The following is a 56,707-nucleotide window of genomic DNA, read 5'->3' on the forward strand; positions in this document are numbered from 1 at the left end:
CCGAAGTCGAAGGCGTAGGTCAGGTTCTGGCCTTGTGGGTCGCTGGAGGCGGATGCGTCGGCGGTCACCGGTAGCGGTGTGGTGCCGCTGGTCGGGTTGAGGGTGAGCCGGGCGACGGGGGCCTGGATGGGCGCGGTTGTCGTGACGGTTTGCTGGGCGGTGGAGGCTTGCCCGGAGGTGTTGGTGACGGTGACGGTGGTCGTGAAGGTGCCGGTGGTGGTGTAGGTGTGNCCGAAGTCGAAGGCGTAGGTCAGGTTCTGGCCTTGTGGGTCGCTGGAGGCGGATGCGTCGGCGGTCACCGGTAGCGGTGTGGTGCCGCTGGTCGGGTTCAGGGTGAGCCGGGCCACCGGGGCCTGGATGGGGGACGGGTCGCTCACGGCCAGCGTGATCGCCGCCGTGTCGCTCAGCCCGCTCACGTTCCGGACCGTCAGCGTCACCAGGTACGACCCTGCCGTCGTGTAGGTGTGCGTGGCGGTGGGGTTGGCTTGGGCGGGCACGGTGGTGCCGTCGCCGAAGTCGAAGGCGTAGGTCAGGTTCTGGCCTTGCGGGTCGCTGGACGCGGACGCGTCCGCGGTCACCGGCAGTGGCGCCGTGCCACTGGTCGGGGTGACGATCAACGATGCGGCGGGCGCCTGGACGCTCGAGGCCTTGGTCGCCGTGACCGTGGTGCTGGCGACACTGGTGAGCCCGCTGGCACTCGTCACCGTGACCGTGGCCGAGAACGTGCCTTGGCTCTGGTACTCATGGGTCGCCGTGGGGGCGGTCTGAGCAGGCAGGACCGTCCCGTCACCGAAGTCGAACGCATACGTCAGTGCGGCGCCCTGGGGATCGTTGGAGGCGGACGCGTCCGCCGTCACCATCAGGGGCGCAACCCCATCCGCCGGTGTGACGGTGAGCATGGCGGTGGGTGGCAGTACGGGTGGCGGTGGGGCGTTGACCGTGACGGTCCCACTGGCGGTGCCGGTGACGCCGGAGGTGTTCCGCGCGGTGACCCTGACGGTGTAGACCCCGCTGTCGAGGTACGTGTGGCTGAAGGTTGACTGCGCCTGCGGCGCCACCGTGGTGCCGTCACCGAAGTCGAAGGCGTAGCTGAGGACTTGGCCCTGTGGGTCCACGGAGGCGCTGGCGTCGGCCGTCACCGCAAGGGGTGCGGTGCCCTGCGTCGGGGTGAGCGTCAGGTCGGCGACCGGCGGCTGGATGGGGACGGGCACGATGTCCGGCTGGAACTCGTAGGCGCCGAGGTCGTCATACAGGCGCGGTCCGGCTGCGTTGGCATTGCTGACGTTGGCGTCTCGCACCCTCGGGTAGCTCAGGATGTCGGTGGTCTGCTCACCCGGCACCCCGCTGTCGGCGCGGTCGATAGCGGGGGACCCCTCCTTGAGCTGAAGGTTCCAGGAAGGCTTGTCGAGGAACACGGGGTCTGCCTGTAGGCCTGCGCCCTCCTGCCCGGACACCGCCTTCATCGCGGTGAGGGAGCTGTACGTCGTTCCCCACGCGTACATCACCCCGGACTTGCTCAGGAAGACCAGATTGTGATCCACCAGGGTGGAGTTCTGGGCGCCGTCCCACACACCGATGTTGCCGGCCCGGCGAGCGCAGGCGATGCCTGAGTACGCGGGATAGACGGCGTTGTCGACGGCGATGTTGTTGGCTATGCGGTAGCTCCCCGACGTCGAGCCTTCGAGGTTGATCCCGCTCGTGCAGTTGTGGAAGACGGTGTTCCCGACGATCAGGCCTCCGGTGACGTTGAGGTTGTCGATGCCGTGGTCCCCGTTGTTGTACGAGACGTTCAAGGTGACGAGGTTGTTGTTGGCGCCGGTGTAGAGCTGGACACCCGTGTCCTCGTTGTCATGGGTGACGTTGCGGATGATGGTGTTGCCCGGACTGGTGACGTTGATGCCGTTGGCGTTCCGTTGCCAACCCTGGGCGTTGTAGCTCGACTCGTTGCTGCTGACCGTGTTGCCGGTCGACGTGTTCGTCACGTAGATCCCGGTGTCGCTGTTGTGGGTGGTGTTGTTGTTGGACACCGCCGAGTTGTTGGTGGCCCGGATGCTGATCCCGGGAGCCGTCGCTCCCTGCGCCTGCCGCCCCGTGTTGGTCACGGTGTTGCCGGTGACGGTGATGTGGTCGCTCTTGGTGACATAGACCCCGTCACCAGTGGTCGCGGTGAAGGTGAGGTTGGAGAGCGTGATGTAGCTCTTGCTCGAGATGTAGGCCCCGTTGGTCACGCCATTGCCGATCACCGGGCTGCGGCCCGGCCAGCTGGTGATCGTGACCGGTGCGCTGGCCGTGCCTGACACGGACGGCTTGACCGTCTCTGCGTAGCTGCCGTCTCCGATGTAGAGGGCGTTGCCGGGCTGCAGGCGGGCAACCCCCTTGGTGACCGTGCAGAACGGCGCCTCCTTCGACCCGGGCCCGGAGTCGCTGCAGGCGGAGACGGTCTTGTCCACGTAGAAGTCGCTGGCAACAGGCAGGGCTGGTGGAGTGCCGATGACGAACTCGTCGATGACACTGCCCGCACTGCACGTGAGGTCCTCACCCGGTGTGGACTGGTCGCAGATCGCCTGGAGCTTGATGCCGGTGTCGCCGACGTCGACCCGCAGGTGGGACAGGTGCATGGCGCGCATCGCGGTGCGCGGGTCTGAGCTGGTCCACGGCTGCTCGAGTGACGACGGCGCCCCCACGGTGACGTGCGTGACGCCCTGGATGGGCTGGAACCGCTCGTAGTCGTGCGAGTGGCCGTTGATGTTCAGCACGTACTTGCTGTAAGCCTCTCCGAAGCCGCCCAGGATGGAGGCGATCTGCGTCTCGCCCGCGTGGTAGCCGGTCGAGTACGCGGGACGGTGACCATAGGTGACGATGTACTTGATGTTCGGGTCGTCCTGCGCCTGGCGCATCAGCGGGCCGGCCTTGGACTGCCAATCGGCCCATGCCCCGGTCCAGGGCTCCGGGTACGACATGAACCGCACGGGGCCGGAGTCGAACCATCCCCAGTCGTCGCCGCAGCACGAGATCGCCGGAGACCCGGGGGAGGCAGCAGCATTGGGCATCAGCAGGCGACCCTTGTAGTTGCGCAGATCGTCCGAGCCCGGCACGTCGTACTCGTGGTTGCCCCAGGCGGGCATGTACGCGGCCCGTCCGCTCCAGCGCATCACGTCGTTGAAGTGCGTGTCGACGGCGCTCTGACCGCTGCTCCCGCTGTTGGCATACGTGAGGTCGCCCACCATGAGCACGAACGACGGGTCGTCCGCGCTGATGTTGTCGAGCGTGGTCCCGAGCTTGCCGAAGTGTGCCGTGTCACCGACGTCCCCGATGGCATCGAACCGGTAGTTCGTCGTCGGCGGGGCATGGAAGGTGTAGTCCGGGCCTCCGCCGATCGAGTAGTGGTACGTGCTGCCGGCACTGAGCCCCCCGATCTGCAGCTGCCAGAACGGGCCGGGTGACGACCACGGCATCACGCTCGGCGCCACTCCGGTGGCGGTGTTTCCGTAGTCAGTCGTCGTGCCCCAGCGCACGTCGTTGGCCGGCCCGCGCCAGTCGATGGCCACCGAGGTGGAGCCCGTGAACGTGTAGTGCACCTCGTCGGACACGGTTGCGGCCCACGTCGCCGAGGGTATGCCGCCAACGGCGAGCACCATCGCCGCGACCAGGCTCATCCCGGCAGTGCGCAGCGCCAGGCGTGCACGGGAGGACGCCGGGCGCGAAGCCCGGGGCGATGACAACAGTGTCATGCTTGGAACGCTAGGGACTCGACCCTCACTCGTGCCCCGCCGGACGCCCGATCTGCCCTACGGCTTTTGGATGACACCGCACCCCACGTGACTCAGGTCCGCTGCCACCGTCGGGTGAGCCGGGAAGGAATCCGGCCTGCCCTCAGGGGCGTGGGAGGACGAGGTCGACCAGCAGGCCGGGGTGGTCAGTGGTGCCCTGCATGTCGATGACGGAGTGCGTGCGCACCCCGATACCCGGACTCACCACCACGCTCTGCAGACCGCCGTCGTCGGTGCGCTGGTAGCCGTTGGGCAAGCATGACTGTGGGCCGGGTGAACCGCGAGCCGCGAGGTTGAGATCTGCGCCGAGGACGATCGGGCGGGCACCGTTGCGGCGGCTGATCACGGGCAGCGCAGAGCTCAACAGGTACCGGCACTGGTTCAGCGCGATCGTGGCGTCGACGCTGGTGGTGTGCGTGGTGCAGGCGGAGAACCGTGTGGCCAGGTCGATGCAGACCCAGACGCGTTCCTCTGAGTCGTGGGGGTCTTGAACCGGGTAGACGCCGCTGTAGCTGTGGGAGCCAACTACCGGGGGCGAGACCACGACCAGGACGCCGTCGCCGAACTCCTGGCCGTTCTGACAGCGGACCGGTGCATGGGTCTGGCGGTCCTTCGCGGACGTGAACGCCGAGGCGACCGCCGTCACCGGGACGGTGGCCGACATCGCCTGCTCGAGGACGGGCAGGTCATCGCGGCAGACCTCGTTGAGACTGACCATGTCCGGCTGATGCTCGTGGATCAGTGCAACCGCCCTCCTGGCGGCACGCCCGCCGGAGTAGCAGTCAGCGCGTCCGCTGTTGCAGAGATTCATCTGCAACACGCGCACCGTGGTGTCGAGCCGGCCGATCGTCGGCCGGCTCATGTCGGTCGGGTCGCTCGCCGCGCGACCGGCGTCGCAGGCCGCGAGACAACCGGCGAAGAGCACCGCGAAGCCCGTTGCGGCGGCAGCCCACCGGGGGCTGCGGACGTGCCGGACGCGCATACGGCCATCGAACCCCGGAAGTCGCACGGCGCGCAATCGATGCGGGCATGCACGCAGGCGCAGCGTTGGTCGGCCGCTCGTCGACCTGTTCGACGAACCGGGCGCACGCTCTCGCTTCCCAGCCCGCTGTGACGGCCCCGAGGTACTGTCGGCCCGGCAAGCTGCTTCAGACCGTGGAGGACGCGTGTCGCACAAGGTGCTCGGCTTGGTGATCGCCACCGTACTGGTGGTTCTCAGCGCCTGCGGAGCGGGAGAACCCTTCGCGCCGGTCACCTTCGCCACGGTTCAACCGGCGGAGGTGACCAAGCTGCTGGTGTTCGTCGTCGAGAACCACTCGTTGGACCAGATGCCTGCGGCCATGCCCTACACGGCTGCCCTGGGTCGGGAGTTCGCGATCGCGACGAACTACGAGGCGGTGACCCATCCGTCGCTGCCCAACTACCTGGCGATGACGGGCGGCAGCACGTTCGCCGTCGCTGATGATGCCCCGCCATCCAGCCACACGACCGATCAGCCGTCCGTGTTCGGCCAGGCGCTGGCGATCGGCAAGTCGGCGAAGGTGTACGCCGAGGGAATGCCCGGCAACTGCGCCACGGAGAACTCGGGACGGTACGTCGTGAAGCACAACCCGTGGGCCTACTACCGGAGTGAGCGATCCTCCTGCTCCCGGTACGACGTGCCGGCCGGTGAGCTGGGCAACGACGCCGCCAACGGCCGGCTACCCAACGCCGGTATGGTCATTCCCGATGTATGCGACAACGCCCACGACTGCGATCTCTCCGTCGCCGACCGTTGGCTCCGGACGCAGATCGAGGCGGTGATGTCGGGTCCGGACTGGCGCGCCGGGCATCTCGCGATCGTGGTCACCGCCGATGAGGATGACCACCGGCAGAACAACCTCGTCCTGACCACCGTTGCCCACCCATCCATGCATGGCGCTGTCGTCACGACGCCGCTGACCCACTACTCGCTCGCCCGTCTCTACAGCGAGATCCTCGCTGCGGAGCCGCTCCGCGAGGCGGCCGGCGCTCCCTCGATGGCCACGGCATTCGGGCTGGATCTCGCCGGCCGTTGAGGGAAGGAACGACGGCGCGCACCAGGTCCATGCCCTCGACGAAGGGTGCCGAAGTCGGAGTACCTGCCGCCGCAGGGGGCGAGTGACCGCGGCGCCTGCATGTCGAGTCGACGTCAGCGGCTCTCGACGTACCAGGTCTCCTGGACGGTGCGACGCATCGCCAGCCGCTGCCGGGTCTGGGCGACGATGCCGATCAGGGCAAGGGCGAGCAGGGTCAGGTACCAGCCCCAGCCGGCGTGCACCGCCTGTGTGAAGGTGCCCCGGGTGAAGTCGGCGGAGTCGATCGCCCCCACCAGCAGCATCAGACCGGCGACGACGCTGACGGCCCCGGCGATCGAGCTGACGACAGCCAGCACGATCATCGGGAGGTTGCCGATGACCGCCACCAGTCCGAGCACCGCTCCGACTGCGATGCCCACCAGGACGGCAACCCAGTTCCAGTCGATGCCCAGGGCGACGACGAGGCCCGAACCGATCGCGAAGCCGAAGGCCGCCATGGCGAGAACGACCGCCACCGCGAAGTAGAGGTACGCGAGGAGAGCGAAGATCAGGGCGCACACGAATCCCGCCACCCAAGCGAGCACCGTGCCGAGGACACGCTCATCGGCAAGTCCCGCGAAAAGCCCTGCCCCGAAGGCAAACCCGGCGAAGAAGCCCCAGATGGGGAGGACCAGACGCAGCGCCAGCTGTCCGGCGAAGAGCATGAAGCCGCCGGCAACGATCGCGAAAAGGCCAAGCATGATGTCTGCCATGCCCCACTGTAGGGCTCCCGGCGTTCGGTCCGGACGTGAACGGCGCACCTCGCGACCACGTGCTCCGTCGTGCAGCGCTGGACGTCGCCACGTGCGGCCCCGCCCGATCCCCGACGTCGGTGCACCTGAAACATCACGCTCGCCGCCGCCGCCTCGCTACTCTCGTCGTAGACGCGGGATGGCCGGCCGCGAGGCCGGCCTGGAGCCGGACCCCGCCGCGGACCTGCGGAGGGCGTCGGGTGAGGGAGTGGTGAGATGAGCGCGAGGAACACGCGGTCGATGACGTTCCGGGCGAGCGGCGGCGAGGCGGTCACGGCCCTCGAGGAGGCAGCGCGCCGCTCCGGGATGCAGCACCTCTCCTCGGATGCTGCGACCGGCGTCTTCGTCTTCACCGCGGGGCGGATGGTGCTTGCGTTCGGAGAGAAGGTCACGGCCCGAATCCGCGAGGTCGCTCCCGGCACCGTGCAGGTGACCCTGTCCTCGAACCTGCAGTTCGGGCTGGGGAACATCGGGCGCAACGGTGCGAGCCGGGACCGCATGGGTGACGCCCTTGCGCAGCTCCTCCCTCCGGCCGCATAGGCGGGACGTGGCGGCGTCGTGCTCAGCTGACCGTGCCGGTGCGTGGTCGTCATCCCTCGTGCGACGTGGTCAGACCTCGGGCAGGGCTCCGGTCTCGAGGAGGTCGGTCGCCACCTGCGCGAGCTTGCGGTTGGTGTGCTGGCTCGCCTCGCGCAGCATCTGGAAGGCCTCGTCGGGCAGGATGCGGTGACGCTCGACGAGAATGCCGATCGCGGCCCCGATGGTCCGGCTGTGCTCCAGGGCCGCCTGCAGCTGGACGGCACGGTCGTCGCTGCGAGCCGCCTCCACGGCGATGGCGGCATGCTCGGCGACGAGAGTCGCCCGCGCGACCGACGACTCGTCGAACGAGTGGGGCGTGGCGCTGTAGAGGGTGAGCACGCCGAGAGTCGCGTCGTGGAAGCGCAGCGGGACCGACAGCACCGCCCGGATGGGCGTGCGTGCGACGAGCTGCGTGGCGTATGCCGTGAACCTGCACTCGTGCGCAAGGTCGTCGCACCGCACGGTCTCGCCGGCCTCGAAAGCGGCCAGGCCCGGGCTGTCGCCTGCCTCGGCCGCGGCCACGGCCACTCTCTCCATGAGCGCATCGTCGGTCGAGTCGGCCAGTCGGGCACGTCGACGCGTGAAGCGTTCCGCGACGGCGACGGCCGCCCAGTCGCAGGGCACGAGGTCGACCGACCTCGTGGCGATCTCGTGGAGGGTGGGCAGCACTCCGGGTGTCTCGGCCAGGACCCGGGCCAGGGTCGTGACGACATTCGCGGCATCCAGACCGGAAACGTCGCCCACCATCGTGTCGGGGCGGTGCGTGGTCATAGGTGCATGATGGCACCGCGCCGGCCCGATCGGGAGGTCACGGACCTCCGCTCTCGCCCCCTTCGCCGATCACCATGAGCGCCAGGGCCACCACCGGTATGCCGGCCCGCGCGGCGGCCTCGTAGAGCTTGCTCTCGGCGACCTCCGGGGACACCCCTTGGGCGTCGACGAGGACGCCCACCGCGACACGCACCGTCTCGACCTCCTCGAGGCGTCGGGGCGCGTCGGTGGCCTCGACCCGGCTCCGGAAGCTGAGGTCGGCGTTCGTCACCGCGCCTCCCGCCCAACCGCCGACGAGCGCCGCGACCTCGTCATGACGGCCCACGAAGGTGTCGGTGCCGCTGCCGTAGAGGTTGACGCCGCCGATGACGCGTGACGCGTCGAGGACGGGGAGAGACAGGGTGCTGCGGATCCCCACAGCAGCGCCGGCTTGGGCGAAGAGCTGCCAGCGACCCTCGTCGAGGAGCTCGCGGTGGTCGACGGCGACGACCTCACCGCTACGGGCCGCCTGCTGGCAGGGACCGTCGTCGACGTACTGCACCCCGTCGAGCCACGCGGCCTCGAGGCTGCTCGACACGTAGGTCAGCGTGACGTCGTGGCGGGCGATGCCGATGCTGAACGCGACGATGGACGGCACCACGGCCGTGAGGCTCTCGGTCACCCTGGCCAGCTGGTCGGCGATGTCGATCTCTCCACGCAGTGCCATCCGTCGCAGCGCGTCACGGGTCTGGGGTATCGGCTCCACGCAGCGGACATACCCGCCAGCGCGCCACGGACTCGGCCGGCCGCATGTCGGGCTGGGTCCTCAGCCGGTGAGTGAACCCTGGGCAACCAGCGCCCCGAGGTAGTCGGCGAAGCCGCCGGGCGTGCGTCCCTGCGTGCGGCCCGAGGTGCGCACGTGTACTGACGAGCTGGCGAGACAGGCGGCTCCGGACGCACGGATGCGCTCGACCAGACCCACGTCCTCATGGACCGCGAGCGGCTCGAAGCCCCCGGCCGCCAGGTAGGCAGAGAGCCGGACGCCGAGGTTGGCGCCGTGGACGTGCGGGTGACCATCACGCAGCTGGTGCAGGGCGTGCCACCGGTTGAGGGATTCTGCGTCGAGCTCGTCGTCGGGTTGCACGGTGCCGGTCACGAGATCGAGGCCGGCATCGGCGAGCATGACCTGCCGGACGAGCCAGTCGGGCGGGACCACGCAGTCGGCGTCCGTGCCGGCCAGCCAGTGATGATCGGTGTCCGCCTCCGCGACGTCGGCCGTCGCGACCACGACGCCGTGGGCGCGAGCGGCACCGACGCACCGACGGTCGACCTCGACGACGGTGACGTCGCGGTGCCGGGCGGCGACCTCGCGTGAGCGGTCGACGCAGGCGTCGAGCACGAGGACGACGCGTGCGTGGACGCCCGGTCGGGACCGGTGCAGCTCCGCGACGGCGTCGTCGATCGAGCCCAGGGCACGGGGGAGTAGGGCCTCCTCGTCGTTGGCCGGGACGATCACGTGAACGTGGGTCAGGGGGCGGGGGAGGTGGGCCGTCATGGCGAGCCGGCCCGGTGCGCCGAGGACCTCGACATCACATCGAGCCGAAAGTCCCTCTCGAGGTGTGTGGCCACGACGGGCAGGGCGGACGAGCGGGTCCACAGCTCGTGGACCCGCAGGCCGTCGAGCGGCCAGCCCCGCACGGGATGCCGCCAGTGGCACAGCACGAGCGCGCCGTCGTCCGTGAGGGACGCGTCGACCCGTGTCACGAGCCGTCCCAGCCGCGCCGGACTGAGGAAGTACCCGACCTCCGAGACGACGACGAGGTCGAAGGGGCCGTCGGGCCAGTCCTCGGGGACGCTGCCGGGCACGACCTCGACGTGGTCGAGCCCTCGCAATGAGGACCGCGCGGCTTCGACGGCGGCCCCGCTCTCGTCGACGACGACGAGCCGGTTGCACCGTGTCGCGAGGTCCTCCGCGAGCGCCCCGACGGAGCCACCGACTTCCAGCGCGCGGCCGTAACGTTCGTGCGGGAGGGCCGCCAGGGTGACGGCCCGCTTGCGCTGCTCGTACCAGCTCGTCCGCACCTGCCACGGGTCGCTGGACGAGTCATGCAGCTCGTCGAGGCTGTCGTCCGTCGGCAGGTCCAGCCGGAGGAAGACCTCGAAGGGCCGCGCGAAGTGGGCGAGCATGTCCTCGTGGAGGACGGCCTCGTCCCCGGGCTCGTCGGAGACCGGAGCCACCTGGGTGCGGTGCAGCGCCACGGCCTCCTGCTTCGTCGCCTGCACGTCGGCGTCGAGGGTGAGGGCGTGGAGGTCCGCCCACGGCGCGCGCTCGGGCTGGCACCAGTGCCACAGCCACAGGGGGTACTCCCAGAGCACCGCGTCGGTACGCCGGCACGCCACTCCAGCGGCCCGCCCGGCCGCGTCGTGGTCGGCGTGGCCGTCGTGCCGCCACGGCGCGACGACGACGGTGTCGCCGCCGCGCTCGCCGATGACGTCGACGAGGCCCGTGACGGTCTCGGCGGTGCAGGCGGCCAGGCGGCCGTCAGGCAGACCGAGCCGCTCGAGCGTCGCGGACGGCGCGAGTCGAGCCAGCGCGGCGCGGGACTCCTCGACCCGGAGAGTGGCCAGGTCGCGGCTGGACACGGTGGGGGAACCGGGGTGCGACGCCTCACCGTCGCTGAGCAGCACGACCGTCACCTCGAGTCCGGCTCGTGCTGCAATCGACATGAGTCCGCCCGTAGCGAGCGTCTCGTCGTCGGGGTGCGCAGCGACGACGACGAGGCGGCCACGCCCTGAGAGCAGAGCGTCTGCGGGCCTGAGGTCGGCCCACTCGCGTCGCTCGCGCCACCGGCTCTCCGCCGTGCCCCGCTCGGAGTGCGTGAAGGGCCGCGCGCGGGTCACCACGGTCGGCCGTCGGTGCCGCTGCCGCCGTCGAGGACGGGACGCTCGAGGACATGCCGGCCGAGGGCAGCCTCGTCGCGCTCGGCATGCTCCTGACGCAGGTATAGCTGCAGGTCCGCGACGCGCGCGGCGTGGTCGTCGTCGAGCGCCAGAGGTGCCGGTCCGGTCGCATGGCCGACGCGCTCGACCACGGACTCCGCGGCACGTGCCACCACGTGACGCACGCGCAGGGCGAGTCGTGCGCCTTCCTCACCCGTCGCGCGGCCGTCGTCGACCCGGGCAGCCGCGTCGTCGAGGCAGGTCCGAGCCGCCCAGAGCCCGGCGTCGACCGCCCCCACGTGCATCTGCGCGATCTGGTCGGGCTCCCGTCCGCCGCGGAGCAGGCGGCGGGCCACGCCCACCGCGCCGCCGTACCAGATGGCTGCCACGCCCATGCCGCCCCAGGCGAACCCGGGGCGCTCGAGGTACCAACCCGTCGGACCGACCGGGACCGCCTCGGCGCCGTCGAAGTCGACCGGACCGCTGGGCACGGCGGTCAGACCCCTGGCGAACCACGCCGAGGGCTGGACGGTCACGCCGTTCGACGGACCCAGGCGGACGGCATACAACCGCCGGGTGGTGTCGCTGTCCCAGGCGGTGACGAGGGCGTGCGACAGCGATCCGGCCAGCGAGCACCACGGCTTCGTCCCGCGCAGTCGGACGGTGCCGGCGGCGCGGCCCGTGTCGTCGCGCGCCTCGAGACGGACACCGGGCCCCTCCGCCGCGAAGACTCCCCACGAGGCGCCGTCGGGGACTGGCGTGGCGACGGGGTACCCGGCCGACCGGGCCTCAGCGAGGATCGCCAGGGCATCGAGGTGTGGTTCGAGGGTGCGGGCCGCCGTCAGGTCCACGGCCGCGACGGACGCCAGCGACTCCCACAGGATGCGGGTCGAGCCCGAGCCCGGAAGCGGGAAGGCGTCAGGCAGCGCTCGGACGAGCTCGGTCGTCGCCACGGGGTCGTGGCTGTGGCGAAGCCGGAGCCGTAGGTCGTCGACGAGGGCCTCGAGCCGCGACGGCGGTGTCGCCTCGTCGGTCAGCCGCACCGCCCCGGTCACCGGACGGACCGGGGAGCGGGCGTGGCGGGACGGGCTGCGGTTCGGCTCACGGGGGGCACATACCCAGCGGTGACGGGACGCCTCGGCGGTGCCCGTCGAGGTTCGTCCGGTTCATCCGGTTCGCCCCGTTAGCCCGGTCGGTCGCGCGGCTGACATCGATGTGGCGAGGCAGGCCGGTCAGCCCTCAGAGCTGGGTGTCGAGGTAGCGCTGGAGTGCGGCGACGGTGCGGGTGTTCCACGTCGTCGCGCCGTCGAGATAGAGGCCGAGGTAGCTCTGCAGGGCCGCCATCGAGTGCGGGCCCCAGACGCCCACGACAGGTGCCCCGATCCGGACCTGCAGAGCGCGGATCGTCGCGCCGTCGAAGACGCCGGTCTGTGAGATGCCCAGCCAGCGCTGCAGGGCCGTCTTCGTCAGTGGGCCGAAGTATCCCGTGACCGGGAGCCGCGGCGCGAGCAGGCCGTACTGCGCCTTGACCGTCAGGACGCGCATCACCGCTGCCTGGACACGAGCGCGGAACACGCCGTCGGAGGCGGCCCGTGCGGTGACAGCAGCGACCATCGCCGGGACGACGTAGGGGTTGCCGGTCAGCACGACGTCACCGCCCGCGCTGATGAACCCGACGGCACGGGCCCCGGGCGACCACGCGGCCACCTGCTTGGCGTTTCCCAGGTCGTCACTGATGACGACGCCCGTGAAGCCCAGGTCGCGGCGGATCATGCCCCGGATCACCGTGGACGAGAAGACCGCCGGGTGCGACGCGTCGATGCGGGAGTAGTAGGCCGATGACACCATCAGCAGATGCGCACCGGCGCTGATCGCCGCTCGGAACGGCGTGATGTCGGTGGACGTGCGGGTGGTCACCGTGTCGGTCACTCCCGCCGTCGTGTCGGTGTTTCCGGTTACCCGTCCGAGCCCGGGGAAGTGCTTGGCCGTCATCGCGAGACCGGATGCTCTCATGCCCTTGAGGAAGGTCGTGCCCTTGTCGGCGACGACGGTCTGGGTGTACCCGTACTCCCGCTGGTAGAAGCCGATGGGCTTGTTGAGGCTCGCGAAGCTCTTGGCGACCGTATCCATCACCGGTGCGAGGTCGACGTCGACGCCCGAGCGCATCACCTGCGTGCCCCACGTCCTGGCGTATGCCGTGAGCAACGTGTCGGACCAGGAGCCCTGTGTCAGCGCGGTCGGCATGCGCGAGAAGCCCGGCCCCTGGAGGACCTGCACGTATCCGCCCTCCTGGTCGGAGGCGATGAACAGCGGCACTCCTGCCGTCGCCGCGGTCGTCGTCACGGTGTCGGCTCGTCCCGTGAGGTACCGCACCGGCGGGGCGCCCGCGGTCGTGCGGCCCGTGAGGATCAGGTTGCCGACGTGGTACCGGCTGATCGCCGTCGTCGTGGCCGAACCCAGCCCCGTCACGGCACCTCCGACCATGAAGAGCTGCCCGACGCGCTGTGCCGCCGTCATCCGGTTGTAGACGGCCTGGGCCTGGGCACCCGGGCTCAGAGTGGTGGCGACGGTGCCCGCGGACACGACGAGTGGAGGGGCCGAGCCTGCCGGACGGGCGGAGGCAAGCGTCGCGGCGGGGAGGGCGAGCACGACGACGGCGATGGGAGCGAGAGCGGCGGCGCACGCTGTGGGCACGCGCGGGAAGCAGGAACGCATGGCGATCCACCTACCATTCAAGGGAACTGCGCGCGACGCTCTTTCAGTGTAGGCCTCGGCGCTGAGCGCGTCGGTCACGTCGCAGGGGAATGCCGGACCGCAGGCCGCCGCGGCCACGGTTCAGGCCGAGGGTCAGGTGAGGAAGCTCCGCAGCGCCGCGACAACCTCGTCGCGGCGGTCGATGAACACGTAGTGGCTGGCGTGGAGCTCGATGACGTGAGCATCCGCGGTCTCCGCTGCGAAGCGGTCACGGCACGCGGCCCGCCAGATCGCGTCGGGTCCCTGCCACTGGTCCCCGAGGGCGTAGATGGCGAGCGCGGGAGCGGTGATGTCGGAGTAGGGGTGCCGGAACGCCCTGAGGGCCCGGACGAACGGGGCCGAGGCCGCCGTCGAGAACGTGTCGACCACGGACCCGTCCGCGAGGGTGTCCACGGAGGCGCGCATCATCGCGTCGAGAGCAGGTCCACGGATGTCGTCCGGGAGCAGGGAGTGCACGAAGTCGACGTAGTCCTCGTACGAGGCGAACCGGTCCGGGCTCGCTGCCTCCTCCGGCCACTCGACCGTCGGGCTGTCGGCCCAGTCGTAGGCCCCGTCGAGGTAGACGACTCCGGCCACGCGTTCGGGATGTCGAGCGGCGAGGGCCGAGACCTCACCTCCTCCCATCGAGTGCCCCACGACGTGGGCCCGCTCGATGTCCAGGGCGTCGAGGAGGCGGCGCGCGTCCTCGGCGGCGTCTGCAAGCGCGAAGCCGCTCTGGACCCGGTCGGTCAGGCCGTGCCCACGCCGGGTCAGGGCGACCACCCGGAACCGGTCGCCCAGGTGGGGGGCCAGCTCCGAGAACACGTGGGCGGTGCAGCCCAGACCGGCCAGCATCAACAGCGGGTCTCCGTCGCCGCCCCAGTCCAGGTAGTGGAAGCGGACACCGTCGAGGACGACGAACTCGTCGGGGGGTATCTCGATGGGACCCGGCACCCGGTGACGGTATCGCGAGGAGCCGACACGCAGGACGCTCCTGAAGCGGGCACCGGGCGCGACAGCATGGATGCCGGCACGTTCGTGGCTCACGCCCGGGCATGGGCGGGTGCGGGCGCCGATTCGACGCGCGCGGTCCCCGCGCGGGTATGGATACCGGAGGAGGGGCACCGCACCCGGACTTGCGGGACCCTCCACGAGCAGACCGACAGGGCCGACCCCCCCAGAAAGGTGTTCGAAGGTGGACGTGGACACGATCCGGATCCCGTGCTTGACCGAGGGTTGCGAGGGCGAGATCCATGCCGCGAGGGAGCTGGACGAGGACGGAACCCGATGGAGGATCGTCTGGTTCGAGGGGGTGCCGGTGGTCCTGTGCTCCCGCGGTTGCCGGCCGCCGGAGGACCTCGTCGGCCTCATCGATCCCGAGGTTCGCGCTGCCTGATCTCCAGCGGTCCTCACTCCGGCGAGACCGTCACCGAGGAGAAGAGGTTGAGCCCGAGCCGTTCCGCGAGGTACTTGGTGACCAGCTGCCCGCGCACGCTGTTGCCCGCCACGTCCAGGGGAGGGGAGAACGTCGCCAGGCCGCCCTTGCCTGGTGCGACGGTGACGATGCCGCCGCTGACCCCGCTCTTGCCCGGGACCCCGACCTCGTAGAGCCAGTCGCCGGACAGTTCGTACAGGCCCGCTGTGGCCATCACCGCCAGGACGCGCCGGCACACGCCCCGCCCGACGACCGTCCTTCCGGTCACCGGGTTCACGCCGCCGTTGGCCAGCGTGGACGCCATGACCGCAAGGTCGTGGACGCTCACGTCGAGAGAGCACTGGCGCGTGTAGATGTCGGTGGCCTCGTCCGGGTCGAAGTAGAGACGGCCGTAGCTCTGCAGCAGGTGGGCGATGCCCTGGTTGCGCAGGTTGGTGGCGGACTCCGAGGCGTAGACCCTCTCGTTCAGGCTCAGCTCACGGCCGGCGAAGCCTGACAGGCCCTCCCTGACCCGGTCCCACTTCTCCTCCGCCGTGCTCCCCGGCACCAGACTCGTCGCTGCGATCGCACCCGCGTTGACCAACGGGTTCATCGTGCGGTCCAGGTTGAGCTCCACCGCCACGAGGGAGTCGAAGGGGAAGCCGGTGCTGTTGACCCCGAGGAGGCGACGCGCGTCGACGTCTCCGACCGCCTCGCAGACCAGCGCGAAGACGAACGGTTTGGACACGCTCTGGATCGAGAACGTCCTCTCGACGTCGCCGATCTCGAACGACCTCCCTCGTGCTCCCACCACGGAGATGCCGAACCAGTCCGGCGACGCCTCGGCCAGGACCGGGATGTAGTCGGCGACGGCACCCTCCCGGTTCGCCCGATACCGCTCGTACGCCTCGGTGACGGCGCCGATCACCTCGTCCGGTTCTGGGAGCTCTCCGGTCGAGATCGACGACCTGACCGCTTCCTCGTCGAACGGCAGCCGCTCATGCATCGACAGCCTGGTCATCGCGTGCCTCCCGTGCTGGTCGTCCGCAGCCCATGACATGCCTCCGGCACCTCACGCGCCCACCGACAAACGTCGTACAGACGCTCTACGACGACGCTCGGGTCCGGTAGACATGGTCCCATGTCAGCCGACGAGTCCTGGTCGAGCGACCCGAGGTTGGACCCCTACCGGGATGCCGTCTGGGCGCTCAGCCTCGATGGACAGACCCAGGCGCACCTGATCACTCGCGTGACCTACGGCGAGGCCCTTCCGCGCCGGCGCCAGGTCCACGACCAACACGACCTCCCTGCCCTTCAGGACCCGCAGGAGTCGCTGTGGAGCAAGGTGTGCTGGCGCGACGGACGCCAGGAGCGACCCGAGGAAGATCGCGGACCCGACTGGTACACCGTTCACGACCTGGCGAAGGGCGCGTTCGAGAGCGAGAGCCGTCCCGGCCTGGTCTTCGATGTCACGCCGGTGCACGGCCCGCTCCGTGACCGGCTCTGGAGCGTCTTCGGTCCGCCCTGACGATCACCCCGACGCCCTCTACATGCCCGTCTGGGCCTCGAGGCGCCCGGATCGGACTGCCGCCACGAGGGCCTCGTAGTCACGTTCGTTCTGATCGGCGTAGGACGAGGCGAAGTCGGCGATCGCGCGGTCGAAGGTGTCGCTCGTGCCGAGGTAGGCCGCGATCGCGATGCGGTCACCCGAGCGGGCGTGTGCTCGTGCCAGTGTCGCCCCGCAGATCCGGGCGTAGGCGGTCATGACGCCGGAGCTCATGGTGTCGACGTCGGCCGAGCCCTTCCAGTCGCGCAGCTGACGCAGGTAGAAGTCACGCACCTGACCGTCGAACCCGTGGACCCGCTGCCACCCGAGGAAGATGTCGCTGGCCGCCTGCATGAGCCGCTGGCCGGCGACCACGCGCTGGCCGTGGTTGGCATACCGGCTCGCCCCGACGAACCTCTCGAGGACGGACTCCTGGGCCTCCTTGGCCTGCAGGAACAGCGGGTCCTGCCCGTCCCGGCCGAGCAGGAGGATGATCCAGGCCCGGGTGCCGACGCTCCCGACCCCGACGACCTTGCGGGCGGCGTGGACGTATTCGAAGGACTCGAGCAGCTCGCGCCGATCGGTCTCCAGGGTGCGGCGGTACGACCTGATGAGAGCGCGGAGCTCACCCTCGACGTCGTCATGCCCCGTGCCCGCCGCCAGCTCCTCGATCGGCACGATGAGGGGCGCGTCGGAGATGATCCGACGCTCACCGTCGACGTCATGGGTCAGCTTGGTGAAGGCCTGCATGCTGTCCCGGGTGCGGGCCTTGGCCGCGTTGGCCTGTGCCTTGGCCTGCTGCTTCTTCGTGATGCTGGACTTCAGCAGCTCGAACACCGTGTCGACCTCGATGTGGGCGTACCAGACGTCGAGGTTGCGCGCGGCCGCGAACAGCTGCATCCGGGCGCGGTACTCGGCGACGCAGGACCTGACCACGTCCCGGCGGTCCGCCGCCGAGAAGCCCCGATCGCGACCGGCGATCTCGAAGCTCGCCGCGAGCCGCTTGACGTCCCACTCCCACGGGCCCGGAAGCGTCTCGTCGAAGTCGTTCATGTCGAAGAGGAGGCGCCGCTCGGGAGAGGCGAACACCCCGAAGTTCGACAGGTGCGCGTCGCCGCAGATCTGGGAGATGAATCCCGACCGTGGGGTCGCGGCGAGGTCGCTGGCCATGATGAGCGCCGCGCCGCGGTAGAACGTGAACGGAGAGACGAGCATCCGTCCGTAGCGCAGCGGGACGAGCTCCGGGACCCGGCTCGTCGCCTGCTCCTCGAGCAGCGCGACGGGGTCGGGCCGGTCCGTCGACGGCTCCCACGACCCGTGGCTGCGCCTCGGTGTCTCGTTGCGGGCGGCCCTGCCCCGGGTCACGCGCTGGTCCGGGGTCAGGTGGGCCACCTTCCGGGTCGCCGTCCCCGCTCGCGCCCCGGATGTCGTCGCCGACTGGCTCTCGTTGCTCACAGTCTCTCCTCAGGGTGGACGCCTCGCGACGTGGCGCGTGGTGCGCTCTCCTCGACGCTCGCACCACCGGACAGTGCACGCATCACCTCGGCAGGGCGATGTCTCGGCGGACGCGGCCTTGCGGATCGGGGTCCACGCGTCGATCCTTGGCGCGTGGACGGCACCGAGCGGTCGCGAAGACCGACCGACGCGACGGTCGAGGTCTGGGTGCGCGAGTCGACGTCCGGGGCATGGGTGCCGCCCGATTCTGCGGCCATCGCCGCCTGGCTCGACGAGCACGAGCGCGCGCGGTGGGCGCGCCTGGCCGACCGACGCGACGCGGCGGCATACCTGCTGCTCCACGCCATGGCCCGCCGGGAGGTCGGCCGGGTCCTGGGCCGACCACCGGAGTCACTGCGCTTCGACCGCACGTGCCCCGACTGCGACCGGCAGCACGGCGCCCCACGCCTGCTCGACGACCCGGGGCTGCACCTGTCGCTGAGCCGCACCCGCACGGTCGTCGCGCTCGCCCTGAGCCGGCACGGACCTGTCGGCGTCGACATCGAGCCCGTCGACGCCGTGGGGTTCGGTGGCTACGGCGACGTGGCACTCCACCCCGGCGAACGAGCCCGCGGCACAGAGGAACTCCCGGACATCACGACGTGGGTGCGCAAGGAGGCCGCCCTCAAGGCGCTCGGGGTCGGTCTCCGCATCGACCCCACGACCATCGCGACGCCCGTGCCGGGCGTCCCCACCGACGTCGTCCCCGGCATGCCGTCGGTCACGGTCGCCGACCTCGACGTGCCGAGGGCGTATGCCGCCGCCGTCGCTCTCGAGTCCGCCGCGGGAGCGCTGGCGGTACGCGCCCACTGAGACGTCAGGCGGGCTGGGCGAACCGGGGCAGGGGAGTGGCCCAGAGCCACCGCTCGAGCAGGTCGCGTGCCCGCCGGCCCGCGGCGTCGCCGTCCCCGTCCCCGTCCACGGGCGGGATCTCCCGCACGAACGTCTCGACGTGGCTGACGAACTCGTCGGTGGTCACGGACCCGTGCCGGTGGGCCGCCACCCAGTCGCGCAGGAGGTCGAAGAACGCGACGTCACCGAGCTCCACCCGCAGGGCGTGCAGGGTCAGGGCCCCGCGCTTGTAGACGCGGTCGTCGAACATGTGGTCGGGCCCGGGGTCGGCGAGCACGACGTCCTGTGCCAGACGGGAGAGCCGGGACCAGTGGGTCGCGGCGTTGACGCGCACCGGGACGCCGTCGGCGTGCTCCGCCCAGAGCCACTCGGCGTAGCAGGCGAACCCCTCGTTGAGCCAGATGTCGGCCCACGTCGACGGGGTCAGGCTGTTGCCGAACCACTGGTGCGCGAGCTCGTGGGCGACGAGGCGCTCGTGGCGGCGACGCCCGTCGAGCCAGTTCGGCCCGAACGTCGCCATGGCGTGCGCCTCGAGCGGGATCTCGAGGTCGTCGGCGGTGACGACGACGGTGTAGTCCTCGAACGGGTAGGGCCCGAAGAGCGCCTCGTAGAGGCTCGTCATGGCAGGCAGCCGCTCCAGGTCGTGCATGACGTCGCGCTCGCGGGTCGCCGGCAGCACGACGGCGATCGGCACGTCGGCCGGGGCCAGGGCGCGCCGCACGTAGTGACCGACGTGCACCGTCGCGAGGTAGGTCGCCATGGGGACGTCCTGCTCGAAGACCCGCCGCGTCCGGCTGCCGCGCGCCCGGGCGGCCACGAGTGCCCCCGTCGCGACGACGTCGTAGGGCGAGTCGCACTCGAACGCCAGCCGGTACGTGGCCTTCGTCCGGGGATGGTCGTTGCACGGGAACCACGTCGCCGCTCCGTTGGGCTGCGCGGCCACCAGCGCCCCCTCGGTGAGCTCCTCCCAGCCGACGTCGCCCCAGCGCGTCGCCACGGGACCCGGCGTGCCGGCATACGTGATCGCGACCTGGGTGCGCTCACCGCGCGCCAGCGGGACCGACGGGGTGATGACGACCCGGGGGCCGCGGTGGGCCCACTTGGCGGCCCGGCCACCGACCGAGACCTTGAGGACCCGCAGGCCCACGAGGTCGACGACGAGCCGCCGCACGTCCTCGAGCGCGGTGATCTCGAGGACGGCGCGACCGGCGAGGCGGTTGGTCGAGACCTTGTAGTCGAGGTCGAGGTCGTAGTGGGTGACCTCGTAGGCGGGATCGCCACGGTCGGGCGTGTACGCGTCGGTCAGGGCGGGCACCTGCTGGACGAGGCCGCCTGTCATCGCACGCCGCTCGCGACGTCGCCCGAGGATCCAGCCGACGATGCGCTCGACGATGATCCCGGCGCGGATCCGGACGCGTGGGCCACGGGGTCGGCACCGCTCCACGGTGCGATCGGGTTGCCCGTCCATCGGGTCCCGCGCGGCACGGCCTCGCCCCGGAGGACGAGGGAACCGGGACCCACCGTCGCGGCCACCCCGATGCTCGCCGCGGGCAGGATCACCCCGTTGGGGCCGAGCGTGGCTCCGTCCTCGAGCGTGACCGTGTCCATGCTCATGATTCGATCATGGAAGAGATGGGTCTGGAGCACGCAGCCCCGGTTGACGGTCACACCGTCACCGAGGGTCACGAGGTCCGCCTCGGGCAGCCAGTAGGTCTCACACCACACCCCATGCCCGATCCGGGCCCCGAGGCTTCGCAGCCAGACGTTGATGGCCGGTGTGCCCGTCGCCGTCCACGCGAACCACGGTCCGGCGACCATCTCGACGAACGTGTCGACGACCTCGTTGCGCCAGACGAAGGAGCTCCACAGCGGGTGCTCGACGGCGCCGATGCGGCCGACGACGACCCACTTGGCGACGGTCGTCACCCCGGCGGCGACGGCCCCGGCGGCAGCGAGGACGACACCGCCCAGAGCCGCCGCGCCGGCCAGGCCGACGTGGTCGACGAGCCCCTGGAGCGCCACGAGGACGGTGACACCGATCGCCACGGTCACCATGACTGGGATGACCCGGCACAGCTCGACGAGGCCACGGACCACCTTGAGCCGCAGCGGGGGAGCGAAGGTCCTCTCGTCGTCGGAGCCCTGCGGGGGGCGGCGCAACCGCACCGGCGGGCTGCCGAGCCAGCTCGACCCGGCCTTGGACTTCTGCGGTGCGGCCGAGAGCACCGCGACGAGGCCGTGCTTGGGCACGCGTCGGCCCGGCGCCGTCATCCCGCTGTTGCCGAGGAAGGCGCGCTTGCCGATCTTGGCCGGTGCGATGTGCACCCAGCCGTGGGCGAGCTCGTAGCCGGCGACCATCGTGTCGTCCGCGAGGAAGGCGCCGTCGGCGACCGACGTCATCGACGGCAGCAGCAGGACCGTCGAGGCCTCGACATCACGGCCGACGCGCGCGCCGAGGGCGCGCAGCCACATCGGGGTGACGAGACTGGCGTAGACGGGGAAGAGCAACGTCCGCGCCTGGTCGAGGAGGCGCTCGGTCGCCCACACCTGCCAGCCGACCCTGCCGCGGACGGGGTGGTAACCCTCGTGCAGCCCGATCGCGAGGAGGCGCACCAGCACGATCGTGATGGCTGAGAGCGACGCGAGACTGAGCACGGTCAGGACCGGCACCGCCGCGTATGCCGTCACGACCGCCTCGCGTGACCCTGTGGCCCGGGCGACCGCGCCGCCCACGACGAGCACGCCTGGGAGGAGCGCGAGGAAGGGCAGGACCGACAGGAGGACGCCGGACAGCCCGTAGACGACGAGCCAGGCCGGTGCGTTCGGGGGACGATCCGTGGGCCATCTCGAGCGGCTCGGGTCGTCGACCCGCTGGGCCGGCGACCCGGCGACGACCCGCCCGGGTCGCACGGACCGGAGGACGGTCGAGCCGGCCTCGACGACGACGCCACGGCCGATGTGCACGTCCGGACCGATGGTGCTGCGGGCGCCGATGACCGCCTCGCGGCCGATGTGGACCAGGCCGACGTGCACGACGTCGCCGTCGATCCAGTAGCCGGAGAGGTCGACCTCGGGCTCGACGCTGGCACCGGACCCGATCGTCAGCATGCCCGTGACCGGGGGCACGGAGTGGAGGTCGACACCGGGACCCACCGAAGCGCCGAGCATCCTCGCGTAGTAGATGATCCACGGCGCTCCGGCCATCGTGATGGCCCCCATCGCATCGGCGAAGCGCTCGGCGGCCCAGAGGCGCATCTGCACGCTCCCACCACGGGGGTACGTGCCCGGACGCACACCGGCGAGGAGGACCCGGGCGGCCAACGCGGACAGGCCCATGCGGCCGAAGGGGGTGATGAAGAGGAGCCAGCCGATGCCGAGGGCCCACCAGGACACCGGTTGCGACCAGTCGGCGAGGTGGGCGAGGCGCAGGAGCTCGGTGAGAGTGACGAGACCGACGAGCCACTGCAGTCCCTTGACCGTGAGCAGGACGAGGGACACGGCCGTCTGCACGAGCTGGGTGCCGCGCGGGATGCGGCGTACCGTGCGCTCGGTCCGTGACCCGTCGGCCGTGTCCATCGTCTCGAGCAGCTCGGCCTGGGCGCCGAGGCGCGGGTGCGTGTGGACGTCGGCCACGGTCACCGTCGGGTAGCGCTCGCGGAGCAGCGACACGAGGCGCGCCGACGACAGGCTCCCGCCGCCGTGGTCGAAGAAGTCCGCCTCGGCCGAACGAACCTCGGTGCCGAGCACCGCGGTCCAGTGATCCGCGAGCCATGCCGCCGTGCCGGACAGGTCGCTGGGCTCGCCGTCGTCGGCCGCGCCCGGCAGCGGCCACGGCAGCGCCGCACGGTCGACCTTGCCCGACGTGCGCGTCGGCAGGGACTCGACGACGGCGAGCACCGGCACGAGGGCGGCCGGAAGCTCCTCGTGGAGGCGCGCGAGCGCCGCCGTCCGGTCGAAGTCGGGGGCCGACGCCGGGAGGCCTGCGCGGCTGACGGAGTCGGGCACGACGTAGCCGACGAGGACCTGGCTCCCGGCGCCCGTCGTCTTGACGGCCGCGGCTGCTCCTGACACGCCGGGGAGGGACTGCAGCGCCGCGTCGACCTCCCCGAGCTCGATCCTGCGACCGCCGAGCTTGACCTGCTCGTCGGCGCGCCCGACGAAGACGAGGCCTTCGGGGTCGTTGACGACGAGGTCGCCCGACCGGTAGGCGCGGTCCCAGCCGAGGGTCGGCATCGGGGCGTACTTCTCGGCGTCCTTGGCGGGGTCGAGGTAGCGGGCGAGCCCGACGCCGCCGATGATGAGCTGGCCCGTCTCACCCTGGGCGACGGGCCGGTCGTCCGGGCCCACGACGGCGAGGTCCCAACCGTCGAGGGGCAGGCCGATCCGGATCGGGGTGGTGCCGTCGAGCCGTGCTCCGCAGGCGACGACGGTCGCCTCGGTCGGGCCGTAGGTGTTCCAGACCTCGCGGTCCGGGGCGACGAGCCGTTCGGCCAGCTCGGGCGGGCACGCCTCGCCCCCGAAGACGAGCAGCCGCACCGGCTCGAGGGCCTCGGCCGGCCAGAGCGCGGCCAGCGTCGGGACCGTGGAGACGACGGTGACGTCCTGGGCCACGAGCCACGGTCCGAGGTCCATGCCGGTGCGCACGAGACTCCGTGGTGCCGGGACGAGGCAGGCCCCGTGCCCCCAGGCGAGCCACATCTCCTCGCACGACGCGTCGAACGCGACCGAGAGGCCGGCGAGCACTCGGTCACCCGGACCGATCGGACTGTCCTGCAAGAACATCCGGGCCTCAGCGTCGACGAAGGCCGCCGCTGAACGGTGGGAGACCGCCACACCCTTGGGCACGCCGGTCGACCCCGAGGTGAAGATCACCCAGGCGTCGTCCTGCACGCGGACCTCGGGCAGGACGCCCGGGTCGTGCCGACCGTCCCGGCCCGCGCGCGCCGGCCGCGGTGCCGCGCGTCGGGCGGTCCGCCCGGACGCCGGGACCGGTGAGCCGGGCGACGGCACCGTGACCTGCCGACGCGCTCCCACGACCGCCTTCACGGCGGCCTCGGAGAAGACGAGGTCGGCCCGCTCCTGCGGGTCGTCGACGTCGACAGGCACGTACGCCGCCCCGGCGTGGAGGACTCCGAGCACGGCGACGTAGAGGTCGGTCGTCCCCGACGGCACGCGCACGCCCACCCGGTCGCCACGGCATACGCCCGCGGCCACGAGCTCTGCGGCCATCCGTCTCGCCTGCTCGGTCAGCTCGGCATACGTCAGGACGGTGACGGTGTCGTCGAGCGCCGGCGCGTCGGGGTGACGCGCGGTGACGTCGGCGAGGACGTCGACGAGCGTCCGCGGCGCGGCGGCGCGGTCCCCTGCCAGCAGTGGGTCCACCATGCACGCTCCTCGTCGGGTCGCCGCGGACGCGTCGACCACCATGCCGAACCTAACCCTGTCGGGTGAACGAATGGTGGTGGCTCGACGACGTCGGCGCGCATCTCCCGGTGGCTGCCGAGCATGTACGGAGTCATCCCGATCGGGTGAGCAGACCTCCTGGAGAGGAGACCTAGCATGGAGCGCGCTACCCAAGGAGACATCCATGAGCCCTGTCGACGTGCAGCCACCACCCCCGTTCACCGCGGAGGACTACCGGGCGCGTGGACGACGCGTCGTGGCAGCCGCGACCGAAGCCGGCCTCGCGGGCGTCCTCGTGACTCCGGGACCGGATCTCGTCTGGCTCAGCGGATACCAGCCCACCGCGATCACCGAGAGGCTGACGGTGCTCGTGCTCGCGCCCGACCAGGAGCCGACGCTGCTGGTCCCCGCCCTCGAGCGGCCCGATGCCGAGGCGGCCGAGGGCGTCCGCGGAATGCGGGTGATGGACTGGGCCGACGCCACCGACCCCTACCTCGCCGCCGCACCCTTGTTGCGGCCCGACGGCACGTACGGCGTCTCCGACTCGGCGTGGGCGCTCCACCTGCTCGGTCTGCAAGCAGCCCTGCCCCGCTCGACCTACCAGTCGCTCACCGTGGGGCTGCCGATGATGCGCGCGGTCAAGGGACCCGACGAGCTGGCGCGGCTCACGGCGGCGGGTGCTGCGGCCGACGCGGCCTACGGGGAGATCGTCAAGGTCCGCTTCGCCGGGCGCCGCGAGACCGAGGTGGCCGCGGACCTCGCTGCCCTGCTGCGTCACTTCGGGCACGAGCAGGTCGACTTCACGGTGGTGGGGTCCGGCCCCAACGGTGCCAACCCGCACCACGAGGCCGGCGACCGCGTCATCCAGCAGGGTGACGCCGTCGTGCTGGACTTCGGCGGCCTCATGTTCGGCTACGGGTCCGACACGACCCGCACGGTCTGCGTGGGGGAGCCGACCCAGCAGATCCGCGACGTCCACGAGATCGTGCGGGTCGCGCAGGAGGCCGGGGTCGCCGCGGCCCGGCCGGGAGCGACGTGTCAGGACGTCGACCGCGCGGCGCGGGCGGTCATCACGGAGGCGGGCTACGGCGACGCGTTCATCCACCGGACCGGCCACGGCATCGGGGTGACCACCCACGAGCCGCCGTACATGGTCGAGGGGGAGGAGCAGCCCCTCGTCCCCGGGATGTGCTTCTCGGTCGAACCCGGGATCTATCTGGCCGGACGCTTCGGCGTGCGCATCGAGGACATCGTCACCGTGACCGAGACCGGTGCCGTTCGGCTCAACAACACCGACCACGGGCTCGCCGTCGTCGCGTGAGGTCTGTCCCTGTATCAACCCGAACGAGTGACGCCCGCGGAACTCCCTCAACAGGAGTCTGGTGTCACGTGCAGTGATCTCAGGAGCGGACGGTGGTCGGCATGCAGGTGGGCGTGAGGGCGTACGGAGAGCTCAGTCGGTCTAGGCACGAGCGAGGCTCGGGCGCAGGACCGCTCGCGACGGCGGAGACGCGGTCATGAGCGCCATGGACGCGTCGGCCGACGAACCCGTCGCCGCCGCCACGAGGCGCACCAGGGCACCGGCCACGGCCTACATCTCGTGGATCGCCTTGGCAATGATGACGACCAGCTCGGTCGCCAGCCTCCGGGCGGCTCCGACGATGGCGGTGTACGGCCTGGCGTGCGTGTTCCTCTACATCGTGCCCGCCATCGTCTTCCTGATCCCGACCTCCTTGGTCTCGGCAGAGCTCGCCTCGGGGTGGGATGGCGGCGTCTACAACTGGGTGGCCCGTGGCATCTCCAAGCCGATGGGCTTCCTGGCCGTCTGGTGCCAGTTCGCCATGACGATCTTCTACTACCCCAGCCTGCTGGGCTTCGTGGCGAGCACCTTGGCCTACGTGATCAATCCGGCGCTCGCGTCCAACGGCGTGTGGACCGCCCTCGTCATCGTCGTCGTGTACTGGTCCGCCGTGTGGGTCTCGTCGCGGGGGACCAAGGGCGTCTCGGGTCTGGCGAGTGCCGGGCTCATCATCGGCACGCTGATCCCCGGTGTCGTCCTCGTCACGTTGGGCGCCGTCTTCCTGGGTCAGGGCAACCCGTCCGCCGCTCCGATGACCGCAGACAACCTGCTGCCCGTCTGGGCTGGGCTCTCCAGCCTCGTGCTGATCGTCAACAACTTCCTGTCGTACTCCGGCATGGAGATGAACGCGGTGCACGTCGGCTCGTTGAAGAACCCGGCCAAGGAGTTCCCGAAGTCGATGTTCCTCGCGATGGGGCTGGTGCTGACGATCTTCATCCTGCCGGCCCTGGCGATCAGCTGGATCGTGCCCGCCGAGGAGCTGTCGCTCACGGCCGGGGTCATGCAGGCCTTCGACGCAGTCTTCGCGAACTTCGGCGCGCAGTGGCTGACCCCGATCGTCGGGGTCATGCTGGTGACCGCGTCGCTCGGTGGCATGCTCACCTGGCTCGCCGGCCCGTCGAAGGGCCTGCTGCTCATCTCGCGTCAGGAGGGCTACCTGCCACCGGTGCTGCAGAAGCTGAACAAGAACGGCGTCCAGCAGAACATCCTCGTGGCGCAGGGCATCATCACGACGATCATCGGGCTCGGCTACGCCCTGATCCCCAACGTGTCGAGCGCCTACTGGATCTTCTCCGTCATCACGACGCAGGTCTACCTCATCATGTACCTCTTAATGTTCGTGGCCGCGGTGCGCCTGCGGCGCAACGACCCGGACCACGCGCGTGGCTACCGGGCGCCGATGCTGGGGGCGCTCTGCGGCATCGGTTTCGCCGCCTCCCTCGCAGCCCTGCTCATCGGGTTCGTCCCGCCCTCGCAGTTCGGGTCGGGCAGTCCCGCAACGTATCTCGTGATCGTCGCGGCTGGCGCGCTCGGGCTCGGCCTGCTCGTTCCGTTCCTCTTCTACAGGCTGCGCAAGCCCTCGTGGAAGCAGCCTGAGACGTCAGAGGTGGCCGCATCATGAACATCACGGAGAGCGCCACGTACCAGCAGAACCGGACGACCTACATCGTCGCCGGCATCGCGATCGTGGCCCTCACGGTCATTGCGCTGCTGACCTTCCATTCCGGCAAGTCGTCGCAGCAAGCCGACCAGAAGGCCACCCAACTCATCGCAGCCCTCACCGCGGCAGGTGCTCGTGCGCCGAGCAAGGAGCAGGTCGTGCGGGTCCTCGGGGACGACGGCGGAGCGGTGTGTGACGACCCGAACGGGTCGCTGCGCAAGGGCATCCTGCTCGGCCAGCTCATGAACGGCGCGGCCGGGCCGGGCATGCGACCGGTCATCGCCGACAACCGGGTGGTCAAGGGCCAGCTGGCCGTCCTCAAGATCTACTGCCCCGACGAGGTGCCCACCTTCCAGGAGTTCGTCGACGGCCTCGACCTCGCCGACACGGTGAGGGGGTGACGACGCGTGGAGCTGCGTGAGCGTGTCGCCGGTCTGATGGGGCAGGCACGATCGGACCTCGCTGAGCTCGTGTCGATCCCGTCCGTCGCCGACCCACGCCAGTACCCGCCGGAGGAGTGTGCCCGGGCCGCCCAGTGGGTGCTCGACGCCTTCGCGGCGGTCGGCTTCACCGACGCGCACCTGGCCGAGACCGCGGACGGGAGCCAGGCGGTCGTGGGATCACGCCCCTGCGGAGACCCCGAGGCCGTCACGGTCCTGCTGTACGCCCACTACGACGTGCAGCCACCGCTCGACGAGACGGCTTGGCGCACACCGCCGTTCGAGCTGACCGAGGTCGACGGCCGGTGGTACGGCCGAGGCGCGGCGGACTGCAAGGGCAACATCGTCATGCACCTGACAGCCCTCCGAGCGCTCGGCGACGACGTGCCGGTCAACCTCAAGCTCGTCGTCGAGGGGTCGGAGGAGCAGGGGACGGGTGGCCTCGAGGACTTCGTGCCCAAGCACGCGGACCTGCTCCGCGCCGATGCCGTCCTCGTCTGTGACACCGGGAACGCCGCGGTCGGACGACCTGCAGCAACGGTGAGCCTGCGCGGCATGGTGAATGTCGTCGTCACCGTCGAGGCCCTTGCCTCGGAGGTCCACTCCGGCATGTTCGGGGGCGCCGCGCCGGATGCCCTCGCGGCGCTCGTCGCGATGCTCGCCGGCCTGCGCGACGCCGAGGGCAACACGACGGTGTCCGGCCTCGACAACAGCCAGGAGTGGTCGGGGGCCACCTACCCCGAGGCCCAGTTCCGCAGCGATGCGGGCGTCGTCGACGGGGCGTCGCTGCTCGGCGACGGGAGCGTGTCCGACATGCTCTGGGCGCGGCCGTCGATGACGATCCTGGGCATCGACTGCCCGCCCGTCGTCGGGTCGGCAGCAGCCATCGTCCCCCGGGCGCGTGCCCGCCTCAACCTGCGCATCCCCCCGGGGACGGATCCCGCTGTGGCGGAGAAGGCGCTGACGGACCACCTCGTCGCCGCGGCTCCCTGGGGCGTGCACGTGGCCGTCGAGACGGAGGCGACGGGGTCGCCGTTCTCGGCCCAGACGGACGGGCCCGCCTATCGGGCCATCGCCTCGGCGATGGAGGAGGCTTTCGGCAGTCCCATGGTGAGCCTGGGTCAGGGAGGTTCGATCCCGCTGTGCAACGTCTTCGCGGAGACCTACCCCGGCGCCGAGCTGATCCTGATGGGCGTGGAGGAACCGCTGGCCCTGATCCACGCCCCCAACGAGAGCGTTCACCCGCGGGAGATCGAGGACATGGCTCTCGCCGAGGCCCTTTTCCTCCAACGCCTGACGCGCTGAACGGCGCGACGAGGGACGCCCGGCCTCAGGCGCCCTTCACCGCAGCACCCGTCGCGGTGGTGCGCAGGGTCATGGCAGTGGACGCGGCGGCGGCCGCCGAGTCGTGGATCGTTCCCTTGGCGGCCTGGTGCCGGCCCATCAGGACGGCCATCAGCACTCCGGCCATGCTGAAGGCGGCCATGACCCACGACGCGGTCGCGAGACCCGAGGCCAGGGCGTCTGCAGCGGGCTTCCCTTCCGCGGTGCGGTCGGCGATGACGGCTCCGTAGATCGTCGCGGCCAGCGCGGTTGCGACCGCCGCCCCCACGTAGCGCGCCATGTTCGAGACCCCGGACGCGGACCCGACCTGCTTCTCCGGCACACAGGCGGTGGACGCCGACGACGCGGGCCCGTTCGACAGTCCCATTCCCACGGCGACGGCCAGCAATGGCAGGAGGAAGGCACGGTAGGCCCAGTCGGCGTCCGCGAACCCGAGGGCGGCGAAACCGACGGCCGTCAGGATGAACCCGATGGCGACGACCTGGCGACCCCCGAGGCGCGCGGTGAGGCGCGGCACGGCGGCCGCGATGACGACGAGCCCGATCGTCGCCGGCAAGGTCGCCAGACCTGCCTGGAGCGTCGTGAAGCCGAGGGCGTTCGGGTCCTGGAAGTAGAGGCTGAGCAGGTACATCAGCGCGTTGATCGTGCCGGCACCGATGAGGATGGCGATCGTCGAGCCGACGAGGACGCGGTTGCGAAGCAGTCCGAGGTCGAGCATCGGGACGGCCACCCGCCGCTCGACGGCGACGAAGGCGAATCCTGCCGCGACACCGATGGCGATGCACGCGAGCGTGGCGACCGACCCCCAGCCCCAGTCGCCGCCCTTGCTCAGCGCGAGGATGAGCGGCGCCAGCGTCAACGCGATGAGGATCGAGCCGGCGTAGTCGATCGACCGCGAGCGGGTCGTGTCGCGCGACTCGGAGACGCGTCGGGCGGTGATGAGGATGCAGACGACGGCGATGACGGCGTCGACCCAGAAGAGCCCCTGCCAGCCCATCACCGACACCAGCACCCCACCCATGAGCGGGCCGGCCGCCGCTCCGACGGCGGCGGCGGCCCCCCAGAGCGACACCGCACGCAGCTGCTCCTGTCCGTCGTTCGCCACGGACAGGAGACTCAGGCCGCAGGCCAGGATGGTGGCCCCCGCCGCGCCCTGGATGACGCGGCCGGCGATGACGGCGCCTCCGGACGACGACAGGGCGATGAAGATGCAGGACACGACGAAGAGCATCAGACCGAGCTGGAAGACCCGCTTGCGGCCGAAGACGTCACCCAGCGAGCCGGACGTCACGATGACCGCGGCGCCGACGAGCGAGTAGCCCGTGACGGCCCACTGCAGGGTCGTCACGTCCATGCCCGTGTCCGCACTGATGGCCGGCAGGAGGATGCTGACCGCCGACGTGTTGGCGTTGACGACGAAGGTCGAGAGGCAGGTGGCGGCCAGCACCCCGCCCGCTCGGGCCGCAGTCTGCGCCGCCGGCCGTCCGGAACTCCCGGACGCGGCTGACGAACTCGCTTCGGTCATGGTTGCGCTCCCTCCGCCAAGCACACGCGCCTGCCGCGCTCCTCGAATCTAGGACGCCACACGGCTCGTGAGAGTCACCCGTGGAGGATGACTCTGACGACCGCGGCGGCTGGCACGCTGGTGTCGTGTCCAGCGCATCGGACCCGGTACCCGGGGGGCTCGTCACACCGGGTGCACGCGTGCGGTCGGTGAGCCGTCGCTGGTGGTCGCGCGTCGCGGAGGTCGCCCAGTCCCACCTCGCGCCTCTCGGCCCTGCGGCGGACCCCGAGCCCGAGGACTTCGACGCACCGCCCCCCGAGGCCGTCCTCGACCTGCTCCGCCATCTCGGCGTCGTCATGTCCCGTGCCGGCGACGCGACGGAGCGCGTGACCCAGATCCTCGAACAGGTCGCGGACGTCTATGCGGCCACCGGCGTGACGTTCTTCGTCGTGCCCACCGGGGTGTTCGTGCGCATCGACACGGGTGACTCCAGCCGAATGGACTTCGAGGCCGGCAGCAGCGTGCCTCTGCGGCTCGACCAGGTCGACGCGCTCTACCGGCTCATCGACGACATCCGCCACGGCTCGGTGGAGGCCGGCGTCGCGCGCGAGCGCCTCGATGCGCTGGTGGCCTCACGGCCACGCTTCGGCGGGGGCGTGTCCGTCCTCGCCAGCGGAGTCCTCACCGTCGGGCTGGGACTCATGCTCGACCCCACGGCCAGCGCCCTGCCGGCGTTCCTGCTCATCGGCTTCCTCGTCGGCGGCCTCCGGTGGTGGGCCGACCGCGAGCCCATGCTCTCGCTCGTGCTCCCCGTCGTGACCGCGACGGTGGTCACGGCCATCGTGTTCCAGTGGGTGGCCCCGGCGCTCGACTCGCCGCCGCTGGAGATCGTCATCCCCGCCCTCGTCACCTTCCTGCCGGGTGCGGCCCTCACGATGGCGACCGTGGAGCTGTCGACGGGAGACATGCTGGCGGGCTCCGCGCGCCTGGTCTACGGGCTCGAACGCCTGCTCGTGCTGACCTTCGGCATTGCTATGGGGGCCGAGCTGGCCGGCCTGCCGCCGGCCGTGGGACAGGCGCCCGTGACCCTCGGAGCGTGGGCACCCTGGGTGGGCGTGCTCGTCTTCGGGGTCGGGCAGTTCGTCGCCTCGTCCGCGCCGCGCCGGACCCTCGGATGGCTCCTCGTGGTGCTCTACGTCGCCTACGGTGTCCAGGCGCTGTCAGGACGCGTCCTCGGCACCCTCGGCGCGAGCTTCCTGGCCGCGGCCGTCGTCCTGCCCGTGTGCTACGCGATCCAGAGCCGTCGAAGCGGTCCTCCTGTGCCGGTGACCTTCCTGCCCACGTTCTGGATGCTCGTGCCCGGCGCGCTCGGACTCCAGGGCGTGGCGCGCATCGTCGGTGTCGACCAGGCCGCCGGCCTCGGCGACTTCGTCAACGCCCTGCTGAGCATCGTGGCCATCGCCGTCGGGGTGGTCGTCGGCTCCGGGCTCTCCGAGCGCATCGGCCGCGCGACGTCGACCTGGCGCGGGATCTAGAGGCAGGCCCGGGGACCACGGAGCGTCACCGGGGCGGCGGCACGCCTTCCTCCCGGGGGCCGTAGGTGGTGTGCCCGCCCACCGACCGGCGCACGGCCAGCGGCTCTGCCGCGGGCTGGGTCTCGACCGGGGGACCGGTGCGCTGTGCCCAGTCCCCGTACCGCTGCGCCCAGGGCCCCGCGGAGAGGCCGTGCAGGATGACACTGAGGAGCACGGTCGTGGCGACGGCGCCGATGACGGTCTGGACAGCGGGGTCGGCTGCGCCGAGGGTCTCGTAGGTGATGAGCGCGAAGACGACGGAGGCGAGCCCGCGCGGCCCGAACCAGCCCACGAAGAGGACGGTGCGTCGTTGCAGTCCCGTGCCCAGCAGACACAGCGCGACGGGAAGCATCCGCAGGGCGGTGAGGGAGAGCGCCGCGTAGAGCAGGCTCTGCCACCGCACCATCCAGTCGAGATGGTGGGCGACCGTGATCCCGAAGAGCAGCCACACGCCGAACCCGAGGAGTGCAGAGAGCCGATCAGTCATCTCCAGGCCGGCGTGCGTGTGCCTCGAGTCCGTCTGAGCAGCTGCGTATGCCGTCCCGGCCACGAAGGCTGCGACGAACCCGTTGCCGCCGACCTCGACGGCGCCGTAGTACGCGAGCACCGGCACCGAGAGCGTTGCGATGGGCAGCAGCCCCGACTCCGCCCAACCGGCTCTGCGCGACCGCTCGATCAGCCGGCCGGACGCGTACCCCGCCGCGATGCCGACGAGCGCTCCGATCGCGAGCTCGCGCAGGGCGTCGACGAGGGCGTCCTCGGGCGCGACCCCAGCGGCCGCTGCGATGGCGAACAGCACCACCGGAGTGGCCATCCCGTCGTTGAGACCGCTCTCGACGTTGAGGATGCGCCGCACCCGGACCGGCACGACCGGGTTGAGCACGGTGGCCGCGCCGAGTCCGGCGTCGGTGGGAGCCAGGGTCGCCGCGAGGAGCAGGGCCAGCCACGCGCTGGAGCCGGGGAAGATGCCGCGCGCCAGCAGGTACCCGGCGCCGATCGTGAGGGGGAGACCGACGAGGAGGAGTCGTCCGGTGAAGACCGAGTCACCACGCACCTCGCGGGGCTGCAGCTGTGCCGCATCGTGGAAGAGCGTCAGGGCCAGCGTCACCTCGGCGATGGTGCGGCTCGTCCTCGTGTCGGCCCCGCCCGACACGAGGACGCCGAGCACGATGCCGGCCACGACGAAGACGATGGGACCAGTCAGGTGCGCCCGGCCGACGCGGGCCGACTGGGTCACGAAGACGATGACCAGCAGCGCGAAGACTGCGACGACCCACGTCATGCGCCGGCCGCCGCGGCCTACCCGGACCCGGACCCGGCGCCGTCGGCGAGGCGCTGGAGGAGGAGGGCCTGGGCCACGATCATCTTCTCGATCTCGCTCGGGTCGACGCTCTCGTCGGACGCGTGGATCCGCGCGGCCGCGACGTCCTCCGGCCCCCACAGCACGAACTCCGCGCCGGGAGCAGCCGTCTCGAGCGTGCGGAGCAACGGGATGGAGCCGCCGCAGCCCGCCTCGCCGGCCGGTCGGCCGTAGGCCTCGGCCAAGGCGTCGCGCGCCGCGGCATACCCCGGGCCGTCCGTCTTGCAGAGGAACGGGGGAGCGGCCTTGGTGCGCTGCACCTCGACCTTCGCCCCCCACGGTGCATGCGTCTCGAGGTGCGTCACGAGGGCGTCGAGCTCCGCCTCCGGCTCGGACCCCGGGACGATGCGCATCGAGATCTTGGCCCTGGCCTCGGGGATGAGCACGTTCGATGAGGTCGCGATGTTCGTCATGTCGATGCCGATCGCGTTGACGGACGGCCGGGCCCACAGCAGGTCACCGATGCGACCGGTGCCGGTGAGCTGGACTCCGTCGAGCACATCGGCGCTCGACCGGAGGTCGTCCTCCGTGAGGTCGGCGCCGTCCCACACGCTGGTGGAGGCACCGGCGATCGACACGTTGCCCTCGTCGTCGTGCAGGGTCGAGAGCAGTCGCGCGAGGGCCATCATGGCGTCCGGCGCCGGGCCGCCGAAGACACCCGAGTGCAGGGGGTGCTCGAGGGTGCGGACCGTCACGACACAGGCGACGTCTCCGCGCAGGGCCGTCGTCAGCGCCGGCTCGCCGACGCGGAGGTTGCCCATGTCGCAGATGACGAAGAGGTCGCAGGCGAAGAGCTCGGGGTGCGCCTCGACGAAGGCCTCGAGGTTGCTCTCCGTCTCCTCCATCCCCTCGAGGATCAGCTTGACCGTGCAGGGCGGCTTGCCGTCGAAGACCCGCAACGTGCCGAGGTGGCTGACGAGCCCGCTGATGTCGTCGGCCGCACCCCGGCCGTAGATGCGGCCGTCGTCCTTGTGGGTCGGCGTCCACGGGTCGCTCGTCCACCCCTGCTCGGGCGGAGCGGGCTGGACGTCGTAGTGGGCGTAGAGCACCACGACCGGCGAGCCCGCCGGCCCCTCGATCTCGGCATAGATCGGCGGGTACCCCGAGGGCACCTCCATGAGCTCGGCGTTGGTGAAGCCGACGTCACGGAACATCTGCAACGTCGTGGCCCCCATCTGCTCCATCGGCTCCGAGGGATACCCGGGGAAGGCGATCGACGGGATCGCCACCAGCTTCTCGAGGTCCTCGATGACCCCGGGCATCAGTGCCCGAGCCTTGTCGGCAATCTCCTTGGCCTGCATGGTCTCTCCTCCGTGGTTGTCTGATGGCGCGGTCAGGCGGGGTCAGAAGAAGACCCCGCCGATCAGCGCGCCGACGGCGATGGTGACCACGGACATCACGAGCATGGGGACGAAGAAGCTGTGGTCGAGCAGCTTCGTGCCGAGCTTGGTCGTGCCCGTCAGGTCGAAGTTGGCCGCGGCGATCTGCGTGCCGTTCGCCGGCAGGGTGTAGACGCCGCTCAGGGCACCGGCCCACATGCCCGTGACGACTCCCACCGGGAGTCCCGCGGCGAGGCCGATGGGGACGATGGTCCGCGTCGCCGTCGACTGGCTCGTCGTCAGTGCGGCGACGAGGAAGACCGCGAGGGCGAAGATGAACTGCCAGCTCGTGACCCATCCGCCGATGGTGCTGACGATGTAGTCCTCGTGGGCCGAGATGAACGTGGCGGTGAGCCAGGCGATCCCGAAGAGGGCGATCGCCGAGATCATGCCGGCCTTGAACACGGACTGGTCGGGGACGGTCTTCACGTCCGGGCGACCGAGGAAGAGGATCGCGACGCCGACGACGAACATCACCAGGACGATGGTCGTCGTCATGTCGATGGGCACGGCGGCCTCGCCCTCGGCGGCGAACGCCGGTCGCAGCTGGGGGAAGAGGCCGAAGACGACGATGAGGATGACGCCGGCCAGGAACGCGAGCGCGGAGTTGCGCCCCTCCTTGGTGTAGGTCAGCCTTGAGGAGGCCGACTCGCCCTCGATCGCGTGCTGGGGTGCGGCGAGCTCGCCCGAGGCGATCTTGGCCTGCACCTCGGGGTCGTCGTCGAGGTTCTTCCACATCCGGTTGACCACGAGCGAGGTGACGACGATGCCGATGACGCACGACGGGATGGTGATCGCGAGGATCTGCGTCAGTCCGAGGTTGTAGGGCGCGACCTCCGTGAGCGTCAGCATCGCCGCCATGGCCGCCGAGACGGGCGAGGCGGCCAGCGCCATACCTGACTGGACGACGGTCACCGTCAGGGGCCGCGCGGGACGGATGTGGTTCTTGTACGACACGTCGTAGATGACCGGGAGCAGCGGGTAGATGATGTTGCTCGTCCCCGCGCCGATCGAGAAGAGGAACGCCGTGAGGGGTGCGATGAGCGTGATCTGCTTGGGACGCTTCTCGATGACACCTGCTGCGACGTAGACCATCCAGTCGATCCCGCCGGCAGCCTGCATCATGGCGGCCGAGGTGACGACGGCGAGGATGATCGCGAGGGCCGCTGCGGGCGGCTCGCCGGGCGGCTCGCGGAAGACGAAGACGAGCACGAAGGTGCCGAGGCCGCCCCACAGGCCGACCCCGACGCCGCCTGCGCGGGTTCCCATGACGATCGCCCCGAGCACCACGAGTGCCTCGAGCACGAAGCTGACGCTCATGTCGTTTCCTTCCTAGCGAGATGCCCGGCCGGTCAACCGGTCGGGCACTGGGTGGCGAGGGACTCGTTGAGTGCCGCGTACGCCGAGCTGACGTCCTTGAGAGACGACGTGAGCTGCGGTGCGGCGGCGGTGAAGGCCTCGTTGCTGGCGGCTGCCAGGGTCTGCCGGAAGGCGTCGAGGTTCGCGCGCAGCGTGGAGACGGCGGAGTCGAACCGTCCTTCGGTCACGGCCTGGAACGTGTCGAGCTTGGCGAGGGCGGCATCGACCTTGGCGGTGAGGGCATCGACCTTCGTACCGTCCGGTTTGAGGGCGCGCATCTCCTCGACCGCGGTCGTGAGGTTCTTGGCGTTGCTGCACAGGTCCTGCGTCGCCGGGGCGGTGGCGCAGCCTCCGAGGACGAGCGATGCCGATACGGCCACGGTGGCTGCTGTCCGACTCAGGGTCCGGTGTCTCATGGCGCTCACTCCTGAGCTGGTTGGGTGACGATCGCGACGAGGGTCTGGCAGGCCAGCACCATGTCGTCGATGGCGATGTGCTCACTGGTTGCGTGCTCGTCGACCATGCCGGTCGGCAAGGCCACGCACGGGATTCCCTTGGCGTTGAAGTAGTTTCCGTCCGTGCCGCCACCCGACTTGCGTGGAGAGACCTCGAGCCCGAGGGACCGGATCGCTGTGGCTGCCTCTCGGTAGGGGAGGGCGTCCTCGGCGATCTTGTACGTCTTGTAGATCTCCTCCGCCGCGAAGTCCACGGTCGCCCCGGCCTCGTCGGCCGCCAGCTGGCACGCGCTCCGCATCGCCGCCAGCTGGTGGTCGAGCTTGTCCTGGTCGTGGCTGCGTGCCATCCCTTCGAGCTCGACCGTGTCGGGGATGATGTTGCGGGCCTCGCCGCCCCGGATCGTGCCGATGTTGGCGACCGTCTCCTCGTCGATGCGCCCCAGGGGCATCGAGGCGATGGCCTGTGCGGCCACCCGCACGGCGCTGATGCCCTTCTCGGGCTCGACGCCGGCGTGGGCCTTGCGGCCGTGGACGGTGATGGTGAGGTAGACCGAGGTCGGTGACCAGTAGGTGATCGACCCCATGACGCCCGCGGTGTCGAGGACGAAGCCGTGCGTCGCGTCGAGCCGGCTCACGTCGAGATGACGTGAGCCGACCAGACCTCGCTCCTCGCCGACGGTCGACACGAACTCGATCGTCGGGAAGGTCCATCCGCGGTTGGACTGGAGCAGCCGGAGCAGCTCCAGGCAACCGGCGAGCCCGGACTTGTCGTCGGCCCCGAGGATCGTCGAGCCGTCGGTCCGGATGATCCCGTCGTCCCCGATGATGGGGACGATCCCGCGGTCGGTGCCGGCCGTGTCCATGTGCGTCGACACGAGGATCGTTCCCGGCCGCGTGCCCGGGTAGACCGCGACGATGTTGCCGATGTCGTCCATGGTGGTCGAGCAGCCCAGCTCGCGGTAGCGAGCCTCGAGGACCGTGCCGATCGAGCCTTCGTGGCCCGTCGGGCTGTCCACGGCCACGAGCCCGAGAAACGTGGCCAGCAGGCGGTCACGGTCGACGGCCCCGGCCGGCCGAAGCGCACCCGGGGCGGTCGGGGTCATGCCAGGGCCCGGGACTTGATCTGTGCGAACTCCTCGGGCGAGATGGCGCCGGCGTCGAGCAGCGCCTTGGCCTGCGTCAGCTCCTCGATGGACGACGACTTGGGCGCGGCGACGGTGCGGATGTAGTCCTCCTGTGCCGCCATCTGCTCCGAGGTGCGCTTCATCGTGCGCTCGGCCATGCCGCGGCCGCGGACGATGACGTAGACCAGCGCCGAGATCAGCGGGAAGAAGATGAGCACGATGACCCAGATGGCCTTCGCGACGCCGCCCAGCGACTCGTCACGGAAGAGGTCACCGAAGATCTGGAAGAGCATCATCAGGTAGGCGACGAAGAAGAAGGACCAGACGAGCAGCCAGAAGAAGCTCCAGAAGTCCATGGTGAAGACCGACCTTTCAGTGCCGCCGCGTGCTGCGACGGTCGAGTGGATTGACCTGTTGTCGAGCCCTACATTCATCCCGCCGAGGGGAGTGCGGCATCGCTCTCCCAGAGCGAGATCGGGTGTCAGCGACGGGGGTCGGAGGGAGCGGGGCCACCCGGCTCGTCGACGAGCCGGGTCGAGATGACCTCGAGCCCCAGCGCGGTCAGCGCGGCGAGCACGCCGACGAGCTCCTGGCTGTCGTGCACGGTCACGGTCAACGTCGTGCTCGTGCCGTCGCCGTCGGACCACACGGCATACGGCCACACGTCGCGCTCGTCGACGTCACCGGCCACGACCACGATCGCTCGCATGCTGGCCCCTCTCGTGACGGGGGTGTCCACGTCTCTGTCGCAGGATGTCGCGAGGTCCTGGCACCGTGCGTCATCCGCCGAGGGGGAGATGGACGCCGAACGCGCGGGAACGGCCGGTCGAGCGAGGTGCGGGGTCGGGCCTAGTAGAGCTCGAGGTCGGCGGCCCGACGGATCGCTGCCCGGCGGCTGCCCACCCCGAGCTTCTGGTAGATGTGCGCGATGTGCGTCTTCGTCGTGTGGAGCGAGATGAACTCGGCCTCGGCGATCTCGGCGTTGGTGAGGTTGGTCGCCAGGTACTGGAGGATCACCCGCTCACGGTCGGTGAGGCGCTCACCCCACCCGGGCACGTGGTGCTCGTGCTGCCTCGAGAGGCGCGCGAGCACCTGCGTCAGCGCAGCGGGGTGGCTGGTCCCGTGACGCAGGTGCGCCTTGAGCAGCTGGGCCATCGTCTTGCCGCCGGCGAGGAACGGCCCGTAGAGCTGGTCGGGCTCGGCCGCCGCGAGGGCGAGCTCCAGGGAGGCATGGGCGTCGGCTCGCCCGAGCTTGGACCTGGCCTCTGCCTCGATGCACCGGCCGAGGCAGGTGAGGTGGACGAACCCCCCGCCCATCGGCACGCGGGAGATCTCTGCCAGCGCAGCCTCGGGGTCACCTGCCAGCAGCAGGACCCTGGCACGGTGAGCCGGCGCGAGGCGGTAGTCGGTCTCCAGCGGGGCCGAGGATGCGAGGGCGACGGCTTCGGGCTTCCGACCCTCGGCCATGAGGGCCAGCCCCTCCAGGCCGTCGAGCATGGAGGGCCACCACGGGATCTGGGGATGGGAGCTGATCATGGCGCCGATCTCGGACATGCTGGCCCTGGCGGCCTTGGTGTCACCGAGCGCCAGGCACGTCTTCGCGTGGAAGTTCAGCGTGAGCCCCCGCAGCTCCAGGTCGAAGGGGAGCACCATCGACAGGCTGCGTTCGAGCTGGTCCCTCGCCTGGGTCAGGTTGCCCCGCCAGTAGTCCAGCCAGCCGAGGTAGGCGACGGCAGGGGCGAGCGTCACGAGACCGACCCAGCCGCGGTCCGCGGCCCGGGCCAACACGTCGACGGCGAGGTCGTGCACCTCGGTCAGCCGGCCCTCGGCGATCGCGGGGATGCAGGACTCGGCCAGGGCGGTGAGCTCGAGCGCGAGCAGGCCGCTGTCGTGAGCGGTGGCCGCCGAGGCCCGCAGCATCTCGAGGGGCAGCTCGTCGTGGGTCTGGAGGCGCGCCTCGCCCATCCCGACGAAGACCTGCAGGGACGCCTGGACCGCCGGGTCCGGGGCGCGGCCGCCCCGGGCGAGCCGCTCCAGCATCGCCTCCCCGGACTCCACCGCGGCGCCCAGCCCCTGGTCGTAGCCGGTGAGGAAGAGCTCGACGATCGCCGTGCGCTCCTCGATCCCGTCCTGGTCCTGCTGCGGCAGCCGCTCCACGGCGCGTCGAGCAGAGGCGATCTCGGCGCGGGCGGCGTCGAGCCGGCCCCGGCGCACGAGGACGAGCGCTTGGGCCAGGTGCACGTCGGCACTGTCCGCGACGGCGTGCGGGAGGTGCTGCACGGCGTCCGTGACGGCGTCGACCCGACCCTCGAGGAACAGCTCCAGCCAGTGCTCGGAGAAGATGCGCGACGCCATGTCACCGTCGCCCGCGGCCACGGCGTGCCTGATCGCCGTCGGCGCGTCGACGCGGACCCACCAGGCTGCCGCTGCGGAGTGCAGCTGGACGGCCCGCTCGGGCCGATCCGTCGCCAGACGGCGCTGGATGTGGCTGGCGAAGAGCGGGTGCCACTGGTACCAGGGCTCGTCCGTGGGAGCCGCTCCCCGCGACAGGAAGATCCCGTCGGACAGGCACTGCTCGAGGAGCGCCTCGGCGGTGGTCGTGCCACGGATGCCGTCGATGAGGGATGGGCACACCAGCTCGTCGAGGCAGCTGTCGAGGACGAAGTCGCGCATCTCGTCACTCAGGGCCGCGAGCACCTCCGTCGCGAGGTAGTCGGCCAGCGCCCGGTCGCGGCGCAGCTCGACCGGCACGTTGCGGGGTCGGTCGTCGTGGCGGGCCGCGAGGATGGCCATGCGGACCCCGGCGGGCCACCCGCCCGTGGCCTCGTGGATGGAGGCCACGGTGTCGCCGTCCAGCTCGAGACCGGACGCCTTGACCGCCTCGGCCGTCTCGTCGGCGCTGAAGGCGAGCTCGCTGTGGGCGAGGTAGGTGAGGTGGTCGTCGAGCCGCAGTCTCTGCAGCCGCAGCGGCGGCACCACCCGCGCGCCGATCACGACGCGCATGTTGGCAGGGGCCCATCTGAGCAGGTGGTTGACCAGCTCTGCCGAGGCCTTGGCCCCTGCGAGGTGCTGTGCGTCGTCGAGGGCCAGGACGAGGGGCTCAGCGGTGTCGTAGAGCGCCTCGAGCAGCGCGTCGACGAGGGCCACGGGCTCGGCACGCAGCGACGAGGCACGAAGCGGAGCCAGGGCCGCGGTGAGCTGCTCGATGCCGGCGAGGCTGGCCGCGGCCAGCAGATCCGACACCAGACGCACCGGGTCCCGGTCCGAGTCGTCGACGGTCAGCCAGAATCCCGCTCCGCGGACCTGCTGGCGTCGCACCGTCTCGGACAGCAGCGTCGACTTGCCGAACCCCGCCATGCCGGAGAGCACCGTCACCGGACGCCGCTCGAGCAGTGGGGTCAGCCGCAACCGGTCGATGGCGCCGGCCGATGGGAGGGGCACAGACATCCGGGCGTGGCGTGGACCGACCATGGGTGCCCCTGCTTCCCAAGAGGTCACCCCCGCTGAGGGATGCGGGGATGTCTGGATCCCCTCCAGAGTAACCACGTGGGCGAATGCCGCGGAAGGGCATCGCCGAGATCGGGATGTGGGGCGCAGCATGCAGGTGTACGAGGTCGTCGTCGACGGGCAGCTGTCAGCGGACCTCGCCGACGCCCTCGGCACGATCCCGCGACGTGACGTCGGCGGCGCGACGGTCCTCAGTCTGCCGACGGCCGACCCCGAGGCCTTGCCGCGCGTCCTGGCCCTGCTGGAGACGCTCGGGATCGGCGTCACCGCGGTGCACCAGGTCGGCGACCCGACGCCGGGTCACGACCCCGTGAGCTGAGCAACGCGGTCGACAGGTCACGGTCAACTCATCCTCGTGGAGCGATGCACGGGGACCAGCCCCGGGACGAGTGTCGGGGTGTCAGTCGAGAGTCGCCAAGGAGGCAGACATGAGTGTCAACGTCGATGTCGGACCGATCGACTACCTTGCGCTGGAGTTTCCCGGCGCCCGGCTCACGGGCGAAGGTCTGGCCGAGCTGGTCAGGCTCGTCGACGCCGGCACCATCCGGGTGCTCGACATGCGAGGCCTCGTCCGGGACGCGGACGGGACGGTCACCGCGGTTGCCATCACCGACCTCGACGGGGACGGCACGCTCGACCTCGCCGTCTTCGAAGGCGTCGAGTCCGACCTGTTGGACGAGGAGGACCTCGCCGCGGCGGCGGACCTCGTGAAGCCCGGGGATGCGGTGGCCGTCCTCGTCTACGAGAACACGTGGGCCGGTCCGTTCGTCTCCGCCATGAGGCGGGCCGGAGCCGAGGTCGTCGCCAGCGTCCGACTCCCCGCCGACGCCGTCATCGCCCGGCTCGAGGCGCTCGAGGCCGCCGCCGGCGACGCCGAGTAGCGACGCCGACCAGCGACGTCCCGCACCGGGTCGGTGCCAGGGCTCGTGAACGTCAGGACGAACCGCAGTCGAGAAGGAGGAGAACACGATGGGACTACTACGTGGGGTGGCGCGGACGGCCGTCGTCGCCGGGACCGCGACAGCGGTGTCCAACCGGGTGTCACGGCGACAGGCCGGCCGGTGGGCGGCCCAGGAGGCACCACCGGAGCAGGCGCCGCAGGAGTATGCCGCGCCACCGCCGCCGCCTCCACCCGCGGCCCCCGACCCTGACGCCGACCTGGCCCGTCTGCAGCAGCTCGGCGAGCTGCGTGCCTCGGGGGTGCTCACCGAGCAGGAGTTCCAGACACAGAAGTCCCGGATCCTGGGTCTCTGACCAGAGCCCGGCTCCGGGGTCATCCGGCCCGTGCAGTCCTTCGGGGGTGCACGGGCCGACTGGCGCCCTCAGGCCACATGGGTGGGTCGGACCGGCTCGAAGGGCCGCAACTCGTCGTCGCCGGGCTGGATGATGCCGCAGGACGACTCCGGCACCTCACGCCAGGCGCCCGGCAGGTCCCGGAGCGGCTCGGACACGACGAACCGTGCTTCGTCACCGAGGGTGCGGAGCATCTCCACCTCCGGGTGGAGCTCGCGCAGCTGACCCACGTTGGTCGAGTGGAAGAGGGTGCGGCTCTCGTGCTGCGACGAGTAGCGGAAGGCCCAGACGCGTTCGCCGTCGCTCGTGGCCATCGTGGCCTGGACGGGGTTGCTCACGCCGCGTCGTTCGGCGAGGTCCTCGACGAAACCGACGGCTCGGGCGACACCGCCGACTGGGTCGTCCTGCAGGCCGAAGGTCAGGGCGAGGAAGAAGAGCGCCTCGGAGTCGGTCGATCCCTCGACGTCGGGGTAGAGCGAGGGGTCGATCGCGAACATGAGGTCGCGCTTGAGCTCGTGGAAGCCGTAGACGGCGCCGTTGTGCATCCAGAGCCACGTGTCGTGCCGGAACGGGTGGCAGTTGCTCCGTTGCACCGGGGTCCCGGTCGAGGCCCGCACGTGGGCGAACATCAGGCGCGTGCGCACCTGCGTCGTGAGCTCGCGGAGGTTCTCGTCGTTCCACGCGGGGTCGACGCTCTTGAAGACCGCGGGTCGGGGCTCGTCTCCGTACCAGCCGATCCCGAACCCGTCGCCGTTCGTCGTCGTGGCGCCCATCCGGGAGTGGAGGCTCTGTTCGATGAGCGAGTGCTCCGGTTTGAAGAGCAGGTCCTCGGCGAGGATCGGGTCACCCGAGTACACCATCCAGCGGCACATACCTCCATGGAACGCGCCGGCTCCGCACCCGACATCACTCCCCGGGGATGAAGCGGCAGGACGCTGCACGATGGGTGGCGTCCACTGTTGGGTATCCAACCCGAGGACCGTGTCGCGAGCGCCGCCGCTCCCGGCACACACGAGACCGACTCATCCAGACCCAGGAGTGACCTGCCTTGATCTTCATCACCGCGAAGTTCCCCGTGAAGCCCGAGCACGCCGACGACTGGCCCGAGATCTCCCGGGCCTTCACCGAGGCCACCCGCGCCGAGGACGGCTGCCTCTGGTTCGACTGGTCGCGCAGCCTCGACGACCCGACCGAGTACGTCCTCGTCGAGGCCTTCCGTGACGACGCCGCCGGAGGCGCCCACGTGCAGAGCGACCACTTCCGCCAGGCCACCTCCGACCTGCCTGCCTACCTCTCGGCCACCCCGAGGATCGTCAACACGACGGTCGCCGGGACGCAGTGGTCCGAGCTCGGCGAGATGGCCGTCGACAAGTAGCCGAACGGCCACTCCGAGAGCGGGTTTCGGCGCATTTCGCCAACCGGGTGACCGTCCGCTATGGTCTACCTCGCACCCACGGAGCCCCCGGCTCCGAGGGCCTGGCAGGCGGACGTAGCTCAGTTGGTAGAGCGCAACCTTGCCAAGGTTGAGGTCGCCGGTTCGAGCCCGGTCGTCCGCTCCGTCGGAAGGGCCCGTCGACTCACGTCGGCGGGCCCTTCCGCACGTTGGGGGCGTATGCCGCCGGCCGGTTCACGCGCCGGAGATGGTCCGGTCCGTAGGCTGTCGGCCATGGCTGCGTCGAGCAAGGCCCCCGCCGTCGAGATCGAGGTCGGCGACCACACCGTGCGGCTGTCGAGCCCCGACCGCGTCTACTTCTCCCAGCGCGGCGAGACCAAGCGCGACCTCGTCGACTACTACCTGTCCGTCGGCCCCGGGATCGTCAACGCCCTGCGCGAGCGGCCGTGCATGCTGCACCGCTTCCCCAAGGGCGTCGACGGGCCCAAGGTGCACCAGAAGCGGCTTCCCGCCGGGGCCCCGCCGTGGGTCGAGACCGTGCGTCTGCACTTCCCGCGCTACGGCCTCCACGCCGACGAGCTCTGCGTGACCCGTCTCGCCGACGTCATCTGGGCGGTGCAGATGTCGACGGTCGAGTTCCACCCGTGGAACAGCCGTCGCGCCGACACCGAGAGCCCCGACGAGTGGCGCATCGACCTCGACCCGATGCCCGAGTGTGGCTTCGAGAAGGTGCGGCGGGCCGCGGCCACGACCCACGAGATCCTCGACGACCTCGGCGCCGTCGGCTGGCCCAAGACCTCGGGCGGCTCCGGCCTGCACGTCTACGTCCGGATCGCCCCCGACTGGGGGTTCAAGGACGTGCGCCGCGGCGCGCTGGCGTTCGCCCGCGAGGTCGAGCGGCGGCTGCCCGACGACGTGACGACGACGTGGTGGCGCAAGGACCGGTCGCCGAAGGACCTCTTCGTCGACTACAACCAGAACGCGCGTGACCACACCATCGCAGCGGCCTACAGCGTCCGGGGCAACCCGCGCGGCACCGTCTCGGCCCCGCTGGCGTGGGACGAGATCGCCGACGCCGAACCGCAGGACTTCACCATCGCCACCATGCCCGAGCGCTTCGCCCGCCTCGGTGACCTGCATGCCGGCATCGACGACGCCGTCTTCGACTTCAGCACGCTGCTCGAGTGGGCCGACCGCGACGAGCGCGACGGCAACGACGTGCCCCCCGAGCCCGACGACGCGGGGGCCTGACCCATCCGCGTGGTCCACGGCGCCGAACCACCGTCACGACGCACAGCGACGACGCTGCACCCTGCCGCCGCACGCCCGCTCGACCACCGATTCGCAGTTCGGGGGCTCCACGGGTGAGGATCGGAGTGACGCATGACCACCAGAGGAGACACCGTGACCGTCCTGCACGACTTCAAGGCCACCTCCATCGACGGCGGGGAGGTGTCGCTGGGCGAGTACGCCGGTGACGTCGTCCTCGTCGTCAACACCGCCAGCGAGTGCGGTTACACCCCGCAGCTCGGCGGCCTCGAGCAGCTCTACGAGACCTACCGCGCCCAGGGCCTGACGGTCCTCGGCTTCCCGTGCAACCAGTTCGGCGGTCAGGACCCGGGCAGCGACGAGGAGATCGGCGCCTTCTGCCAGAAGAACTACGGCGTCACCTTCCCGATGTTCTCGAAGGTCGACGTCAACGGCGCGGACGAGCACCCCGTCTACACGTGGCTCAAGTCCGAGAAGGGCGGCCTGCTCGGCAAGAAGATCAAGTGGAACTTCACGAAGTTCCTCGTCGCCCGCGACGGCACGGTCATCGGCCGCTACTCACCGACGACCGACCCCGCCGACCTCGCCGGCGACATCGAGAAGGCCCTCTCCGCCTAGGCCCTACGATCTGCGGGTGGACCACGCCCGCTTCGCCGACCGGGACGCCCGCGGTGTCGTCGACGTCCGCCACGGCCACGAAGCCCTCGACGCGATGACGCGCGAGGGCTTCTGGGCCGTCGTGGCCACCTTCGAGGGTGCCGTGACCGCTGTGCGGTTCGCCGAGGTCACCCCGAGGGCGTATGCCGCCGGGCCGGCCGCCGCGGCCACCCGGGCGTCCGCTGTGGCGTGGCAGCCCCTCGACCGCCACTGGCACTCGTCACTCGACCGGACGGCATACGTCGGCGTCGTGCGCGAGGTGCGTGAGCGCATCGCGTCCGGGACCGTCTACCAGGTCAACGTCTGCCGCGTGCTCAGCCACGAGCTGCCCGACGACGCCGACCTCGACGGGCTCGATGCCCTTCTGCGACAGGGCAACCCGGCGCCGCATGCCGCGCGGGTCCGGTGCGATGAGGCAGGCCTCGACGTCGTCAGCGCGTCGCCGGAGCTCTTCCTCGGGCGACGCGGCGCGTCCCTCGTGACCCGCCCCATCAAGGGCACCGCCGCGACCGCCGAGCAGATGCTGCCCAAGGACTACGCCGAGAACGTCATGATCGTCGACCTCATGCGCAACGACCTGTCGGGTGTCTGCGAGCCCGGGACCGTCTCCGTCGACGAGCTCTGCACGATCGAGGCCCACCCGGGCCTCGTGCACCTCGTCTCGACGGTCAGCGGGCACCTGCGTGAGGAGGTGGGATGGGCAGACGTCTTCACGGCCGCCTACCCGCCGGGGTCGGTCTCCGGGGCGCCGAAGTCCAGCGCGCTCACAGCGATCCGGGACCTCGAGACGGTGCCCCGCGGCCCGTACTGCGGCGCGGTCGGCTGGGTCGACGCCGACGCCCGGGAGGCAGACCTCGCCGTCGGCATCCGGACCTTCTGGGCCGAGCGCGACGAGGTGGGTCGGCGGTGGCTGCGGTTCGGCACGGGTGCCGGCATCACGTGGCACTCCGACCCCGAGGGGGAGTGGGCCGAGACCGAGCTCAAGGCGGCCCGCCTCATCGGGCTCGCCGCCGGCACTGTGACACCATGAGAGCTCCCGTCGGGCGCCTTCCGGGCGGCCGCCGAGCCACCAGGAAGGGACCATGAGCACGACCACGCGTGTCTGGGTCAACGGCGACCTCGTCGACCCGACCGGCCCCTCCGTCTCCGCGCTCGACCACTCGGTCACGGTCGGTGACGGCGTCTTCGAGACCGCCAAGATCGCCTCCGGCGTCCCCTTCGCGCTGACGCGACACCACCGACGCCTCGAGCGGTCGGCCACCGGGCTCGGCCTGCCGCCCCTCGACCTCGCCGTCGTCGACAAGGGTGTGGCCGCGGTCCTCGACGGGCCCGCCATCGACTTCGGGCGGCTGCGCTACAGCGTCACGGGCGGCGTCGGGCCGCTCGGGTCCGACCGCGACGACACGGCGCTGACCTACATCGTCCTCGCGGCGCCGCAGCCACTCCCGCCGTCGAGCGGGAAGCTCACCGTCGTCCCGTGGACCCGCAACGAACGCTCAGCCGTCGTCGGGCTCAAGACGACGTCGTACGCGGAGAACGTCGTCGCCTTCGCCCGTGCCAAGCAGGTGGGCGCCGTCGAGGCCGTCTTCGGCAACACCCGAGGCGAGCTCTGCGAGTGCACCGGGAGCAACGTCTTCGTCGTCGTCGACGGCGTCGTGCTGACACCGCCGGCCGAGTCCGGCCTGCTGCTCGGCATCACCCGCGAGCTCACCATCGAGTGGGGCCGCGCCGCCGGCCTCGAGATCCGCGAGGAGACCCTGCCGCTCGACGTGCTCCGCAGCGCCGACGAGGTCTTCATCACCAGCTCGACCAAGGACGTCCTGCCCGTCCACGCCGTCGACGACCGGGACCTGTCCGCCGACCGCCCCGTCACGACCGAGCTGCAGCGGGTCTTCCGCAGCAACGCCGAGCGGGACAGCGACCCGTGACCGGGGAGGACCGCACCCGCGACGAGACGCCCGTCGACTACTCCGACCCCAACGTCACGCTCGACGCGAGCGAGGATCGCTGGCCCTGGCGGGCACGCCTGCGCCGCAACCGCATCACCCACGTCATCTGGCGCACGGCCGTCGGCGTCGTCGGCGGCGTCGTGACGATCGGTGGCCTCATCATGGTCCCGGCGCCCGGGCCCGGCTGGCTCGTCGTCTTCTTCGGCCTGCTCATCCTCGCGAGCGAGTTCGAGTTCGCCCAACGCTGGCTCGACTTCGCCAAGCGCCACGTCAGCCGCTGGAACGACTGGATCATGGACCAGGCGATCTGGGTGCGCGGTCTCGTCGCCCTCGGCACCCTGCTCATCGTGTGGGGCGTCATCTGGGGCTACCTCGCGTGGGCGGGCATCCCGCAGTTCGTGCCCCAGTGGGCCGAGCAGCTGCTGACTCAGGTGCCCGGCGTCGACTGACCCGCGCCTCGCGAGGGGCGATTACCGTGACCGCGCCACCACCGGCTATTGTTTCCCTCCGTCACCCCGACGCCAGCCGGACAGCACGTCGGCACAGGGGTGCCCGGACGTGTAGCTCAGCTGGTTAGAGCGCTCGCTTCACACGCGAGAGGTCAGGGGTTCGAGTCCCTTCACGTCCACCGACCGACGAACATTGGGGCGAGCCGTCCACGGAACGACGGCTCCGACGAACCGGATGAAGCACGGGGACGGGCACTCGCCTCGCCTGTAGGCTCCACCTGTGAACGCTCTTCACGCGGGACGAGACCGCTCGGGCGCAGGCCGAGCCGGCCGCGGCATGCGCACCCAGAACCTCGGCTGACCGTGGCCGCGCCCACCGACCGACCTGATGTCGGAGAGCGCACGTGGAAGGAGCACGTCCCCGGTCTGCGACTGGTGCGCTCCTACGAGCGGTCCTGGCTGCCGAAGGACGTCGTCGCCGGTCTGGTCCTGTCCGCGTTGTTGGTGCCGCAGGGAATGGCCTATGCACAGCTCGCCGGGCTGCCGCCCGTCACGGGGTTGTACACCTCCATCCTGTGCCTGATCGGCTATGCGGTCTTCGGGCCCTCGCGGGTCCTCGTGCTGGGACCGGACTCGTCGCTGGGACCCATGATCGCGGCGACGATCCTTCCCCTCCTGCTCGCCGGTGGAGACCCTGCCCGAGCCGTCGCGCTCGCGTCGATGCTGGCGATCATCGTCGGCGTCGTCATGGTCGTCGCGGGACTGGCCCGGTTCGGCTTCGTCGCTGACCTGCTGTCGAAGCCGACCCAGATCGGCTACATGAACGGGCTGGCGCTGACGATCATCGTCGGCCAGCTACCCAAGCTCTTCGGCTTCTCCACCGACGCGAGCGGTCTCGTGGCCGAGGCGAACGCCTTCCTGTCCGGGCTGTTCACGGGCTCGGCCAACCGTACGGCGGCCGTCATCGGGGTCAGTGCCCTGGCCGGCATCCTGCTCCTGAACAGGTTCATCCCCAAGGTCCCGAGCGTGCTGGTGATCGTGGTGCTGACCGCTCTCCTGGTCAAGGGGTTCGAGCTCCAGGCCCACGGGGTCGACACGGTCGGGGTCCTCCCACAGGGCCTGCCGACGTTCACCATCCCGCAGGTGGGCTGGGGCGACGTCCCGCCCCTCTTCCTCGGGGCGCTGGCCATCGCGGTCGTCGCTCTCGCCGACACGATGTCCACCGCCTCGGCCTTCGCGGCCCGCCAGGGCGAACGCGTCCAGGGAAACCAGGAGATGATCGGCATCGGAGCAGCCAACATCGCGGCCGGCGCGTTCCAGGGCTTCCCGGTCAGCACCAGCGGTTCGCGGACCGCGGTGGCGGAACAGGCCGGCTCGCGGTCCCAGGTCACCGGGGTGGTCGGCGCCGCCGTGATCGCCGCCGTCCTGCTCTTCGCCAACGCCCTCATGCAGTACGTGCCCCAACCCACGCTCGGGGCCATCGTCATCGCGGCGGCCGTGTCCCTGACCGACGTCGCCGGCACTCGTCGGCTCTGGTTGCAGCGCCGGACGGAGTTCCTCCTGTCCCTCATCGCCCTGCTCGGTGTGGCCCTCCTCGGGGTGCTGCCCGGCATCCTCATCGCGGTAGGTCTGTCCATCCTCAATGTCTTCCGCCGCACCTGGTGGCCGCACCAGGCCGAGCTCGGGCGCGTCGAGGGGGTTGCGGGACTGCACGACACCGAGAGCTACCCGGGCGCGGAGCGGTTGCCCGGGCTGGTCGTCTATCGGTTCGACGCGCCGCTCATCTTCGCCAATGCCAGGGGCTTCGGCGAGAACGTGCGCGCGATGGTCGACGACGACCCCGCGCTGCGCTGGATCGTCGTCGCCGCCGAGCCGATCACGGACGTCGACACGACGGCCTCGGACATGCTGGAGGACCTCGACACGTGGCTGAACGAGCGTGGGGTGTCTCTCGTCTTTGCGGAGATGAAGGATCCGGTGCGTGCGAAGATCGAGCGGTACGAGCTGACCCGCACCATCTCCCCGGAGCACTTCCTCCCGACGGTCGACGAGGCCGTCGCCGAGTTCCGGCGCCAGACCGGTGCCAGCTGGCGCTCTCCGAAGGAGCCGGCATGACGACGTCCGACAGTGGCGGCAGACGCAGCGCCGCTCGCAGAGCCTCGGCAGCACTCGCGCTGACAGCGTTCGCGGCCGCCTTGCTGTTCCTCGCGGTCGTCTCCATCCGCCGCTGGGACGTCCTGCTGGCCAGTGTGGTCTCGCTCGGGGTAGCGGTGGTGGCCGCGTGGTACGTCGTGTCCCGCAGGGGCGCCGTCCGAGCAGCTGCCGCTGCGCTCGGGGCCATCGCCCTGGTCGGCTTCGTCGCGGTGATCCTCGCGAGCCAGAGCGGTCGTGTGCTGGCGGTCGGGCTCGCACTCGCCGCGGTCTCCACCGCAGCGGCCGGCTACGCACTCGCCCCGACAGCCCAGGCCGACGACGCCGAGGCCGCACCCAGGGCGAGGCAGGCGGTCCTCATCATGAACCCGCGGTCCGGCGGGGGCAAGGTCGAGCGTTTCGGCCTCGTCGACCTCTGCCGGCAGCGTGGTGTCGAGCCGTATGTCCTGACCCCCGGCGACGACCTGCGAGCAGTGGCCGAGGACGCGGTCGCCCGCGGCGCGGATCTGCTGGGGATGGCCGGAGGGGACGGCTCACTTGCGCTCGTCGCCTCGATCGCGAGTCGGCACGGTCTTCCCTTCGTCGTCGTGCCCGCGGGGACGCGCAACCACTTCGCGCTCGACCTGGGCATCGACCGCGAAGACGTGCCCGGTGCGCTGGATGCCTTCGACGACGGAGTCGACACGAGGGTCGACCTCGCTGAGATCAACGGGCGCGTCTTCGTCAACAACGCGTCGATGGGCGTCTACGCCAAGGTCGTGCAGTCGGCGGACTACCGGGACGCGAAGGTGCAGACCGCCTCGGCCCTGCTGCCCGACATGCTCGGACCCGGGGCCCACGCTCTCGACCTGCACTACACGCTGCCCTCCGGTGAGGAGGCGGTTCCGGGTCAGCTGCTGCTGGTGTCCAACAACCCCTACGATCTCGCTCACCTCCGCGGCGGGGGCACGCGAGAGCGGCTCGACAGCGGCGTGCTCGGGGTGGTCTCGCTGCGAGTCGGCTCGGCGGCGGACGCCGAGAAGCTCGCCGCCCTGGAGATGACCGGTCAGGTCCAGCGTTTCTCCGGGTGGGATGAGTGGACGGCGTCCGAGTTCGACGTGCGCTCTGCGGGGCGCGTGGAGGTCGGCGTCGATGGCGAGGCCCTGGTCCTCGACTCCCCGTTGCGCTTCACCATCCGCCCCGGCGCGGTCACGGTCCGACTTCCGCGCGCGGCTCTTCGACGATCGCGTGCTGCGCGCCCCGCACGCATCACTGCCAGGTCGACACTCGCTGCGCTCTGGCAGGTTGCGACCGGGCGGGAAGCGGGGGCCGGATGAGCGGTCCGACCCCGCCCGAGCCTGTCGAAGCGCTGCTCGCCAAGGGCCTCGAGGGTCGCGGCTCGCCTCGCCTGGCCGGGGTCGTGCGGCTGCTGCGGAGATTGGACGCGGTCGACCGCAGCGCCTATCGGGTCGTGGCAGAGCTGAACACACCGTGGCTCGACGAGCCGCTACGCCGGGCGTCAGACTTCGCCAACTTCTCCAAACCCTGGCTCCTCGTGGCGGGGGGCCTGGCCGCATTCGGTGGGGCGAGGGGGCGCCGTGCCGCCCTCACGGGGGTAGCCGCGATCGGGGTGACCTCCCTCCTGGTCAACCAGCCGATGAAGCTGGCAGCCCGTCGTCGCCCGCGGCGCATCGAGCTGGGCGTGCCCGAGTCCCGATGGGTGGGGATGCCGTCATCGGCCTCCTTCCCTTCGGGGCACTCCGCGTCCGCGGCGGCATTCTGCGTCGCGACCAGCGCGGTGGTGCCAGAGCTGCGATGGCCCCTACGAGTGTCTGCGGCAGTCGTGGCGTTCTCGCGCGTGTACACCGGGGTGCACTACCCCGGCGACGTGCTGGTCGGTGCTTCCGTCGGTGCCGGACTCGGACGCGCGTCCTCGACCTTGGCCTCACGGCTGGGCCACCGATGACCGCAGCTGCCGGCGCTCCGGGACCATTCGTCACCGGGTCAGGTCCTCGAGCCACGCTTCACGCGCGAAGCGCCCTTCAGCGTGATCCCGGACGGCGGGACCCTGCCACCTGCTCCGTACGGACCCGCGCCGCCGGGGCGACGGCGTACGCGGCGATCAGGCCCACTCCGACTCCGAGGGCGTAGCCGGCAACCACCTCCGTGGGCGTGTGCACCCCGAGCATGAGCCGATCGAGGCCGACGACGAGCGAGACCAGCACACCGACCACCAGGAGAAGTCGGCGACGCGCGCGCTGGCGGAGGAACAGAGCCGACAGCACACACGCGGTCGTGACGGCGGCGGCGATGTTCGACGCGTGGCCGCTCGGCATCGCGCTCGACGTGTATTCGATGATCGGGTGCGCCACGACGGGCCTTCCCAGGTCGACGTAGTGCTTGAGCACACTGGTCACGAGCGAGGTGCCGGCGATGACCACCACGACGTACGCGGCCGCCCGACCCTGCCTCCTGATCACCAGCACACCGGCTACGAGGGCCGTCGCGACCGCGCTGGCCACGGTGCCGAAGGCGTAGGAGATCCCCACCAGCGGGCCTTCGAGCCAGGGTGAACCGGCACGCCACGCGTCGGGACCGAGCTGCAGGACGTGGTCCCAGCGGTCGAGGATCTCCGGATGGGCCACGGCCAGGGCGCAGAGGGCCAGGCAGACCGCGGTGCTCGCCGTGCCCCAGGCCAGGAACAGCCGGCGGGTGCGCGTCGTGAACGCGCCGCGGCCCGGTCTCTCGTCCGGTGTCGTCCGGTGTGTGTCGTCGACGGTCATCGGGGTGACCTCCTGCGCGTCGGCTCGATCGGCCGGCCGCGGACCCGGGCACCCCTCAGCAGCTTCGGGCTGGACAAGGGGGCACTCAGAAAGGAGTCGGGATGAAGCGCGGCGGCAGGGCCGGGGCCCTGTAGTCGCCCGGCGCCTGACGCTCCGGGAGCTCGACGTCCTTCGACTCGAGCGGCTCGTAGGGCACCTGGCTCAGCAGGTGGCTGATGACGTTCAGCCGGCCACGCCTCTTGCTGTCCGTGTAGGCGACGTTCCACGGGGCCCACGGGGTGTCGGAAGCGGCGAACATCGCGTCGCGAGCCCGGGAGTAGTCGTACCAGCGGCTGTAGGACTCCAGGTCCATGTCGGAGAGCTTCCACACCTTGCGCGGGTCATGGATCCTGTTCTCGATCCGGCGGGTCTGCTCGTCGGAACCGACCTCGAGCCAGTACTTGAGCAGGATGATGCCCGAGTCGACGATGGCCTTCTCGACGGCAGGGACCTGCTCCAGAAAGCGGTCGGTCTGGGCGGGCGTGCAGAAGCCCATCACCCGCTCGACCCCCGCTCGGTTGTACCAGCTGCGGTCGAAGATCACGACCTCACCGGCCGCCGGGAAGTGCTTGATGTACCGCTGGATGTACATCTGTGACCGCTCCCGGTCAGTCGGCGACGGCAACGCGACCACGCGGAAGACCCGCGGGCTCACGCGCTCGACGATGCGCTTGATCGTGCCGCCCTTGCCGGCCGTGTCCCGCCCCTCGAACACGACACACACCTTGGCACCGGACGCCTTCACCCACTCCTGCATGGCCACGAGCTCCGCCTGCAGCACCGCCAGCTCCGCCTCGTAGGCCTTCCGACCCAGTTTCGCCCCAGCCGAGGACGCGTCGCGCTCACCTGCGGTCCGGGCGCGCAACACCTCGCTGGGGTTCGACTTCATGGCCTTCTTCTTGCTCATCGCTGGCCTCCGGCGCTGCGTCGTCGCGTCTGGGCGTCGTCCGGTCCAGGGTCTCGCCTCGCCGCCCTCGTAGGCTACCTCCGACGCGGTCGCAGCGGTCGAGCCTTCCTCAAACCTCGGCGAACCGCCGAGCGACCGTTCGCGTCCTTGGTTGGTCACCGACCGGCCGACGCACGTGGTCCTCTTCGGGCGATGCGGGTCGTCGCGCAGACGGCTTGGCTGGAGCCGTGCAGCCGTTCGACAGGGCCTACAAGGGTCGCGGTGCGTTCGCGTCCGCGACTCGACCGCCGATCACGACGCGGTACGTTCCCTTCGCGCGGTCCCTCGCGGCGTACACGCGGCCGCGGCTGCGCACGGACCTCGTCGCCGGTGTCACGGTGGCGGCGTTGGCCCTGCCGTCGGCGATGGCCTACGCCGAGCTGGCCGGCGTCCCGGTCAGCGCCGGCCTCTACGCCCTGCTCCTCCCGGTGCTGGCCTACGCGGTCCTCGGGTCGGCGCCCCGGGTGGTGGTCGGCCCGGAGGGCACCGTGTCGCTGTTGATCGCGACCGTGGTCGCGCCGCTGGCCGCCGGCGGCAGCGCCCAGTACGCCGCGCTGGCCTCGTTGCTCGCGATCATGGTGGGGGTCGTCTTCCTGGCGGCCCGGCTGGCCCGCCTCGGCTGGATCGCCGACTACTTCTCGCAGGCGGTCCTCGTCGGCTACATCACCGGCGTCGCCGTCGTGCTGATCCTCGGCCAGCTCGGCAAGCTGCTCGGCGTCTCGAGCGACGCGGAGGGGGCCATCCCCGAGACGGTCGACATCGTCGGCCACCTCGGCAGCGCCAACGGCGCCACGGTCCTCGTGGGTCTCGTCTCGTTGGCCCTGCTGGTCGTCGCCGGTCGGATCAGCAAGCGGCTGCCAGGTGCCCTCGCGGTCGTGATCCTCGGCATCGCCGCGTCCTGGGCCCTGGACCTCGTCGCCCACGGGGTCTCGGTCACCGGGTCCGTGCCGCGGGGACTGCCGTCGCTCGAGCTGCCGGACGTGTCACGCGCAGACCTCGGGACGCTCGTGGTCGCGGCCCTCGCGGTGTTCCTCGTCGCCTTCTCGGACTCCATCCTCACGGCACGCTCTTTCGCCGCGCGCCACCACGAGGTGGTCGACGCCAACCAGGAGCTCCTCGCCTTCGGGGTGGCCCAGATCTCGGCCGGCGTCACGCAGAGCATCCCGGTCGGGACGAGCGGGTCGCGCACCGCGGTCAACGACGACATGGGGGCCACGAGCCAGGTCAGCGGGCTCGCGGCCGCAGGGACGATCGCCGTCATCCTGCTCTTCCTCACTGCGCCGATCGAGTACCTCCCCTCGGCGGTCCTCGGTGCGGTCATCGTGTACGCGGCGGCCAAGCTGATCGACCCGGTGCAGTGGCGCGAGCTGGCCCGCAGCAGCAGGGTCGAGGTCGTCATCGCCGCCATCACGGTCGTGTGCGTCGTGGCGGTCGGGGTCCTGCAGGCGATCATCGTGGCGGTCCTGCTGTCCGTCGCCGACATCGTGCGTCGGGCGGCACGACCCGCCGACGCCGTGCTGGGGTGGTCCGCCCGTGACGACCGCTACGTGGACGTCGCGGACCAGCCCGACGCGGGCGTCAGCGCGGGTGTGGTCGTCTACCGCATCCAGGACCGGCTGTTCTTCGCCAACGCCCACTACTTCAAGCGCCGGCTGTGGGCCGCCGTGGACGGTGCGCCCAAGCCCGTGCGGCACGTGGTGCTCGACGGCTCGTTCATCAGCGACCTCGACGCCAGCGCTGAGGTCGCGCTGCGCGAGGTGCTCGACGGGCTCCGCGAGCGCAACATCGAGCTCCACGTGGCACGGGCGGCGCAGGAGCTGAGGGACCGCCTGGACTCGGTCGGGCTGGTCGAGGCCATCGGCGCCGACCACTTCCACGGCACGGTGACCGCGGCGGTGCAGGCCTGCACGCACTAGCGTTGCGACCATGATCGCCACGGTCTCGAGCCTGTTCATCTATCCCGACTCCGACGCCCCCGGCCAGGAGCTCGCCTCCGTCGAGGTCACCGAGACCGGCCCTGAGGGCAACCGCTCGAAGAAGCATGCCGTACACCTCGTCGCGGTCGACGACTTCGTCGCGACCCACCCCAAGGCCAACATCGTCCTCGACATGGAGTCGTCCGTGCTCGAGAAGCTCGTGGGCCGCATCGTCCGTCTCGGCGAGTGCACGCTCGAGGTGACCCAGACACCCTCGCAGTGCGCCGGCGTCTACGCCCGCGTCGTCGAGCCGGGCGAGGTGTCGGTCGACGACGCGCTGCTCGTCGCCGAGGCCGAGTGAGCACCGGCCCGGCTCACCGGCCCGCGCCGCTCCCCGGCGGGGACGCGACATGACGATCCACACGGAGCACCCGTTCGACACTCCTGACGAGGACCGCGACCCGGTCCGGCGACTGCGGGGGCGCATC

Annotated in this window: 51 protein-coding genes, 2 tRNA genes and 1 pseudogene (1 of these 54 running past the window's edge); 27 read left to right on the top strand and 27 right to left on the bottom strand. The window is 70.9% G+C overall.

The genetic code is table 11. From position 1 onward, the window contains the following. The 3 genes and pseudogenes from ASE25_RS23465 to ASE25_RS10890 all read right to left on the bottom strand — a co-directional run. On the bottom strand, positions 1-230 hold a 230-nt coding region (locus tag ASE25_RS23465), incomplete at both ends, for a PKD domain-containing protein (protein ID WP_235508635.1). A gap of 1 nt (position 231) precedes the next feature. Further along, positions 232-3,731, bottom strand: a pseudogene (locus tag ASE25_RS23800) (PKD domain-containing protein); the annotation flags it as partial. 142 nt (positions 3,732-3,873) lie between these two features. Beyond that, on the bottom strand, positions 3,874-4,632 hold the full coding sequence (locus tag ASE25_RS10890) for an endonuclease/exonuclease/phosphatase family protein (RefSeq protein ID WP_082622811.1): 759 nt from the start codon (positions 4,630-4,632) through the stop codon (positions 3,874-3,876). Positions 4,633-4,936: 304 nt separating this feature from the next. On the opposite strand from ASE25_RS10890, the gene ASE25_RS10895 reads away from it, so the two are divergent. Continuing rightward, a complete protein-coding gene (locus tag ASE25_RS10895) occupies positions 4,937-5,827 on the top strand; it encodes an alkaline phosphatase family protein (protein WP_056825290.1) in 891 nt (296 codons plus the stop codon). Positions 5,828-5,940: 113 nt separating this feature from the next. Here ASE25_RS10895 and ASE25_RS10900 read toward each other — a convergent pair whose 3' ends face one another. After that, on the bottom strand, positions 5,941-6,579 hold the full coding sequence (locus tag ASE25_RS10900) for a hypothetical protein (RefSeq protein ID WP_056825292.1): 639 nt from the start codon (positions 6,577-6,579) through the stop codon (positions 5,941-5,943). A gap of 255 nt (positions 6,580-6,834) precedes the next feature. Here ASE25_RS10900 and ASE25_RS10905 point away from each other — a divergent pair, with 255 nt between their 5' ends. Beyond that, positions 6,835-7,158, top strand: coding sequence for a hypothetical protein (locus tag ASE25_RS10905; protein WP_056777381.1), 324 nt, complete (start codon positions 6,835-6,837; stop codon positions 7,156-7,158). A gap of 69 nt (positions 7,159-7,227) precedes the next feature. On the opposite strand, the gene ASE25_RS10910 is transcribed toward ASE25_RS10905, so the two are convergent. The 7 genes from ASE25_RS10910 to ASE25_RS10940 all read right to left on the bottom strand — a co-directional run bounded on the left by ASE25_RS10910 (position 7,228) and on the right by ASE25_RS10940 (position 14,574). Next, positions 7,228-7,968: a GAF and ANTAR domain-containing protein gene (locus ASE25_RS10910; RefSeq protein WP_056825296.1), complete on the bottom strand. Its 741-nt coding sequence runs from the start codon at positions 7,966-7,968 to the stop codon at positions 7,228-7,230. A 37-nt stretch (positions 7,969-8,005) separates the two neighbouring features. Continuing rightward, complete coding sequence (locus ASE25_RS10915; RefSeq protein ID WP_056777375.1) at positions 8,006-8,674, bottom strand: GAF domain-containing protein; 669 nt, start codon at positions 8,672-8,674, stop codon at positions 8,006-8,008. 99 nt (positions 8,675-8,773) lie between these two features. Continuing rightward, entirely contained in the window at positions 8,774-9,463 is a 690-nt protein-coding gene (locus tag ASE25_RS10920; RefSeq protein ID WP_235508636.1) for a glycosyltransferase family 2 protein, read from the bottom strand. Positions 9,464-9,498: 35 nt separating this feature from the next. Then, positions 9,499-10,851, bottom strand: coding sequence for a bifunctional PIG-L family deacetylase/class I SAM-dependent methyltransferase (locus tag ASE25_RS10925; RefSeq protein WP_056825300.1), 1,353 nt, complete (start codon positions 10,849-10,851; stop codon positions 9,499-9,501). Continuing rightward, the gene (locus ASE25_RS10930) at positions 10,845-11,942 is read right to left on the bottom strand and encodes an acyl-CoA dehydrogenase (protein WP_235508637.1); all 1,098 of its coding nucleotides are present in this window, start codon (positions 11,940-11,942) and stop codon (positions 10,845-10,847) included. The genes ASE25_RS10925 and ASE25_RS10930 overlap by 7 nt, the downstream gene beginning before the upstream one ends. 184 nt (positions 11,943-12,126) lie before the next feature. Then, complete coding sequence (locus tag ASE25_RS10935; RefSeq protein WP_157623388.1) at positions 12,127-13,602, bottom strand: glycoside hydrolase family 3 N-terminal domain-containing protein; 1,476 nt, start codon at positions 13,600-13,602, stop codon at positions 12,127-12,129. A gap of 132 nt (positions 13,603-13,734) precedes the next feature. Next, the gene (locus ASE25_RS10940) at positions 13,735-14,574 is read right to left on the bottom strand and encodes an alpha/beta fold hydrolase (RefSeq protein WP_056825302.1); all 840 of its coding nucleotides are present in this window, start codon (positions 14,572-14,574) and stop codon (positions 13,735-13,737) included. A 241-nt stretch (positions 14,575-14,815) separates the two neighbouring features. Between ASE25_RS10940 and ASE25_RS23065 the strand changes: the two genes are divergently transcribed. Continuing rightward, entirely contained in the window at positions 14,816-15,016 is a 201-nt protein-coding gene (locus tag ASE25_RS23065) for a hypothetical protein (protein ID WP_056825303.1), read from the top strand. A 13-nt stretch (positions 15,017-15,029) separates the two neighbouring features. Here ASE25_RS23065 and glsA read toward each other — a convergent pair whose 3' ends face one another. After that, the gene (glsA, locus tag ASE25_RS10950; RefSeq protein ID WP_082619867.1) at positions 15,030-16,055 is read right to left on the bottom strand and encodes a glutaminase A; all 1,026 of its coding nucleotides are present in this window, start codon (positions 16,053-16,055) and stop codon (positions 15,030-15,032) included. Between the two features lie 120 nt (positions 16,056-16,175). On the opposite strand from glsA, the gene ASE25_RS10955 reads away from it, so the two are divergent. Beyond that, positions 16,176-16,562 (top strand): hypothetical protein, encoded by a 387-nt coding sequence (locus ASE25_RS10955; RefSeq protein ID WP_056825305.1) that lies wholly within the window; start codon positions 16,176-16,178, stop codon positions 16,560-16,562. Between the two features lie 18 nt (positions 16,563-16,580). Here ASE25_RS10955 and ASE25_RS10960 read toward each other — a convergent pair whose 3' ends face one another. Beyond that, on the bottom strand, positions 16,581-18,035 hold the full coding sequence (locus tag ASE25_RS10960) for a DUF2252 domain-containing protein (protein ID WP_082619866.1): 1,455 nt from the start codon (positions 18,033-18,035) through the stop codon (positions 16,581-16,583). Positions 18,036-18,188: 153 nt separating this feature from the next. Here ASE25_RS10960 and ASE25_RS10965 point away from each other — a divergent pair, with 153 nt between their 5' ends. Further along, positions 18,189-18,887, top strand: coding sequence for a 4'-phosphopantetheinyl transferase superfamily protein (locus ASE25_RS10965; protein ID WP_056825307.1), 699 nt, complete (start codon positions 18,189-18,191; stop codon positions 18,885-18,887). Positions 18,888-18,891: 4 nt separating this feature from the next. Here ASE25_RS10965 and ASE25_RS10970 read toward each other — a convergent pair whose 3' ends face one another. Both ASE25_RS10970 and ASE25_RS10975 read right to left on the bottom strand, forming a co-directional pair. Continuing rightward, positions 18,892-20,265 (bottom strand): M1 family metallopeptidase, encoded by a 1,374-nt coding sequence (locus ASE25_RS10970; RefSeq protein WP_056825752.1) that lies wholly within the window; start codon positions 20,263-20,265, stop codon positions 18,892-18,894. Then, complete coding sequence (locus ASE25_RS10975; protein ID WP_056825309.1) at positions 20,262-24,311, bottom strand: Pls/PosA family non-ribosomal peptide synthetase; 4,050 nt, start codon at positions 24,309-24,311, stop codon at positions 20,262-20,264. Before ASE25_RS10975 ends, ASE25_RS10970 begins: the two co-directional genes overlap by 4 nt. A gap of 202 nt (positions 24,312-24,513) precedes the next feature. Here ASE25_RS10975 and ASE25_RS10980 point away from each other — a divergent pair, with 202 nt between their 5' ends. The 4 genes from ASE25_RS10980 (at position 24,514) to ASE25_RS10995 (ending at position 29,094) form a co-directional block, all read left to right on the top strand. Next, on the top strand, positions 24,514-25,650 hold the full coding sequence (locus ASE25_RS10980) for an aminopeptidase P family protein (RefSeq protein WP_056825310.1): 1,137 nt from the start codon (positions 24,514-24,516) through the stop codon (positions 25,648-25,650). A 196-nt stretch (positions 25,651-25,846) separates the two neighbouring features. Beyond that, the gene (locus ASE25_RS10985; protein ID WP_082622813.1) at positions 25,847-27,310 is read left to right on the top strand and encodes an APC family permease; all 1,464 of its coding nucleotides are present in this window, start codon (positions 25,847-25,849) and stop codon (positions 27,308-27,310) included. Continuing rightward, entirely contained in the window at positions 27,307-27,750 is a 444-nt protein-coding gene (locus ASE25_RS10990) for a hypothetical protein (protein WP_056777345.1), read from the top strand. Before ASE25_RS10985 ends, ASE25_RS10990 begins: the two co-directional genes overlap by 4 nt. A gap of 6 nt (positions 27,751-27,756) precedes the next feature. Further along, positions 27,757-29,094, top strand: a complete 1,338-nt coding sequence (locus ASE25_RS10995) for a dipeptidase (protein WP_056825314.1) — start codon at positions 27,757-27,759, stop codon at positions 29,092-29,094. Positions 29,095-29,119: 25 nt separating this feature from the next. On the opposite strand, the gene ASE25_RS11000 is transcribed toward ASE25_RS10995, so the two are convergent. Beyond that, positions 29,120-30,658, bottom strand: coding sequence for an MFS transporter (locus ASE25_RS11000; RefSeq protein WP_235508638.1), 1,539 nt, complete (start codon positions 30,656-30,658; stop codon positions 29,120-29,122). Between the two features lie 125 nt (positions 30,659-30,783). Between ASE25_RS11000 and ASE25_RS11005 the strand changes: the two genes are divergently transcribed. Next, positions 30,784-32,172, top strand: coding sequence for a threonine/serine exporter ThrE family protein (locus ASE25_RS11005; RefSeq protein WP_235508639.1), 1,389 nt, complete (start codon positions 30,784-30,786; stop codon positions 32,170-32,172). 25 nt (positions 32,173-32,197) lie between these two features. Here the strand turns inward: ASE25_RS11005 and ASE25_RS11010 are convergent, their stop codons facing one another. The 8 genes from ASE25_RS11010 to ASE25_RS11045 form a co-directional block, all read right to left on the bottom strand. Further along, positions 32,198-33,493: a sodium:proton antiporter gene (locus tag ASE25_RS11010; RefSeq protein WP_056825316.1), complete on the bottom strand. Its 1,296-nt coding sequence runs from the start codon at positions 33,491-33,493 to the stop codon at positions 32,198-32,200. Between the two features lie 17 nt (positions 33,494-33,510). Next, a complete protein-coding gene (locus ASE25_RS11015; RefSeq protein ID WP_056825318.1) occupies positions 33,511-34,872 on the bottom strand; it encodes a M20/M25/M40 family metallo-hydrolase in 1,362 nt (453 codons plus the stop codon). Between the two features lie 42 nt (positions 34,873-34,914). Then, positions 34,915-36,270 carry an anaerobic C4-dicarboxylate transporter family protein gene (locus ASE25_RS11020; RefSeq protein WP_056777330.1) on the bottom strand — a complete coding sequence of 452 codons (1,356 nt, stop codon included), beginning with the start codon at positions 36,268-36,270 and terminating at the stop codon, positions 34,915-34,917. Positions 36,271-36,302: 32 nt separating this feature from the next. Continuing rightward, positions 36,303-36,689 (bottom strand): hypothetical protein, encoded by a 387-nt coding sequence (locus ASE25_RS11025; protein WP_056777327.1) that lies wholly within the window; start codon positions 36,687-36,689, stop codon positions 36,303-36,305. 41 nt (positions 36,690-36,730) lie between these two features. Continuing rightward, complete coding sequence (locus tag ASE25_RS11030) at positions 36,731-37,867, bottom strand: M20/M25/M40 family metallo-hydrolase (RefSeq protein ID WP_056825319.1); 1,137 nt, start codon at positions 37,865-37,867, stop codon at positions 36,731-36,733. Beyond that, a complete protein-coding gene (locus tag ASE25_RS11035) occupies positions 37,864-38,244 on the bottom strand; it encodes an SHOCT domain-containing protein (protein WP_056777323.1) in 381 nt (126 codons plus the stop codon). Before ASE25_RS11035 ends, ASE25_RS11030 begins: the two co-directional genes overlap by 4 nt. Positions 38,245-38,369: 125 nt before the next feature. After that, a complete protein-coding gene (locus ASE25_RS11040) occupies positions 38,370-38,597 on the bottom strand; it encodes a hypothetical protein (protein WP_056825321.1) in 228 nt (75 codons plus the stop codon). 140 nt (positions 38,598-38,737) lie between these two features. Further along, positions 38,738-41,335 (bottom strand): LuxR C-terminal-related transcriptional regulator, encoded by a 2,598-nt coding sequence (locus tag ASE25_RS11045; protein WP_156415583.1) that lies wholly within the window; start codon positions 41,333-41,335, stop codon positions 38,738-38,740. 151 nt (positions 41,336-41,486) lie between these two features. Between ASE25_RS11045 and ASE25_RS11050 the strand changes: the two genes are divergently transcribed. From ASE25_RS11050 to ASE25_RS11060, 3 genes are all read left to right on the top strand, one after another. Further along, positions 41,487-41,714 carry a hypothetical protein gene (locus ASE25_RS11050; protein WP_056777314.1) on the top strand — a complete coding sequence of 76 codons (228 nt, stop codon included), beginning with the start codon at positions 41,487-41,489 and terminating at the stop codon, positions 41,712-41,714. Between the two features lie 109 nt (positions 41,715-41,823). Further along, positions 41,824-42,276 (top strand): DUF6325 family protein, encoded by a 453-nt coding sequence (locus tag ASE25_RS11055; protein WP_056777311.1) that lies wholly within the window; start codon positions 41,824-41,826, stop codon positions 42,274-42,276. Positions 42,277-42,364: 88 nt separating this feature from the next. After that, positions 42,365-42,649: an SHOCT domain-containing protein gene (locus ASE25_RS11060; protein WP_056777308.1), complete on the top strand. Its 285-nt coding sequence runs from the start codon at positions 42,365-42,367 to the stop codon at positions 42,647-42,649. Positions 42,650-42,717: 68 nt separating this feature from the next. Here ASE25_RS11060 and ASE25_RS11065 read toward each other — a convergent pair whose 3' ends face one another. Then, positions 42,718-43,560, bottom strand: a complete 843-nt coding sequence (locus ASE25_RS11065) for a class II glutamine amidotransferase (RefSeq protein WP_235508640.1) — start codon at positions 43,558-43,560, stop codon at positions 42,718-42,720. A gap of 176 nt (positions 43,561-43,736) precedes the next feature. Here ASE25_RS11065 and ASE25_RS11070 point away from each other — a divergent pair, with 176 nt between their 5' ends. The 11 genes from ASE25_RS11070 (at position 43,737) to ASE25_RS11120 (ending at position 52,501) form a co-directional block, all read left to right on the top strand. Further along, positions 43,737-44,063 carry a putative quinol monooxygenase gene (locus ASE25_RS11070; RefSeq protein ID WP_056777302.1) on the top strand — a complete coding sequence of 109 codons (327 nt, stop codon included), beginning with the start codon at positions 43,737-43,739 and terminating at the stop codon, positions 44,061-44,063. A 108-nt stretch (positions 44,064-44,171) separates the two neighbouring features. Then, positions 44,172-44,244: transfer RNA gene (locus ASE25_RS11075), tRNA-Gly, on the top strand. Positions 44,245-44,354: 110 nt separating this feature from the next. Continuing rightward, a complete protein-coding gene (gene ligD / locus ASE25_RS11080) occupies positions 44,355-45,332 on the top strand; it encodes a non-homologous end-joining DNA ligase (RefSeq protein WP_056777299.1) in 978 nt (325 codons plus the stop codon). 153 nt (positions 45,333-45,485) lie between these two features. Beyond that, the gene (locus tag ASE25_RS11085) at positions 45,486-45,968 is read left to right on the top strand and encodes a glutathione peroxidase (protein WP_056777297.1); all 483 of its coding nucleotides are present in this window, start codon (positions 45,486-45,488) and stop codon (positions 45,966-45,968) included. 16 nt (positions 45,969-45,984) lie between these two features. Continuing rightward, positions 45,985-47,037 carry a chorismate-binding protein gene (locus ASE25_RS11090; protein ID WP_082622814.1) on the top strand — a complete coding sequence of 351 codons (1,053 nt, stop codon included), beginning with the start codon at positions 45,985-45,987 and terminating at the stop codon, positions 47,035-47,037. Between the two features lie 52 nt (positions 47,038-47,089). After that, positions 47,090-47,935 carry an aminotransferase class IV gene (locus ASE25_RS11095; protein WP_056825329.1) on the top strand — a complete coding sequence of 282 codons (846 nt, stop codon included), beginning with the start codon at positions 47,090-47,092 and terminating at the stop codon, positions 47,933-47,935. Continuing rightward, a complete protein-coding gene (locus tag ASE25_RS11100) occupies positions 47,932-48,405 on the top strand; it encodes a TIGR02611 family protein (protein WP_056825331.1) in 474 nt (157 codons plus the stop codon). The genes ASE25_RS11095 and ASE25_RS11100 overlap by 4 nt, the downstream gene beginning before the upstream one ends. A 105-nt stretch (positions 48,406-48,510) precedes the next feature. Next, a tRNA-Val gene (locus ASE25_RS11105) sits at positions 48,511-48,584 on the top strand. 184 nt (positions 48,585-48,768) lie between these two features. Further along, a complete protein-coding gene (locus ASE25_RS11110) occupies positions 48,769-50,520 on the top strand; it encodes a SulP family inorganic anion transporter (RefSeq protein WP_056825333.1) in 1,752 nt (583 codons plus the stop codon). Beyond that, complete coding sequence (locus ASE25_RS11115) at positions 50,517-51,872, top strand: diacylglycerol kinase family protein (protein WP_056825335.1); 1,356 nt, start codon at positions 50,517-50,519, stop codon at positions 51,870-51,872. The genes ASE25_RS11110 and ASE25_RS11115 overlap by 4 nt, the downstream gene beginning before the upstream one ends. Next, positions 51,869-52,501 (top strand): phosphatase PAP2 family protein, encoded by a 633-nt coding sequence (locus ASE25_RS11120; RefSeq protein WP_082622816.1) that lies wholly within the window; start codon positions 51,869-51,871, stop codon positions 52,499-52,501. The genes ASE25_RS11115 and ASE25_RS11120 overlap by 4 nt, the downstream gene beginning before the upstream one ends. 76 nt (positions 52,502-52,577) lie before the next feature. On the opposite strand, the gene ASE25_RS11125 is transcribed toward ASE25_RS11120, so the two are convergent. Together ASE25_RS11125 and ppk2 are read right to left on the bottom strand one after the other, a co-directional pair. Beyond that, positions 52,578-53,318 (bottom strand): phosphatase PAP2 family protein, encoded by a 741-nt coding sequence (locus ASE25_RS11125; protein ID WP_056825337.1) that lies wholly within the window; start codon positions 53,316-53,318, stop codon positions 52,578-52,580. 85 nt (positions 53,319-53,403) lie between these two features. Then, entirely contained in the window at positions 53,404-54,264 is an 861-nt protein-coding gene (ppk2, locus tag ASE25_RS11130) for a polyphosphate kinase 2 (protein WP_056825339.1), read from the bottom strand. Positions 54,265-54,491: 227 nt separating this feature from the next. Between ppk2 and ASE25_RS11135 the strand changes: the two genes are divergently transcribed. The 3 genes in view from ASE25_RS11135 to ASE25_RS11145 are tightly spaced (at most 49 nt apart) and all read left to right on the top strand, a layout consistent with a single transcriptional unit that may run on beyond the window. Further along, a complete protein-coding gene (locus tag ASE25_RS11135) occupies positions 54,492-56,219 on the top strand; it encodes a SulP family inorganic anion transporter (protein WP_162260606.1) in 1,728 nt (575 codons plus the stop codon). Positions 56,220-56,229: 10 nt separating this feature from the next. Then, positions 56,230-56,580: an MOSC domain-containing protein gene (locus ASE25_RS11140; protein WP_056777270.1), complete on the top strand. Its 351-nt coding sequence runs from the start codon at positions 56,230-56,232 to the stop codon at positions 56,578-56,580. 49 nt (positions 56,581-56,629) lie between these two features. After that, positions 56,630-56,707 carry the 5' portion of a flavin reductase family protein gene (locus ASE25_RS11145; RefSeq protein ID WP_056825341.1) on the top strand. 444 nt of this gene lie beyond the right edge of the window, so 78 of the gene's 522 nt are visible here — the first part of the coding sequence; its start codon is at positions 56,630-56,632; its stop codon lies off the right edge, out of view.

It is taken from the genome of Terrabacter sp. Root85 (assembly GCF_001429185.1).
Taxonomy (GTDB): domain Bacteria; phylum Actinomycetota; class Actinomycetes; order Actinomycetales; family Dermatophilaceae; genus Terrabacter.

Coding starts and splice junctions, on each gene's coding strand:
- ASE25_RS10890 (WP_082622811.1), bottom strand. CDS start 4,632: ATGAGCCGGCCGACGATCGGCCGGCTCGACACCACGGTGCGCGTGTTG.
- ASE25_RS10900 (WP_056825292.1), bottom strand. CDS start 6,579: ATGGCAGACATCATGCTTGGCCTTTTCGCGATCGTTGCCGGCGGCTTC.
- ASE25_RS10905 (WP_056777381.1), top strand. CDS start 6,835: ATGAGCGCGAGGAACACGCGGTCGATGACGTTCCGGGCGAGCGGCGGC.
- ASE25_RS10910 (WP_056825296.1), bottom strand. CDS start 7,968: ATGACCACGCACCGCCCCGACACGATGGTGGGCGACGTTTCCGGTCTG.
- ASE25_RS10915 (WP_056777375.1), bottom strand. CDS start 8,674: ATGGCACTGCGTGGAGAGATCGACATCGCCGACCAGCTGGCCAGGGTG.
- ASE25_RS10935 (WP_157623388.1), bottom strand. CDS start 13,602: ATGCGTTCCTGCTTCCCGCGCGTGCCCACAGCGTGCGCCGCCGCTCTC.
- glsA (WP_082619867.1), bottom strand. CDS start 16,055: ATGACCAGGCTGTCGATGCATGAGCGGCTGCCGTTCGACGAGGAAGCG.
- ASE25_RS10955 (WP_056825305.1), top strand. CDS start 16,176: ATGTCAGCCGACGAGTCCTGGTCGAGCGACCCGAGGTTGGACCCCTAC.
- ASE25_RS10970 (WP_056825752.1), bottom strand. CDS start 20,265: ATGACAGGCGGCCTCGTCCAGCAGGTGCCCGCCCTGACCGACGCGTAC.
- ASE25_RS10975 (WP_056825309.1), bottom strand. CDS start 24,311: ATGGTGGACCCACTGCTGGCAGGGGACCGCGCCGCCGCGCCGCGGACG.
- ASE25_RS10980 (WP_056825310.1), top strand. CDS start 24,514: ATGAGCCCTGTCGACGTGCAGCCACCACCCCCGTTCACCGCGGAGGAC.
- ASE25_RS10985 (WP_082622813.1), top strand. CDS start 25,847: ATGAGCGCCATGGACGCGTCGGCCGACGAACCCGTCGCCGCCGCCACG.
- ASE25_RS10990 (WP_056777345.1), top strand. CDS start 27,307: ATGAACATCACGGAGAGCGCCACGTACCAGCAGAACCGGACGACCTAC.
- ASE25_RS11000 (WP_235508638.1), bottom strand. CDS start 30,658: ATGACCGAAGCGAGTTCGTCAGCCGCGTCCGGGAGTTCCGGACGGCCG.
- ASE25_RS11010 (WP_056825316.1), bottom strand. CDS start 33,493: ATGACGTGGGTCGTCGCAGTCTTCGCGCTGCTGGTCATCGTCTTCGTG.
- ASE25_RS11015 (WP_056825318.1), bottom strand. CDS start 34,872: ATGCAGGCCAAGGAGATTGCCGACAAGGCTCGGGCACTGATGCCCGGG.
- ASE25_RS11020 (WP_056777330.1), bottom strand. CDS start 36,270: ATGAGCGTCAGCTTCGTGCTCGAGGCACTCGTGGTGCTCGGGGCGATC.
- ASE25_RS11030 (WP_056825319.1), bottom strand. CDS start 37,867: ATGACCCCGACCGCCCCGGGTGCGCTTCGGCCGGCCGGGGCCGTCGAC.
- ASE25_RS11035 (WP_056777323.1), bottom strand. CDS start 38,244: ATGGACTTCTGGAGCTTCTTCTGGCTGCTCGTCTGGTCCTTCTTCTTC.
- ASE25_RS11040 (WP_056825321.1), bottom strand. CDS start 38,597: ATGCGAGCGATCGTGGTCGTGGCCGGTGACGTCGACGAGCGCGACGTG.
- ASE25_RS11045 (WP_156415583.1), bottom strand. CDS start 41,335: ATGTCTGTGCCCCTCCCATCGGCCGGCGCCATCGACCGGTTGCGGCTG.
- ASE25_RS11050 (WP_056777314.1), top strand. CDS start 41,487: ATGCAGGTGTACGAGGTCGTCGTCGACGGGCAGCTGTCAGCGGACCTC.
- ASE25_RS11055 (WP_056777311.1), top strand. CDS start 41,824: ATGAGTGTCAACGTCGATGTCGGACCGATCGACTACCTTGCGCTGGAG.
- ASE25_RS11060 (WP_056777308.1), top strand. CDS start 42,365: ATGGGACTACTACGTGGGGTGGCGCGGACGGCCGTCGTCGCCGGGACC.
- ASE25_RS11065 (WP_235508640.1), bottom strand. CDS start 43,560: ATGTGCCGCTGGATGGTGTACTCGGGTGACCCGATCCTCGCCGAGGAC.
- ligD (WP_056777299.1), top strand. CDS start 44,355: ATGGCTGCGTCGAGCAAGGCCCCCGCCGTCGAGATCGAGGTCGGCGAC.
- ASE25_RS11095 (WP_056825329.1), top strand. CDS start 47,090: ATGAGCACGACCACGCGTGTCTGGGTCAACGGCGACCTCGTCGACCCG.
- ASE25_RS11115 (WP_056825335.1), top strand. CDS start 50,517: ATGACGACGTCCGACAGTGGCGGCAGACGCAGCGCCGCTCGCAGAGCC.
- ASE25_RS11120 (WP_082622816.1), top strand. CDS start 51,869: ATGAGCGGTCCGACCCCGCCCGAGCCTGTCGAAGCGCTGCTCGCCAAG.
- ASE25_RS11125 (WP_056825337.1), bottom strand. CDS start 53,318: ATGACCGTCGACGACACACACCGGACGACACCGGACGAGAGACCGGGC.
- ppk2 (WP_056825339.1), bottom strand. CDS start 54,264: ATGAGCAAGAAGAAGGCCATGAAGTCGAACCCCAGCGAGGTGTTGCGC.
- ASE25_RS11140 (WP_056777270.1), top strand. CDS start 56,230: ATGATCGCCACGGTCTCGAGCCTGTTCATCTATCCCGACTCCGACGCC.